Source organism: Campylobacter concisus, from assembly GCF_902460415.1.
In the GTDB taxonomy this organism is placed as follows: domain Bacteria; phylum Campylobacterota; class Campylobacteria; order Campylobacterales; family Campylobacteraceae; genus Campylobacter_A; species Campylobacter_A concisus_Y.
On sequence record NZ_CABPTY010000001.1, the window covers coordinates 592,275 to 648,920 of the forward strand.

General features: G+C 36.8%; 64 protein-coding genes (1 of these 64 cut by a window edge). 30 read left to right on the plus strand and 34 right to left on the minus strand.

Annotation, left to right across the window (positions count from 1 at the left end):
- Window positions 1-287: hypothetical protein (locus FZ940_RS02800; protein ID WP_222861992.1), on the plus strand; the 287-nt coding region annotated here is incomplete at its 5' end.
- A gap of 71 nt (window positions 288-358) precedes the next feature.
- Here FZ940_RS02800 and FZ940_RS02805 read toward each other — a convergent pair.
- Window positions 359-1,390 (minus strand): 3'-5' exonuclease, encoded by a 1,032-nt coding sequence (locus FZ940_RS02805; RefSeq protein WP_148821413.1) that lies wholly within the window; start codon window positions 1,388-1,390, stop codon window positions 359-361.
- A gap of 63 nt (window positions 1,391-1,453) precedes the next feature.
- Between FZ940_RS02805 and waaC the strand changes: the two genes are divergently transcribed.
- The 7 genes from waaC to FZ940_RS02840 are packed head-to-tail and all read left to right on the plus strand — an operon-like array spanning window position 1,454 to window position 7,388.
- A complete protein-coding gene (gene waaC, locus FZ940_RS02810) occupies window positions 1,454-2,428 on the plus strand; it encodes a lipopolysaccharide heptosyltransferase I (protein WP_148821414.1) in 975 nt (324 codons plus the stop codon).
- The gene (locus FZ940_RS02815; protein WP_148821415.1) at window positions 2,421-3,314 is read left to right on the plus strand and encodes a lipid A biosynthesis lauroyl acyltransferase; all 894 of its coding nucleotides are present in this window, start codon (window positions 2,421-2,423) and stop codon (window positions 3,312-3,314) included. Before waaC ends, FZ940_RS02815 begins: the two co-directional genes overlap by 8 nt.
- Window positions 3,308-4,012: a glycosyltransferase family 2 protein gene (locus FZ940_RS02820; protein WP_148821416.1), complete on the plus strand. Its 705-nt coding sequence runs from the start codon at window positions 3,308-3,310 to the stop codon at window positions 4,010-4,012. The genes FZ940_RS02815 and FZ940_RS02820 overlap by 7 nt, the downstream gene beginning before the upstream one ends.
- The gene (gene rfaQ, locus FZ940_RS02825) at window positions 4,009-5,070 is read left to right on the plus strand and encodes a putative lipopolysaccharide heptosyltransferase III (protein WP_148821417.1); all 1,062 of its coding nucleotides are present in this window, start codon (window positions 4,009-4,011) and stop codon (window positions 5,068-5,070) included. Before FZ940_RS02820 ends, rfaQ begins: the two co-directional genes overlap by 4 nt.
- Before the next feature lie 4 nt (window positions 5,071-5,074).
- Complete coding sequence (locus FZ940_RS02830) at window positions 5,075-6,154, plus strand: glycosyltransferase family 4 protein (RefSeq protein ID WP_148821418.1); 1,080 nt, start codon at window positions 5,075-5,077, stop codon at window positions 6,152-6,154.
- Complete coding sequence (locus tag FZ940_RS02835; protein ID WP_148821419.1) at window positions 6,151-6,948, plus strand: polysaccharide deacetylase family protein; 798 nt, start codon at window positions 6,151-6,153, stop codon at window positions 6,946-6,948. The genes FZ940_RS02830 and FZ940_RS02835 overlap by 4 nt, the downstream gene beginning before the upstream one ends.
- Window positions 6,948-7,388, plus strand: a complete 441-nt coding sequence (locus tag FZ940_RS02840; protein ID WP_148821420.1) for a nucleoside/nucleotide kinase family protein — start codon at window positions 6,948-6,950, stop codon at window positions 7,386-7,388. Before FZ940_RS02835 ends, FZ940_RS02840 begins: the two co-directional genes overlap by 1 nt.
- A gap of 108 nt (window positions 7,389-7,496) precedes the next feature.
- On the opposite strand, the gene FZ940_RS02845 is transcribed toward FZ940_RS02840, so the two are convergent.
- Genes FZ940_RS02845 through uvrA form a run of 3 tightly spaced genes read right to left on the minus strand, consistent with a single transcriptional unit; the run spans window position 7,497 to window position 12,160 of the window.
- Entirely contained in the window at window positions 7,497-8,267 is a 771-nt protein-coding gene (locus tag FZ940_RS02845) for a polysaccharide deacetylase family protein (protein ID WP_148821421.1), read from the minus strand.
- On the minus strand, window positions 8,264-9,313 hold the full coding sequence (locus tag FZ940_RS02850) for a glycosyltransferase family 4 protein (protein WP_148821422.1): 1,050 nt from the start codon (window positions 9,311-9,313) through the stop codon (window positions 8,264-8,266). Before FZ940_RS02850 ends, FZ940_RS02845 begins: the two co-directional genes overlap by 4 nt.
- A gap of 3 nt (window positions 9,314-9,316) precedes the next feature.
- Window positions 9,317-12,160, minus strand: coding sequence for an excinuclease ABC subunit UvrA (uvrA, locus tag FZ940_RS02855; protein WP_148821423.1), 2,844 nt, complete (start codon window positions 12,158-12,160; stop codon window positions 9,317-9,319).
- Between the two features lie 173 nt (window positions 12,161-12,333).
- Between uvrA and FZ940_RS02860 the strand changes: the two genes are divergently transcribed.
- From FZ940_RS02860 to FZ940_RS02925, 14 genes are all read left to right on the plus strand, one after another.
- Complete coding sequence (locus FZ940_RS02860; protein WP_021091598.1) at window positions 12,334-12,618, plus strand: NADH-quinone oxidoreductase subunit I; 285 nt, start codon at window positions 12,334-12,336, stop codon at window positions 12,616-12,618.
- A 102-nt stretch (window positions 12,619-12,720) separates the two neighbouring features.
- Entirely contained in the window at window positions 12,721-13,134 is a 414-nt protein-coding gene (gene ndk, locus FZ940_RS02865; protein WP_021091826.1) for a nucleoside-diphosphate kinase, read from the plus strand.
- Between the two features lie 16 nt (window positions 13,135-13,150).
- Window positions 13,151-13,510 (plus strand): YceD family protein, encoded by a 360-nt coding sequence (locus tag FZ940_RS02870; protein ID WP_107793546.1) that lies wholly within the window; start codon window positions 13,151-13,153, stop codon window positions 13,508-13,510.
- A 12-nt stretch (window positions 13,511-13,522) separates the two neighbouring features.
- Complete coding sequence (rpmF, locus tag FZ940_RS02875) at window positions 13,523-13,669, plus strand: 50S ribosomal protein L32 (RefSeq protein ID WP_002942540.1); 147 nt, start codon at window positions 13,523-13,525, stop codon at window positions 13,667-13,669.
- Window positions 13,670-13,672: 3 nt separating this feature from the next.
- Window positions 13,673-14,662 carry a phosphate acyltransferase PlsX gene (gene plsX / locus FZ940_RS02880; RefSeq protein ID WP_148821424.1) on the plus strand — a complete coding sequence of 330 codons (990 nt, stop codon included), beginning with the start codon at window positions 13,673-13,675 and terminating at the stop codon, window positions 14,660-14,662.
- Between the two features lie 3 nt (window positions 14,663-14,665).
- Window positions 14,666-15,673, plus strand: coding sequence for a beta-ketoacyl-ACP synthase III (locus FZ940_RS02885; protein ID WP_148821425.1), 1,008 nt, complete (start codon window positions 14,666-14,668; stop codon window positions 15,671-15,673).
- 222 nt (window positions 15,674-15,895) lie between these two features.
- Window positions 15,896-16,495 (plus strand): peroxiredoxin, encoded by a 600-nt coding sequence (locus FZ940_RS02890; protein WP_103570590.1) that lies wholly within the window; start codon window positions 15,896-15,898, stop codon window positions 16,493-16,495.
- A 123-nt stretch (window positions 16,496-16,618) separates the two neighbouring features.
- Window positions 16,619-17,701 (plus strand): PilZ domain-containing protein, encoded by a 1,083-nt coding sequence (locus FZ940_RS02895; RefSeq protein ID WP_148821426.1) that lies wholly within the window; start codon window positions 16,619-16,621, stop codon window positions 17,699-17,701.
- A gap of 8 nt (window positions 17,702-17,709) precedes the next feature.
- Window positions 17,710-19,998 (plus strand): ATP-binding protein, encoded by a 2,289-nt coding sequence (locus FZ940_RS02900; RefSeq protein WP_148821427.1) that lies wholly within the window; start codon window positions 17,710-17,712, stop codon window positions 19,996-19,998.
- A 59-nt stretch (window positions 19,999-20,057) separates the two neighbouring features.
- Window positions 20,058-20,669: a glycerol-3-phosphate 1-O-acyltransferase PlsY gene (gene plsY / locus FZ940_RS02905; protein WP_148821428.1), complete on the plus strand. Its 612-nt coding sequence runs from the start codon at window positions 20,058-20,060 to the stop codon at window positions 20,667-20,669.
- Window positions 20,666-20,992, plus strand: coding sequence for a dihydroneopterin aldolase (locus FZ940_RS02910; RefSeq protein ID WP_148821429.1), 327 nt, complete (start codon window positions 20,666-20,668; stop codon window positions 20,990-20,992). Before plsY ends, FZ940_RS02910 begins: the two co-directional genes overlap by 4 nt.
- A gap of 76 nt (window positions 20,993-21,068) precedes the next feature.
- Window positions 21,069-21,740 (plus strand): homeostatic response regulator transcription factor HsrA, encoded by a 672-nt coding sequence (hsrA, locus tag FZ940_RS02915; protein ID WP_021091657.1) that lies wholly within the window; start codon window positions 21,069-21,071, stop codon window positions 21,738-21,740.
- 38 nt (window positions 21,741-21,778) lie between these two features.
- Window positions 21,779-22,996: a sensor histidine kinase gene (locus tag FZ940_RS02920; protein ID WP_180997744.1), complete on the plus strand. Its 1,218-nt coding sequence runs from the start codon at window positions 21,779-21,781 to the stop codon at window positions 22,994-22,996.
- Between the two features lie 2 nt (window positions 22,997-22,998).
- A complete protein-coding gene (locus FZ940_RS02925; protein ID WP_148821430.1) occupies window positions 22,999-24,447 on the plus strand; it encodes a Ppx/GppA phosphatase family protein in 1,449 nt (482 codons plus the stop codon).
- Window positions 24,448-24,577: 130 nt separating this feature from the next.
- On the opposite strand, the gene FZ940_RS02930 is transcribed toward FZ940_RS02925, so the two are convergent.
- The 10 genes from FZ940_RS02930 to FZ940_RS02975 all read right to left on the minus strand — a co-directional run bounded on the left by FZ940_RS02930 (window position 24,578) and on the right by FZ940_RS02975 (window position 32,976).
- On the minus strand, window positions 24,578-25,456 hold the full coding sequence (locus FZ940_RS02930; RefSeq protein ID WP_148821431.1) for an excinuclease ABC subunit A: 879 nt from the start codon (window positions 25,454-25,456) through the stop codon (window positions 24,578-24,580).
- Window positions 25,453-25,770 (minus strand): flagellar motor switch protein FliN, encoded by a 318-nt coding sequence (gene fliN / locus FZ940_RS02935; RefSeq protein ID WP_021091807.1) that lies wholly within the window; start codon window positions 25,768-25,770, stop codon window positions 25,453-25,455. The genes FZ940_RS02930 and fliN overlap by 4 nt, the downstream gene beginning before the upstream one ends.
- Complete coding sequence (locus FZ940_RS02940; RefSeq protein WP_084041241.1) at window positions 25,767-26,186, minus strand: chemotaxis protein CheX; 420 nt, start codon at window positions 26,184-26,186, stop codon at window positions 25,767-25,769. The genes fliN and FZ940_RS02940 overlap by 4 nt, the downstream gene beginning before the upstream one ends.
- Before the next feature lie 78 nt (window positions 26,187-26,264).
- Entirely contained in the window at window positions 26,265-27,014 is a 750-nt protein-coding gene (gene trpA / locus FZ940_RS02945) for a tryptophan synthase subunit alpha (protein ID WP_148821432.1), read from the minus strand.
- Complete coding sequence (trpB, locus tag FZ940_RS02950) at window positions 27,007-28,188, minus strand: tryptophan synthase subunit beta (protein WP_148821433.1); 1,182 nt, start codon at window positions 28,186-28,188, stop codon at window positions 27,007-27,009. Before trpB ends, trpA begins: the two co-directional genes overlap by 8 nt.
- Window positions 28,181-28,792 carry a phosphoribosylanthranilate isomerase gene (locus FZ940_RS02955; protein WP_148821434.1) on the minus strand — a complete coding sequence of 204 codons (612 nt, stop codon included), beginning with the start codon at window positions 28,790-28,792 and terminating at the stop codon, window positions 28,181-28,183. The genes trpB and FZ940_RS02955 overlap by 8 nt, the downstream gene beginning before the upstream one ends.
- A gap of 5 nt (window positions 28,793-28,797) precedes the next feature.
- Window positions 28,798-30,396, minus strand: coding sequence for an anthranilate phosphoribosyltransferase (trpD, locus tag FZ940_RS02960; protein WP_148821578.1), 1,599 nt, complete (start codon window positions 30,394-30,396; stop codon window positions 28,798-28,800).
- A gap of 86 nt (window positions 30,397-30,482) precedes the next feature.
- Complete coding sequence (gene recR / locus FZ940_RS02965; RefSeq protein WP_148821435.1) at window positions 30,483-31,055, minus strand: recombination mediator RecR; 573 nt, start codon at window positions 31,053-31,055, stop codon at window positions 30,483-30,485.
- Window positions 31,052-32,308 (minus strand): ArsS family sensor histidine kinase, encoded by a 1,257-nt coding sequence (locus FZ940_RS02970; RefSeq protein WP_148821436.1) that lies wholly within the window; start codon window positions 32,306-32,308, stop codon window positions 31,052-31,054. The genes recR and FZ940_RS02970 overlap by 4 nt, the downstream gene beginning before the upstream one ends.
- The gene (locus FZ940_RS02975; protein WP_021091583.1) at window positions 32,305-32,976 is read right to left on the minus strand and encodes a response regulator transcription factor; all 672 of its coding nucleotides are present in this window, start codon (window positions 32,974-32,976) and stop codon (window positions 32,305-32,307) included. Before FZ940_RS02975 ends, FZ940_RS02970 begins: the two co-directional genes overlap by 4 nt.
- 122 nt (window positions 32,977-33,098) lie before the next feature.
- Here FZ940_RS02975 and dnaJ point away from each other — a divergent pair, with 122 nt between their 5' ends.
- A complete protein-coding gene (dnaJ, locus tag FZ940_RS02980; RefSeq protein ID WP_148821437.1) occupies window positions 33,099-34,241 on the plus strand; it encodes a molecular chaperone DnaJ in 1,143 nt (380 codons plus the stop codon).
- Between the two features lie 409 nt (window positions 34,242-34,650).
- Here the strand turns inward: dnaJ and pyk are convergent, their stop codons facing one another.
- A complete protein-coding gene (gene pyk, locus FZ940_RS02985; protein WP_148821438.1) occupies window positions 34,651-36,102 on the minus strand; it encodes a pyruvate kinase in 1,452 nt (483 codons plus the stop codon).
- A gap of 90 nt (window positions 36,103-36,192) precedes the next feature.
- On the opposite strand from pyk, the gene FZ940_RS02990 reads away from it, so the two are divergent.
- The gene (locus FZ940_RS02990) at window positions 36,193-37,248 is read left to right on the plus strand and encodes a TRAP transporter substrate-binding protein (RefSeq protein ID WP_021091622.1); all 1,056 of its coding nucleotides are present in this window, start codon (window positions 36,193-36,195) and stop codon (window positions 37,246-37,248) included.
- A 122-nt stretch (window positions 37,249-37,370) separates the two neighbouring features.
- On the opposite strand, the gene FZ940_RS02995 is transcribed toward FZ940_RS02990, so the two are convergent.
- From FZ940_RS02995 to gatC, 9 genes are read right to left on the minus strand one after another with little or no spacing between them, the layout of a single operon-like run.
- On the minus strand, window positions 37,371-38,159 hold the full coding sequence (locus FZ940_RS02995) for a shikimate dehydrogenase (protein ID WP_148821439.1): 789 nt from the start codon (window positions 38,157-38,159) through the stop codon (window positions 37,371-37,373).
- On the minus strand, window positions 38,156-39,001 hold the full coding sequence (locus FZ940_RS03000) for an SPOR domain-containing protein (protein ID WP_148821440.1): 846 nt from the start codon (window positions 38,999-39,001) through the stop codon (window positions 38,156-38,158). Before FZ940_RS03000 ends, FZ940_RS02995 begins: the two co-directional genes overlap by 4 nt.
- A 13-nt stretch (window positions 39,002-39,014) precedes the next feature.
- Window positions 39,015-39,557, minus strand: coding sequence for a DUF1882 domain-containing protein (locus FZ940_RS03005; protein ID WP_148821441.1), 543 nt, complete (start codon window positions 39,555-39,557; stop codon window positions 39,015-39,017).
- Window positions 39,557-40,801, minus strand: a complete 1,245-nt coding sequence (locus FZ940_RS03010; protein ID WP_148821442.1) for a serine hydroxymethyltransferase — start codon at window positions 40,799-40,801, stop codon at window positions 39,557-39,559. The genes FZ940_RS03005 and FZ940_RS03010 overlap by 1 nt, the downstream gene beginning before the upstream one ends.
- Window positions 40,798-42,306, minus strand: a complete 1,509-nt coding sequence (gene lysS / locus FZ940_RS03015) for a lysine--tRNA ligase (protein WP_223154669.1) — start codon at window positions 42,304-42,306, stop codon at window positions 40,798-40,800. Before lysS ends, FZ940_RS03010 begins: the two co-directional genes overlap by 4 nt.
- Before the next feature lie 4 nt (window positions 42,307-42,310).
- Window positions 42,311-42,778, minus strand: coding sequence for a Fur family transcriptional regulator (locus FZ940_RS03020; protein ID WP_021091630.1), 468 nt, complete (start codon window positions 42,776-42,778; stop codon window positions 42,311-42,313).
- Window position 42,779: 1 nt separating this feature from the next.
- Entirely contained in the window at window positions 42,780-43,391 is a 612-nt protein-coding gene (locus FZ940_RS03025; protein ID WP_103577000.1) for a CvpA family protein, read from the minus strand.
- Complete coding sequence (locus FZ940_RS03030) at window positions 43,391-44,530, minus strand: type IV pilus twitching motility protein PilT (RefSeq protein WP_103577001.1); 1,140 nt, start codon at window positions 44,528-44,530, stop codon at window positions 43,391-43,393. The genes FZ940_RS03025 and FZ940_RS03030 overlap by 1 nt, the downstream gene beginning before the upstream one ends.
- A 10-nt stretch (window positions 44,531-44,540) precedes the next feature.
- Window positions 44,541-44,828 carry an Asp-tRNA(Asn)/Glu-tRNA(Gln) amidotransferase subunit GatC gene (gatC, locus tag FZ940_RS03035; protein ID WP_072594515.1) on the minus strand — a complete coding sequence of 96 codons (288 nt, stop codon included), beginning with the start codon at window positions 44,826-44,828 and terminating at the stop codon, window positions 44,541-44,543.
- A gap of 127 nt (window positions 44,829-44,955) precedes the next feature.
- Here gatC and FZ940_RS03040 point away from each other — a divergent pair, with 127 nt between their 5' ends.
- The 6 genes from FZ940_RS03040 to FZ940_RS09570 all read left to right on the plus strand — a co-directional run bounded on the left by FZ940_RS03040 (window position 44,956) and on the right by FZ940_RS09570 (window position 48,576).
- Window positions 44,956-45,519, plus strand: a complete 564-nt coding sequence (locus tag FZ940_RS03040) for a hypothetical protein (protein ID WP_087580345.1) — start codon at window positions 44,956-44,958, stop codon at window positions 45,517-45,519.
- Window positions 45,519-46,526 (plus strand): L-seryl-tRNA selenium transferase, encoded by a 1,008-nt coding sequence (locus FZ940_RS03045; RefSeq protein ID WP_107697453.1) that lies wholly within the window; start codon window positions 45,519-45,521, stop codon window positions 46,524-46,526. The genes FZ940_RS03040 and FZ940_RS03045 overlap by 1 nt, the downstream gene beginning before the upstream one ends.
- Window positions 46,523-46,855 carry a hypothetical protein gene (locus FZ940_RS03050; RefSeq protein WP_107697452.1) on the plus strand — a complete coding sequence of 111 codons (333 nt, stop codon included), beginning with the start codon at window positions 46,523-46,525 and terminating at the stop codon, window positions 46,853-46,855. Before FZ940_RS03045 ends, FZ940_RS03050 begins: the two co-directional genes overlap by 4 nt.
- Window positions 46,842-47,471, plus strand: coding sequence for a type III pantothenate kinase (locus FZ940_RS03055; RefSeq protein WP_084041953.1), 630 nt, complete (start codon window positions 46,842-46,844; stop codon window positions 47,469-47,471). The genes FZ940_RS03050 and FZ940_RS03055 overlap by 14 nt, the downstream gene beginning before the upstream one ends.
- A complete protein-coding gene (hisG, locus tag FZ940_RS03060; protein ID WP_107697451.1) occupies window positions 47,468-48,076 on the plus strand; it encodes an ATP phosphoribosyltransferase in 609 nt (202 codons plus the stop codon). Before FZ940_RS03055 ends, hisG begins: the two co-directional genes overlap by 4 nt.
- Window positions 48,077-48,402: 326 nt before the next feature.
- Window positions 48,403-48,576 (plus strand): hypothetical protein, encoded by a 174-nt coding sequence (locus FZ940_RS09570; protein ID WP_167496287.1) that lies wholly within the window; start codon window positions 48,403-48,405, stop codon window positions 48,574-48,576.
- Between the two features lie 279 nt (window positions 48,577-48,855).
- On the opposite strand, the gene FZ940_RS03070 is transcribed toward FZ940_RS09570, so the two are convergent.
- The 10 genes from FZ940_RS03070 to accA form a co-directional block, all read right to left on the minus strand.
- Window positions 48,856-49,500 carry an ABC transporter ATP-binding protein gene (locus FZ940_RS03070; protein ID WP_148821443.1) on the minus strand — a complete coding sequence of 215 codons (645 nt, stop codon included), beginning with the start codon at window positions 49,498-49,500 and terminating at the stop codon, window positions 48,856-48,858.
- On the minus strand, window positions 49,500-50,564 hold the full coding sequence (gene tsf / locus FZ940_RS03075) for a translation elongation factor Ts (protein WP_107697449.1): 1,065 nt from the start codon (window positions 50,562-50,564) through the stop codon (window positions 49,500-49,502). Before tsf ends, FZ940_RS03070 begins: the two co-directional genes overlap by 1 nt.
- A complete protein-coding gene (gene rpsB, locus FZ940_RS03080) occupies window positions 50,564-51,352 on the minus strand; it encodes a 30S ribosomal protein S2 (RefSeq protein WP_002941277.1) in 789 nt (262 codons plus the stop codon). Before rpsB ends, tsf begins: the two co-directional genes overlap by 1 nt.
- 145 nt (window positions 51,353-51,497) lie before the next feature.
- Entirely contained in the window at window positions 51,498-51,713 is a 216-nt protein-coding gene (locus tag FZ940_RS03085) for an acetyltransferase (RefSeq protein ID WP_021091731.1), read from the minus strand.
- 77 nt (window positions 51,714-51,790) lie between these two features.
- Entirely contained in the window at window positions 51,791-52,570 is a 780-nt protein-coding gene (locus FZ940_RS03090) for a DUF4198 domain-containing protein (RefSeq protein ID WP_148821444.1), read from the minus strand.
- A gap of 156 nt (window positions 52,571-52,726) precedes the next feature.
- Window positions 52,727-53,458, minus strand: a complete 732-nt coding sequence (locus tag FZ940_RS03095) for a purine nucleoside phosphorylase YfiH/LACC1 family protein (RefSeq protein WP_148821445.1) — start codon at window positions 53,456-53,458, stop codon at window positions 52,727-52,729.
- Window positions 53,459-53,467: 9 nt separating this feature from the next.
- On the minus strand, window positions 53,468-54,082 hold the full coding sequence (locus FZ940_RS03100) for a riboflavin synthase (protein ID WP_148821446.1): 615 nt from the start codon (window positions 54,080-54,082) through the stop codon (window positions 53,468-53,470).
- A 215-nt stretch (window positions 54,083-54,297) separates the two neighbouring features.
- Window positions 54,298-55,149 (minus strand): YwqG family protein, encoded by an 852-nt coding sequence (locus FZ940_RS03105; protein WP_148821447.1) that lies wholly within the window; start codon window positions 55,147-55,149, stop codon window positions 54,298-54,300.
- Between the two features lie 10 nt (window positions 55,150-55,159).
- Entirely contained in the window at window positions 55,160-56,014 is an 855-nt protein-coding gene (locus tag FZ940_RS03110) for a CbrC family protein (RefSeq protein ID WP_148821448.1), read from the minus strand.
- Between the two features lie 192 nt (window positions 56,015-56,206).
- A protein-coding gene (accA, locus tag FZ940_RS03115; protein WP_107709717.1) for an acetyl-CoA carboxylase carboxyl transferase subunit alpha crosses the window boundary here: on the minus strand, window positions 56,207-56,646 show its end. 496 nt of this gene lie beyond the right edge of the window; 440 of the gene's 936 nt are visible here — the last part of the coding sequence; its start codon lies beyond the right edge, outside the window; it ends in the stop codon at window positions 56,207-56,209.

Here is a 56,646-nt window from a genome sequence, read left to right on the forward strand (position 1 = left end):
AATTTTTTGATAAAAATTTAACTAAAGATTATATAAATTTCAGCAAAATAAAAGATTTCACTACAAATTCTGGTATCAAACTTGGTGATAAACAAGAGCAAATTTTAAAGAAGCTAGGTAAGCCAAACGATCTGCAAGAAGAAAATGCCACCTCTATTGTCACCTACATCACTGAGCAAAATGAAAGCAAACTCTTACAAGAATTTGATATGCCACTTTATTACGAGAAATTCATCTTTTCTAATGGAGTTTTAAAAGAGTATGAATTTGGATTTGAATATCCGTGATATTCCGTGGATCAGGATATTAATTCCATAGGGCAGCAAAAGATATTTTACGGCCTAAAAGCGTAGAATTTCTACTCTTCGTCCAAATTTATTTCAGGTAGTTTCTCTTCGATAAAGCTCTTATCTTTTTTGACAGCTGACGCAACCTCGCTAGCTTTTTTTAAAAGTCCATCAAGCCCTTGTCTTGCCAAACGCTCATTTAGCTGCTCTGGCGTATCTTTCACACCATCAAGATCGCTAAAATCATCAAATTCTTCATCGTCTTCTTTTTGGATCTTTATCTCGTAATCAAGCTTGCCATTAAGTCTAGCTAGCTCGTCGCTTATCGCAGCGCAAAAGACCTCAGTATATCCTCTGTGAGCGCAGTTTTTGGCTAGAAATTCACTCATCACGTTTAGGTGATTTATATAGTCATCTTGCAAGATATTTGCCTGTAAAAGCTCGAATTTTAAAAAGAGCCAGTAGGTATTAAGCACGTCGCTTTCGCAGTATTCGTTGATCTTATCAAGCTCTCCTGCATAGTATAGCTCAAGCACTTGATCGCCGTGCACGTCGTACTTGCCAGGTAAATTTAAGCTAGCGCAAAGTGTGTCAAGCTTTAGTCCTCTCACACTTCCAAAATCGCTTATAAAATCAAGCAGATCAAGGTGAAATTTAGGCGAATACCTTGCCCTATAATTTTCCCATTTGTTTTTGTTTAGCTCTTTATTTTCGCTCTCGTAATACGCCGCTGCGTTTAAGTTATAACGCATCGCACGCACCATTAGCATCGGCAGGTCAAAGCCACGGCCGTTAAAGCTAACAAGTCTTGGGTTATAATCATTTATAAATTTTAAAAATTTAGCGATGATCTCGCGCTCATTTTTGCCCTCCATCGTGCTAACTTTTAAAAATTTGCCGTACTCATCAGCCATAACAGCAGATATCGCCACAACTCTATGAAACATCACAGGCAAAAACTCACTACCACTGGCCTCTTTTTGCAGAGCCATCGCTTGCACGCTCACATCTTCATCGCTCCCATCAATGCCATAAATTTTTCTTATCAAATTTGCATCAGGTATCGTTTCGCAGTCAAAGACACAGATGTAACTTTTCGCCATTTTAGCCCTTTTTTAAGCATTTTTTTTTAAAATCATACCAAAAATTTATATCTAAAGTGATCAATGCAAAACAAAAATCAACTAAAAATAGCCATCGTCAAACTCTCAGCTCTTGGGGATATCGTGCACGCAGCTATTGTACTTCAGTTTATCAAAAAGCACCACCCAAATGCCCATATCACGTGGCTAGTTGATGCTCGTTTTGCAAGCCTTTTAAAAGATCATCCGCTTATCAACGAGCTAGTCGTTTTACCACTTAAACAAAGTTTTAGACAAAGCTACAAGATACTAAAAACCCTTGGTAAATTTGACAAAGTGATCGATCTGCAAGGACTTTTTAAATCAGCCATCGTCGCAAAAATAATAGGCAAGCAAACTTATGGCTTTAGCAGAGAGAGTGTCAAAGAAAAGATCGCAGCCAGGCTTTATAGACATAAATTTAAAATTGATTACAACGAAAATATAATCATTAGAAATTTGGCACTTGTGGCTTTTGCTCTAAATTTTAGCTTTGAAGCAAGTGAAATTTTAGAAAAAGCGCCTTGCTTTGAAGCAAGTGAAATTTATAAAAACGAAAGTGGTAAAAAACGTGTTTTAATCGCTGCATTCGCAAGCGAAGAGAGCAAAATTTATAACAAATTTAAAGACGTGATTAGGCTCCTTGAAGGGTGTGAAATTTACCTTTGTTACGGAAGTGAGAGCGAAAAAGTAAGGGCTGAGGCGATCATCTCAGGCACCTCAGCAAAGCTACTTGAAAAACTTAGCATAAAAGAGATGATAAGCTTCATTACAAGCTGTGATTTAGTAATTGGTAACGATAGTGGCCTAACGCACCTTGCTTGGGCGATGAATAGGCCTTCTATCACGCTTTTTGGCAACCGTCCAAGCCACAGAAATGCTTACATCACGGATAAAAATTTAGTTATAGATATGGGCAAGCAAATAGACGCCAGAAGTATCGATAAAAACGACTTTTGCATAAGAGAAATTTTTCCAGAAACGATTGCAAATTTTGCAAAAAGGCTTCTCAATGGATAGGCTCTATCTGGCTGGCTTTTATACTTTAAAATTTTTTATATTTTTGCTACCTAGCTCACTTAGAGATTTGCTCGCTAAATTTTTAGCGTTTGCGTTTATGAAGCTTAAAAAAAAGAGATTTCATATCGTTATGACAAATTTAAATCTTGCATTTGGTGAGTCAAAAACTAAAGATGAAAAACTGGAAATCGCTAAAAAATGCTACTACAACTTCGCAAAATATCTTGGTATAAATTTCATCCTAAATCAAAACACGACGAAGCAAAAAGTGCTTGAAAAAGTTAGCTTTAAAAATGAGCATAATCTGCTTGAAGCGCTTAAGCTTGATCGTCCGATTATCGTGACTACCGCTCATTTTGGACAATGGGAGCTTTTTAGTCTAGCGATGGCGGCTCGCTTTGGTGCAGTTTCGGTGCTTGGCAGAAAGCTTGATAGTGGCGTCATGAATGAAATTTTAAAGGCGAATAGATCGCAGTTTGACGTGGAGCTCATTGACAAAGATGGCGGCGCAAAAGATATTTTAAAAGCGCTAAAAGCTAGGCGAATAGTTGGAATTTTAGTCGATCAAAATACCGCTCCAAATGATGGTATAAAAGTGAAATTTTTTGGCAAGGATGTGCTTCATACGCCAGCTGCGAGTGTGCTAGCTCAAAAAACAAACGCACTAATAATTAATGCATTTATCTATCAAAAAGATGAAAATATAAGTGAAATTTGCTTTTCACCAGCCATTGATATAAATAAATTTGATAAAGAAGAGGCGGTACAAAAAGTAACTCAAATGCAGTGCAGCGCGTGCGAAGAGATGGTTAGATCAAGGCCAGAAGAGTACTTTTGGCTTCACCAAAGATTTAAGAGATTTTACGAAAATGAGTATAAATGCTAAGTGTCGTCATCTTAACTTTTAACAGCCAAAAATATCTACAAAAAGTGCTAGAAAGTACAAATTTTGCAGATGAGGTCATTGTGGTTGATAGTGGCTCAAAAGATAGCACAAGACAAATTTGTCAAAATTTTAGTAATGTTAAATTCTACGAGCAAGATTGGCTGGGCTTTGGCGCTCAAAAGCAAAAGGGCGTAGATCTAGCCAAAAATGAGTGGGTCTTTGTGCTTGATAGCGATGAAGTGATCACAAATGAGCTTAGAAATGAGATCATTGGCACGTTAAAAGAGCCAAAATTTATGGCCTACAACGTAGCTAGGCTAAATTTTTTCTTTGGCAAATCGATCAAAAATATGGGGCTCTATCCAGACTATACAGTGAGGCTTTTTAACAAAAATTTTGCCAAATTTGATGGCAGAGCCGTGCATGAAAAAGTCATTTTAAATGACAGCTCGCAAAAGCTTGGAGTGCTTAAAAAACACTTCTTGCACTATGCATATGAGAATATCGAGCAGTTTATCTCTAAACAAAATCGCTACTCAAGCATGGGGGCAAAAAGAAATTTATTTAAAGCTCTAACAAGCCCAGTGTGGACATTTTTTAAGCTTTATGTGCTAAAAGGTGGCTTTAAAGAGGGCTTTACTGGCTACGTTATAGCTAGACTTTACGCTCAGTACACATTTTGGAAATACATAAAATGAAAATATTAGTAATTAAATTTAGGAACATCGGCGACGTGCTTTTGACTACGCCTCTTATTGAAAATTTGCATCATTATTACCCGGATGCAACCATCGACTTTGCCTTGAACAAAGGAACAGAAGCGATGATCAAGGGAAATCCTTATATAAATAAAATTCACATTTACGATAGACAAAGTGCAAATTCTGGCTTTTTTAACAAACTAATTACTGAGATAAAATTTATAAAAGCCATCAAAAAAGAGAAGTACGATATGGCCGTACAAACAACCACGGGGGATCGCGGCATCATCATCTCAAAATACGCAAAGATCAAAAAAATAGTAGGCTTTCTTGGCAAAAATCAATCAATAAATAAACTTCTAAACGTCAAGGCAAAATACTATGAAAATTTTTCACATACGATCGATCATAATCTAAACGCTTTAAGAGCTTTGGGGTTTGAACCGGTTAGCAAAAAGGTGAGCGTATTTTCGGACGAAAGTGTGGAGCATCTAAATTTACCAAAATGCTTTGTACATATGCATCTAACAAGCCGCTGGATGTTTAAATGCGCAAATGACGAGAGCATGGCAGAGCTCATCGACTACTGCGAAAATGAGCTTGGCGTAAAGGTTGTGCTAACAAGTGATAATAAAGAAAATGAGCTAAATAAGCTTGCAAGTGTGCTAAAAATTTGCAAAAGTGAGCCTATAAATTTAGGTGGTAAGCTAAATTTGAAACAAACTATCGCCCTATCAAAGCATTCAAGCCTTTTTATCGGTGTTGATACCGCCATCATGCACATTGCCGCTGCAAATGATGTACCAGTCATAGCCTTTTTTGGTCCAAGTAATGCTTTTGAGTGGGGGCCGTGGGACAACTCACTCATGGAAAATGGCTACACAGCGCAAAATGGTATCCAAAGTATGGGCAAGCACACCGTTTATCAAAAAGACTGGGACCTTGTACCTTGCGATAAAGAAGGTATAGCAAAGCATGGCATAGAAAAGACCTTGATGGATTTTAGCGACGAAATGCCAAAAATAAAAGCCAAAATAAAAGAAATTTTAGGATAGGCAAATGAACATTCTTCACACAGAAACACTTTTTAACTGGGGTGGGCAACAAAATAAGATCATGAACGAGATGCGTCATATACGCGAACTTGGCCATGGCACAACGCTATTTTGCAACCCAAATTCTGAAATTTCAAAACGCGCTCGAGAAGAAAATTTTAAAGTTATCGAATGCGAAATGAATAAGAAAAATTTTCATAAAACAGTACCAATATTTTGTAAAATTTTATGGCAAGAAAATATAGATGTGGTGATTTCAAATGGCTCCACAGATAGTTGGGTAGCTGCTATATCAAAAATTTTTACTAGAAAAAAAGGCGTTAAATTTATACGCGAAAGACACAACGAATTCCCAATAAAAGGCTCTTTGAGTAAATTTTTGCACACAACTCTTTTTGATAAGATCATAAGCGTCAGTCCAAATGTAACAGAAATTTTGCAAAAGATAGGGGTAAAAAATGAAAAAATATTTTTTATTCCAACTTTTGTGGATTGCGATGCTCTAAATGCGGTGCGATTAACATTTAAAGAAGAGTTTAATATCCCAAAACAAGCGATAACAGTAGGTATGTTTTCCTCGCTCAGTCGCCAAAAAGGAGTCTATGAATTTGCAAATGCACTAAAAATTCTCATGCAAAAAAACAGCGATATATACGGCATTTTTGGTGGGAATATCAGCAAAAATACAAAAGATCAAATTTTAAGTATTTTTGACAATGCTATGAAAGAAAAATTAGTTTTTACTAATTTTAGAAGCGATATAGCAAATGTAGTAAAAGGCATAGACTATTACGTATTTCCTTCTCACACAGAAGGTCTTCCTACAGCTTTACTGGAGGCAATGGCTCTATCTCGCCCCATTGTAGCTTTTGATATAGCACCTATGAATAGCATGCTTGCAGATGGCAGAGGTCAATGCGCTAAATTTTTAGATGCAAAAGATATGGCAGATAAAATAAATACATACATAAAAAATGACGAACTAGCTAGACAATGCGGAGAAAAAGCCAGCATCTTTGTCAAAGAGAATTATGATACCCAAATTTTAAAAACATATATCAAGAGATTATTGGAGGACCTATGAATAATCCAGTCTGTATACTAACAGTACATCACTTCAATAACAATGAAAATGACTTTGCCATTAAACCAGAGCTATTTAAAAAGGCGCTTTTGATGGCGTTAAATGAGGGCTATAAATTTATAAACTACAACCAGTTTAAAGATATAGCTAGCAGCCGAGTAAAAGCCTCAAAAAAGAGCATTTTGCTAACTTTTGATGATGGGTATTTTGATAATTATAAATTTGCATTTCCTATCCTAAAAGAGCTAAAAATTCCAGCTGTGTGCTTTTTGATAACAGATAAGATCAAGGATTTTAAAAGACAGGATTACAACTTTGCATTTAAAAAACATAAAGAGATCGACTATGGTAAAGATGCGGAGTATTTTTTAAATTTAGACGAGATCAGGCAGATGCAAGAGAGTGGCCTTTTTGAGTTTGATAGCCATACAGCGAGCCACTTTTCTTGCAAAAGCAATGATGAAGAAAAATTAAGAGAAGAATTTTCTAGCTCGCTGGCTAAGATAAAAGAGCTATTTCCCGAAAAACAAGAATTTGGCTTTTGCTTTCCCAAAGGGCACTTTAACGAGCTTTCACTAAAAGTTGTGAGAGAGTATTACGACTTTGCTTTTAGTGTGATAGATGGCGGATTTTGCGCAGGAGATGATAAATTTAAGATAAGACGTATCGATATATCAAACAATGCGAAGAGCGAGAGTGACTACATTTTTAGGGTTAAAAAGAAGCTTTTTATATATTCGACTCCAATACTAGGAAATTTATATTCAAATTTTAGAAATAGAGACTATAAATAATGTTTGAAGCATTAAATGGGGCTTGTAAAGAAATTTTAAAAGATAAAAAACAAGCCTTAATCGCTCTCACTGGGCTTCACGGCAGTGGCAAAAGCACACTTGCAAAACAAATTAGAAAAAATGGATTTAAAAACTTTAAACCTTATCAAATCGCTGTAATCGATAATGATGTAATGAGCCTAAATTTATTTATAGCTCGTCCAAAGATAAAAATCAAAAGCGATAATCAAGATGAGCTAAAGCCATTCTTTAAATTTATCATGCCGTTTGTAAAAGTCGTAATATACGTAAGCTCAAATCCACTCTTACGTATAAGTAAATACGATATACTTTGTATTTTAAATGCTGATGAAGAAGCTAGAAGAGCCGAAATTTATAAGAGAAACTCGAGCAAGGATCCAAGCCAGTGCTCAAAAACAATGAGCATAAATTTAAACTAGAGTTCAAATCGCCAATAAAGCGAAATATCTAATCAGAAGCGATTCTCCAGATCTCACAAAAAGCATATAGCCAAAAATAGGAAAATTTTTACCAGATAATTTAGCCCACTAAGACCTTATCGCCGCGTAGATAGAGCCTAAAATATCATTTTGATATATAAACATGGTCTTTTTTAGCCATTTTTCATCACGTTTTGTCACTATCCGTTTTATCTCTTCAAGGTTGCCATCAGCTTTATTAATGCCACGTTTTGTCGTAAAAAATACCTTATAACCATGCTTTTTGGCCGCTATTAGATACTCGTCATTGTATTTGCCACGCGGCCAGCAAAGCGCGTCGTCCTCAAAGCCAAAATTTTTCTTCATAAATTCACGGCAAAGACCAAATTCCTCGTCCAGACTAAGCTGCCCAAAATATCCATCAAAATGACCGTGCGTATGTGAGTGAAAGTAAAAACAATCGCTCATTTTCTCAATCTGCTCTAAATTTAATATCACATCTTGTGGTCTACTTGGAGCAAGCCTCTTGCACTCGTTGTGATCAACATTTAAAAAGTTAGCAGGCCTCATCTCATGTGCCTTTTGCGCCGCTTCTATCCAGCCAGTAATTATAAAGATATTTGCCCTTAGCCCAAATTCTTTCACGATAGGATAAGCATAGATGTAGTTGTCCATCCAGCCATCATCAAATGTTATGCAAACACTCTTTTTAGGCACTTCAAGCTCACCTTTTTTATACGCAATAAATTCATTTATGCTTAGTGTTTTATAGCCATTTTCAGCTAGAAATTTCATATGCGATTTAAACTCATCCACGCTACTAGCGATAAATCCGCTCTTTTCAAGCACGTGGTGATACATCAAAACTGGTATGCTCATTTTACAAGCTCCATATATAAATTTTGTGTGTTCTCTATCATTTTTTCGATACTAAAAATTTCTTTTACATACTCTCTGCCAAACTCACCCATCTGTTTTCTTAAATTTTCATCCAAAATAAGCCTTTCAAGCACCTTTTTAAGCTCCTCTTTATCGCCATTTTGAAATAAAAATCCGCTTTTGCCATTACTTACTGCCTCGCCAAGGCCGCCCACATAGCTTCCGATAGTAGCTAGCTTGCACGAAGATGCCTCGAGTAGCGCCCCACCGATAGCCTCCATGTCTGAAGGTAGCACGCAGATATCAAGCGAGCCCAAAAAGTCGCTCACGTCGGTTCTGTTGCCAAGCATAAAGATATTTTTTTTATCTTTTATATACTCGTGTAAATTTTTATTTTGAGGACCGTCGCCCACGATAAAAAGGACTGATTTTTCTAAATTTAACTCGCTAAATGCATCGATTAATAGCTTATGATTTTTAGCAGCTCTTAACACTGCAACGATGCAAATTCCAACTACGTCGTCATTTAAGCCAAATTCTTTTTTCATATTTATCTTAAATTCTGGCGTATATTTTTGCGTATCGATGCCTGTATAAATTTTGACGACTTTTTCCTTTTTTACGCCTCTTTTTATAAGATCCTCGCATACTGAGTCGCACACGCCGACCACTTTTGTGCTTAGGTTGTAAGGTAAGGGCGATGTTATAGGTAGCTGTAAATGCCTAGTACGAACCACACTAACGCCACAAATTTTACCCACAATCGCCCCAATGGTACCATCTTTTCCTGAGTGTGTTGAGATGATTTTTATATTATTTTGTTTTACAAATTTGCAAATTTTTAAAATTTCAAAGATATTGAAAGACTTTTTGAGGTTAAACTCAACAAATTCGCACTCGATCTGTTTCTCAAAGCTTTTTGAGCCAGGATTTAGCCCATAAAAAACCTTAAATTTACTCTTATCTAGCCCATTTATCACACGCTGTGTGCGGTGTTCCTGTCCACCAAATCCAAGAGAGCTTTCAAGCTCAAGTATATTTATCATTTTTTACTCTTTAAATTCTTTAATTTTCTTCATTTCCTCAAGCTCTTGTGCTAAAAATTCTCCAGTGTAGCTACCTGTTTTTTTATAGTTTTTAGCCACCTCTTTTACATTGCCACACGCTATCACTTTACCACCTTTTGCACCGCCTTCTGGTCCCATGTCTACGATGTAGTCGCAGTTTTTAATAACATCCATATTATGCTCGATCACAAAGACCGAATTTCCAAGATCAACTAGGTGATTTAGCACCTTTACTAGCCTATCAACATCGGCAAAATGAAGCCCCGTCGTTGGCTCATCAAGGATGTAAAGCGTATTTCCAGTGTCGCTTCTACTAAGCTCTTTTGCTAGCTTTACACGCTGCGCCTCGCCGCCACTAAGTGTGACTGCGTTTTGTCCAAGCGTGATGTAGCCAAGCCCCACGTCTTGCAGTGTTGTGAGCTTTGAAGCGATCTTTGGCACAGCCTTGAAAAACTCAACCGCCTCATCTATGCTCATATTTAGCACCTCGGCGATATTTTTGCCCTTGTATAAAATTTCTAAGGTTTGAGCGTTATATCTAGCGCCATTACAAACGTCACAAACCACGTTTATATCAGGCAAAAAGTGCATCTCGATCGTGATCTCGCCCTCGCCTTGGCACTTCTCGCAGCGCCCACCTTTGACGTTGAAGCTAAAGCGCCCTATTTTATAGCCTCTAAGCTTGGCCTCTTTAGTCTGCGCAAATAAATTTCTTATCTCATCCATCACGCCAGTATATGTCGCTGGATTTGAGCGTGGGGTGCGGCCGATCGGGCTTTGATCTAGATATATAACCTTATCTAGATTCTCAAGTCCGCTTAAATTTACTCCAGCTATCTTTTTTACTTTTTTGGCCCTATTTAGCTGCTCCTGCGCCTCTGGAAGCAAGGTCTGAAGCACTAGCGAGCTTTTGCCAGATCCTGAAACGCCGGTGATACCTACAAGGTTTCTAAGCGGAAATTTCGCGGTTAAATTTGAGATATTGTTGATATTTACATTTGAAATTTCAAGCCACTTCTCGGCTTTTCTATTTTTTTGATAGTTGATCTTTTTCTTACCATTTATGTATTGTGCGGTCTGGGTGTCTGAGCTTAAAAGCTCTTTTGCTGTGCCTGCAAAGACCACGCTACCGCCAAATTTACCAGCTCCAGGACCGATATCTACGATAAAATCAGCCTCCTCTATCGTCTTTTTATCATGCTCGACGACGATTACGGAGTTGCCTTTGGCTTGTAAATTTCTAAGCGTCTTTATGAGCTTTAGCGTATCTCGCTCGTGTAGGCCAATACTTGGCTCATCAAGCACATACATGACGCCACTTAGCCCGCTTCCTATCTGGCTCGCTATCCTGATGCGCTGTGCCTCGCCACCACTGATCGTCCTAGCATCACGTCCAAGTGACAAATAGCCAAGCCCCACGTCATACAAAAAGAAAAGCCTCTCGTTGATCTCTTTTAAGATAGGCTTTGCGATCGCCTTGTCATAGTCGCTGAGGTATGCGAAATTTTTCTCATTCGAGAAAAAAGCGGTGCAGTTTTCTATGCTCATATCTAAAATTTCACCAAGTCCAAGGCCAGCGACCTTGACCGCTAAACTTTGAGGCTTTAGTCTGTGACCGTTGCAAGCATCACAAATTTTCTCACTCATGTATTCGTCAAAGTCTTTGTAATCCTTCAAAAGTCCATGTGAAATTTTAACTACACCATCAAATTTTCTAAGCAGTTTGTTTCGTTTCCAAAAGAACTCAACATCCTTGACATTGCCGTATAAAACGAGCCTTTTTTCATCTTCACTAAGCTCGCAATATGGCTTTTTAATGTCGATCTTATTTTGCTCACAAAACGCAAGTAAAAATTTATAGTAATAGCTCATATTGTAGCCGTAAAGTAGCTTGATCGCACCGTTTTCTATCGACTTTTCCTCGTCGATGATCTTGCTCATATCTAGGCTATACCTTATGCCAAGTCCGTCGCAGTGCTCGCAAGCGCCCTTTGGCGAGTTAAAGCTAAAGCTTAGCGGCTCAAGTGGCGTAAATGAAATTTTACAATCAAAACAAGCCATGTGCTCGCTGTAATGTATAAAGCTCTCTTTTAAACCAAGCTCGTCAGCATTTGCGATCTCGATCTCGACCTCGCCAAAACTCTCATTTAGTGCCTTTTCTACGTCACTTGCAAGGCGTTCATGATTTTGCTCATCTATGGCGATCCTATCAACGATGACCTTTATCGTGTGTTTTTTCGTTTTTGCAAGCTCGATTTCCTCGTCAAGCCTCACCACTACGCCATCTATCTGTGCCCTTACAAAGCCTTTTTGGCGTAAATTTTCTATCAAATCCGCCCATGTGCCCTTTTTCTCACGCACTAGCGGTGCATAGATGATCACTTTTGCGCCAAGTGGGAGCTTTGAAATTTCATTTATGATATCGCTTGCACTCATTTTTGAGATAGGTTTGCCGCATTTATGGCAGTGCTGCACGCCCACTCTTGCATATAAAAGTCTTAGATAGTCATAAATTTCCGTGATCGTGCCAACCGTTGAGCGAGGGTTTTTAGAAGTCGTCTTTTGATCGATCGCGATAGCAGGCGTTAGACCCTCGATCTTATCAACATCAGGTTTGCCCACTCGGTCTAAAAACTGCCTAACATAGCTGCTAAGGCTCTCCATGTATCTGCGCTGCCCCTCAGCATAGAGCGTGTCAAAGGCTAGCGTGCTCTTGCCGCTTCCGCTAAGACCGGTAAAAACTACTAGTTTGTTTTTTGGGATTTCAAGGTTTAAATTTTTAAGATTGTGCTCTCTTGCACCAGTTATTTTTATAGTATCATTCATTAAATTTATACGACCTTTTTAAAATTTTAATCTGTAAATTTAGTCTAAAAGTGATAAAAACTTTATAAAGTAGTTTATAGAAATTAAGCGTGCTGTGAAAATTTAAGAGTATATTTATATCATTTTCAGTTTTTTTTGATATTCTACGCCAAAATTTTATTTAAGGAGAAAAAATGTCTGTAAAAATAACTGATATATGCATAAGCTGTGGTTCATGTATTGATGAGTGTCCAGTTTCAGCCATCGTTGATGATAGTGACAACCCAACTGGTGCAGATACATACTATGTTTATTCAAATAAATGCGTTGAATGTGTAGGCTATAACGATGAGCCAGCCTGTGCATCTGCCTGTCCAACTGACGGTTGTATCGTATGGGACGCTGTTGTAGCAGGACAACCTTCACGCGATCAGATCGGTGCTGATGCACGCAATGGTTCTATTCCAGTTATTCAATAAATTGATAAATTTTGGGCTCAATTTGAGCCTATTTTATTTTTAAGCTTTATTTGATATAATTGCCAACTTCAATTTAAATAACCTAGATTTAAGGAAAAATTTATGCAAAGAACACTTTCTATTATTAAGCCTGATGCTGTTAAGAAAAATGTTGTTGGAAAAATTATAGATAGATTTGAAAGTAACGGCCTAAGGATCGCAGCTGCAAAGAAAATTCAACTTAGTAAATGCGATGCAAAAGCATTTTATGCAGTTCATAAAGATAGACCTTTCTTCAACGATTTAGTCGAATTTATGATAAGCGGGCCAGTTGTGGTTATGGTTTTAGAGGGCGAAAATGCAGTTGCTAAAAACCGCGAGCTAATGGGTGCAACTAACCCAAAAGAAGCAGCTCCTGGCACTATAAGAGCTGATTTTGCTGATAGCATTGATGCAAATGCGGTTCACGGAAGTGATAGCCTAGAAAATGCTGTGAATGAAATAAATTTCTTCTTTGCTTCAAGAGAAATTTGCTAATTTTAGGTCAAGAAAATTGATTATATCCTTTTCTAAAATAGCAAATAAAGATATAAGCTTTGAGCTAGTAGGAAATGATAATTTAGTTTTTATTGGAATTTTAAAAAGAAAAGACCCTTTTTTGGTAAAATGTCAAGGCACTATAAAGGGCGAGATAAAGTATATTTGCGACCGATGTGGTGAAGTATTTATGCTACCTATCGATCAAGATGTAGAGCTAAATTTAAGTGACGGTATTTATAAAGATAGCGAAAATGAGCTTAGCGATACGATGGAATTTTTTGATGGCAATATTGATTTAAAAGAAGTCCTTGAGAGCGAGCTAGAAGCTTTTAAGAGTGATTATTTCTATTGTGAAAAATGTAAAAATTTATAAAGGAGAGTAAAAATGGCAGTACCAAAGCGAAGAGTGAGTCATTCTCGTGCAGCAAAACGTAGAACACATTATAAAGTTACACTTCCAGTGCCTGTAAAAGATAAAGACGGTTCTTGGAAAATGCCTCACCGCATAAACAAAACTACGGGTGAATATTAAAATATGATTCGCATTGCTATCGATGCTATGGGTGGTGATTTTGGTGCAGATCCTATAATATCTGGTGTTATTGATGCACTAAAAGAGACAGAATTTAAAGCTGTATTAGTCGGCGATAGCAATGTCATCAAACCACTCATTCCACAGTCTTATTTAAAAAATATCGAATTTTTAGAAGCTAGCGAAGTTGTCTCAATGGCAGATGGCGCAACTGATGCGCTTAAGAGAAAAGACAGTACTATCTACAAAGCAATTGAGCTCTTAAAAAATAAGGAAGTTGATGCTGTGGTTTCTGCCGGTCATAGTGGTGCAACTATGAGCTTAGCTACTCTAAGAATTGGTAGGCTAAAAAATATCTCTCGTCCAGCAATTGCAACACTTATGCCAAATTCAAAAGAATCTGCGACTTTGGTTTTAGATGTTGGTGCAAATGTTGATTGCAGAAGTGAGCATTTGTTTCAATTTGCCATAATGGGTGAAGCCTATGCAAAAGAAATTTTAGGTAGAAAAGAGCCAAAAGTTGGTCTTTTGTCAAATGGTGAAGAAGAGAGCAAAGGCAATGAAGTTAGCAAAGAAGCATTTAAATTAGTTTCTAGGCTTGATAGCTTTGTTGGTAATGCAGAAGGTAATCAAATTTTTGATGGCAGTATTGATGTAATGGTTTGTGATGGTTTTATGGGAAATATTCTTTTAAAAACTAGTGAAGGCGTTGCAGATGCAATAGGCAAAATCATCAAAAAACAAATTAAAAAATCACCTCTTGCTATAGCTGGCTCTGTACTCATGAGAAAAGTTTTTAAGACACTTAAAAAGCAGGTTAGCTATGACGAATATGGCGGTGCACCGCTTCTTGGTGTAAATGGTTGTGTTATCATAAGTCACGGCAAAAGCAATTCAAAAGCTATAAAAAATGCAATTTTTCAAGCAGTAAAATTTGCTAATTCAAACATAAATAAAGTTATCGAAGAAGAACTTTCGCACTTTGCAAGGTAAAATATGCCAAAAGCTTCACTGATTTCTATCGCTTCTTACATTCCAGAAAAAATTCTAACAAATTTTGACTTTGAGAAAATGGTTGAAACAAGTGATGAATGGATAGTAAAGCGAACAGGTATCGAGCAAAGGCATATTGCAACTAACGAAACAACAAGTGACCTTGGTACAAAAGCTGGTGAATTAGCCATAAAACGCTCAGGACTTGATAAATCTCGGATCGATGCAATCATCTGTGCTACAATATCTCCAGATCATCTTTGTATGCCTTCTACTGCTTGCAAAATAGCTGCAAATTTGGGTTTAAACTATGGAGTTACAGCATTTGATATAAGTGCGGCTTGTACCGGTTTTATTTATCTTTTAGAGCTTGCAAATTCTCTCATTATTAGCGGTGCCAAAAAGAATGTCTTAATCATTGGGGCCGAAAAATTAAGCTCTATTGTTGACTACACAGATAGAAGCACTTGTATACTATTTGGTGATGGAGCAGGTGCAGCTGTAATTAGTAGTAGTAATGGTAATGAGATCATTGATATTCATACAGCAAGTGACGGCAAGCAAGCTGAACTTTTAATAACTCCAGGATGCGGGAGTGTATTTCCAGCCAGTGAGGAAACACTAAAAAATAGGCTAAATTTTATCCATATGAGTGGAAATGAAGTTTTTAAAATAGCAGTTCAAACACTTAGCAAAAGCGTAATAGAAATTTTGCATGCAAACAAAATGCAAAGCGAAGATATTGATTTTTTTATACCTCATCAAGCAAATATAAGAATAATAGACGCAGTAAAAAATAGATTAAATTTTAAAGATGAGCAGTGTGTTTTGACTGTTGCCAAATATGGCAATACAAGCTCCGCTTCAATTCCAATGGCAATAAACGATGCATATGAAGAGGGTCGTATAAAAAATGGATCGATCTTACTTTTAGATGCATTTGGTGGTGGTTTTACTTGGGGATCAGCGATACTGAAATTTGGCGGAAAAAATTTTAGTGATTTACAATAATTACAGCAAGTAATCTTCTAAATTTTTAGCAACACTTTTACTAATTTCTTTCAAATACTCTCATCAATAAATTTTTACCACTTTTAACAAGAATCCATTTTTCTACTCTTGCCGATAACACTAAATTTACTAAACAAAAATTTCTAAAATATGTTTAAACTAAATTTAATTTTGAATAGATATAATTTCGCAATCAATAAATTTTATTATTAAGGAGAACAAATGTTAGTAACAAAAAAAGCACCTGATTTTACAGCTGCAGCAGTTTTAGGAAACAATCAAATTGTAAATGATTTTAATCTTTATAAAAATATTGGCGAGAAAGGCGCAGTTGTATTTTTCTATCCAATGGACTTTACTTTTGTTTGCCCAAGCGAAATTATCGCATTTGACAAAAGATATGACGAGTTCAAGTCACGTGGTATCGAAGTTATCGCAGTTTCATGCGATAACCAATTCTCACATTTTGCATGGAAAGAGACTCCAGTAAACAAAGGTGGTATTGGTAAAGTTCGCTTCCCTATCGTAGCTGATATGACAAAATCAATCGCTCGCGGATTTGACGTACTTCTAGAAGATGCTGGTGTAGCACTTCGTGGCTCATTCTTGCTAGACAAAGATGGCACTGTTCGCCACGCAGTTATAAACGATCTTCCACTTGGTAGAAATATCGATGAGATGATAAGAATGGTTGATACTATGCTATTTACAAATGAGCACGGCGAAGTTTGTCCAGCTGGCTGGAACAAAGGTGATGCTGGCATGAAACCAAGCACTGAAGGTGTTGCTGACTACCTTTCACACAACGAAAGCAAACTATAATCAATAGAAATTTCTAGGTATTCTTTACCTAGAAATTTCTCCTCCAAATAAATTTAAATACTTTTTTAATATAACTTTTTATATCATAGCCTTGGCTTTAATCAATAACATTCCGGAGACTACATGGATTTTAAAGGCAGGCAAGAGCTTGTAATAAATTGCGAAGATAGCATACTTAAATTAAGAGATAAATTTATCGACGATGGTATCAAATTTTGTAGACAGCTAACATTTATCGTGCCGCACAATCAGGTAAAAATTTGCCTTGAAAACATCTTTGATACACTGCTTATTCAAAAGCCAAATGCTACGCAGCTACAAGATGATTTGAATAATCTAATACCAAAATCAAATGCAAGAGATGAATTAATAAATTTCCTACTTTTAAATTTGACTTTAAATTTTAGTCACTCTTGCGACAATAGCACTTTCGTAGGTTATTTCGTAAATGCCGTTTCAAGAATCAAAGAAATTTTATGTGGTGCCAAAGATCAGCAAGAAACAAATGTAAAAGACATGATCGAAACCGGAACATTTTTTTATGAAGATCCGATCAATACTTTCACTCGCATGAAAAAAGCCAAGGTAAGGCCAGAGCTTTTAAATTTATATGATGGACTAAATATAAAATATGAGGCTGAAATTTTAGAAGTTAAAGAAGATAGTGTCGTTTTTCGCGTGGATATGATGCAAATTTTAGCCATGAAGCAAGACGGCAAAGGTTTTATTTTGCCAAATAGCTTTTTCTCAAAGCCATTATGTGCTGATATTGTTAATTACAATATAGTTAATAAAGGCGTCACTCTTTCAAATTTCTTACGAAATACAACGATGTACGCATATAAAAGAAAATTCCAACGTATCTTGCCAAATCGTTTTACCAAAACTATTATCAAAGGCAAGCAAGACAAGATCGAAGGTAGCCTTTATGATGTTTCCGAGGGTGGCATAAGCGTATTAAGCCCGCAAACTACAAATTTTCAAGATGGAGAAGAGCTAGAAGCAACCTTTGATATCTCAATCGCGCCAGATAAAGTAAAAAACGTGACTTTAAAGCTAAGACTTGTTACAGAGCTAGCATATAAAGGCTACATAAGATACTGCATGAAGCTTATCGATGATGATGAAACGATAAAAGATTTTACGCAAAAGCGCATAAAAGAGACACTTGATGAGCTTCGCTCACGTATAAATTTATACGAATAAGGCAGCTAGTGAAAACAATACAAGAAAATTTAAAACTTTTTTATATCGGACTAAAAGACAAAGAACCATTTTTTTATAAAAATAAGGATCTAACCACCCACGCAGCCATCATCGGTATGACAGGTAGCGGCAAAACAGGCCTTGGTATCACTCTTTTAGAAGAAGCCTGCATAGACAATATCCCTTCTATCATCATCGATCCAAAGGGCGACATCACAAATTTAGCTCTAACCTTTCCGCAGATGAGGCCGGAGGATTTTTTACCATACGTCGATGAAGCAGAAGCGGCCAACAAAGGTCAAAGTGTAGAGGAATTTGCCGCTGCTCAAGCCAAGCTATGGAGAAACGGCATAGAGTCTAGCTTTCAAGATCTTGAGCGAGTAAAAATTTTAAAAGAAAGCGCTAGCTTTAACATCTACACACCAAAAAGCTCAGCTGGCATAGGCGTGGCGCTACTTAGTGATTTTACCTGCCCAAATATCACTGACGAAGAAATTTTTAGCAACTATATAAATTCGCTTGCAGCCTCGGTATTATCTCTTATTGGTATAAATTCTGAGGACATGAACTCAAAAGAACAGCTGCTCATCTCAACCATATTTGATACTAAATTTAAAGAGCAAAAAGATATCAGCATCGAAGAGCTTATAAATTTCATCGCAAATCCGCCTTTTAAAAAGATAGGCGTTTTTGACGTCGATACCTTCTATCCAAGCAGTGAGCGCCTAAAGCTTGCCATGAAGATAAACGCTCTCATCGCAAGTCCAAGCTTTAAGGGCTGGACGCAGGGCGTTAGACTAGAAATTTCAAAGATGCTATTTGACGAAAACGGCAAAGCAAAGTGCAATATCTTTACGATCTCACATCTAAATGACGCTGAGAGGATGTTTTTTGTTACCCTTTTACTAAACGAGATCATCGCGTGGATGCGCGGCACAGAGGGCACTAGCTCACTTAGAGCGATCCTATATATGGATGAAATTTTTGGCTTTTTTCCGCCAAACGCAAACCCTCCGTCAAAAACGCCTATGCTCACGCTTTTAAAACAAGCCCGTGCATTTGGTTTAGGCTGCGTCTTAAGCACGCAAAATCCAGTCGATCTTGACTACAAAGGCCTTAGCAACATCGGCACTTGGTTTATCGGCCGCCTCCAAACAGCGCAGGACAAAGCCCGCGTGATCAACGGACTAAGCGGCATCGCAGGCTCAAGCTTAGACAAAGCCTCACCTGAAAATCTCATATCAAATTTAGCCAAAAGAAATTTCTTACTCAAAAATATAAACGAAGACGGCTTAAACGTCATCTCCACTCGCTGGGCACTTAGCTATCTAAAAGGCCCACTAAGCCGCGAGCAAATTTCAAATTTGATGAAAGATAAAAAAGAAAATTTAAGCAGCCAAAATGTAGATAAAAGCGAGATGAAATTTAGCGCAAAACCTATCATCTCAAGTGCGATCACGCAGCTTTATGCTAACTCAAAAAGCCTCACGCCAAATTTACTAGCAAGCGCAAAGATAAGAATTTATGACACCAAAAAAGGTATCGATAGCGTTTATGAAGTAAGCTATCTTTATGAACTAAATGAAAATGACAATGAGCCAAACTGGAGCGAGGCTAGTGAAGGCATGCACGTTGATGCGAGTGAAAATGAGCCAAGCGGTGCAAGCTTTGCCGCTGTGCCAAATTTCATAACAAGCGCTAAAAATTTTGACGCTTTAGAGAAAGATTTTAAAGAGTTTTTGTATAGAAATTTTAAATTTAACACCTTTGAAGCATTGGGAATATACTCAAAAGAAAACGAGTCAAAAGAGGAGTTTTTCATAAGGCTTCAAGATAAGTGCAATGAAATTTTAGAGGAGCAAACCGCAAAGCTCGCGGCTAAATTTGAAAAAGAGCAAAAAAGCTTGCAAGATAAGCTAAATAAGGCCCTTGCAAAGCTTGATAAAGAGCAAAAAGAGATGACCACAAGCGGACTTGACGCTGCTATAAATATAGGCGCAAGCATATTTGGAGCGCTATTTGGTAACAAGCTCTTGTCTCGCCAAAACGCCGGCAAGATCGCATCAAGTGCCAGAAGCGCAAACAAGGTCTTAAAAGAGCGAAGCGACGTCAAGCTTAGCGAGCAAAGCGTAAATGATATAAATTTGGCCATAAGCGAGCTTGAAAAGAAATTTGCACAAGAGTGCGATGCGCTAAAAGAGGCAAATGATGTTAAAAACATCACGATAAACAAAACGCAAATTTCACCAAAGAAAAGCGACATCTACGACGAAAAAATCGTGCTTTTGTGGAGATGATTTATAAAAAAATTAGTATTTTTTTAATATCATTTCTCTTTAAATTTAAAAGGTAAAATATGCAAAATTTAATACTTTATGCCGTTAGTTACTTGCTCGGTAGCATCCCATCAGGACTCATACTAGCAAAAATTTTTGGACATGTTGATATAAAAAAAGAGGGTAGCAAAAGCATAGGCGCGACAAATGTTTTAAGGGTTTTAAAACAAACCAACCCAAAACTCGCCAAAAAACTAGCCATTTTAACCGTAGTTTGTGACGTGTTAAAGGGCGTTTTGCCACTCATCGTAGCCTCTTCTCTTGGTGCAAGCCAAAGCGTGCTTTGGACTATGGCGGTTTTAAGCGTGGCAGGACATTGTTTTTCTATATTTTTGGGCTTTCAAGGCGGCAAAGGCGTGGCAACTGGAGCTGGTGTGATAGCATTTTTTTTACCAGTTGAGATCATTATCGCTCTAGCTGTTTGGTTTGTGGTCGGAAAATTTTTAAAAATTAGCTCTCTTGCCTCACTTTGCGCGTTGATAGCTCTGATTGCATCAAGCTTTATAATCCACCCAGAACTAGATGAAATTTATACACACGCTCCGATACTAATCATCGCATTTTTGGTGGTTTATAAACACATACCAAATATCGTTCGCCTGCTTTCAGGCAAAGAGAAAAAAGTCGTATGAAAAGTGAGATGACGACGATCATTAAAGATTATAAATTTGAAACGATCATCGGAATGCTTGATTTTGAGCGAGTCGCTAAGCAAGAAGTACAAATGAATCTAGAAATTTGCTCAACTGGCTTTATTGATTATGTTTTAATTATTGACTTTGTTAAAAATTTTTACAATGAAAGACAGTTCCAAAGCGTTGAAGAGTCGCTTGAAGAAACCAGCAAAGCATTAAAAGAGGAATTTAGCTCACTAACTAGCCTTAAAATGGAAATTTTAAAAACAGAAATTTTACCAAACGCAGTTGTTGGAGCAAAAATAAACACTATTTTTTAAAAATTTATTAAACTATCTTGAAATATTGCTTAATTTATGATACAATCGCCCATAAATTTTAGTTTAAGGAAGCAAAATGCGTATTTTAATAGTTGAAGATGAAGTGACGCTAAATAAGACGATTGCTGAGGGTTTGCAAGAGTTTGGCTATCAAACTGATAGCTCTGAAAATTTTAAAGATGCTGAGTACTATATAGGCATCAGAAACTACGATCTAGTTTTGACTGATTGGATGCTTCAAGATGGCGATGGCATAGATCTTATAAACATCATCAAACATAAATCTCCACGCACTTCAGTTGTAGTTCTTTCTGCAAAAGATGACAAAGAAAGCGAAATAAAAGCACTTAGAGCTGGCGCTGATGACTATATCAAAAAGCCATTTGATTTTGACATCTTAGTAGCTAGACTTGAAGCAAGACTACGCTTTGGTGGCACAAATATTATAAAAATCGATGAGCTCATCATCAATCCAGATGAGGAGAAGATCACATATTTAGGTCGTGATATTGAGCTTAAGGGCAAACCTTTTGAAGTCCTAACTCATCTTGCAAGACACTCAGATCAAATCGTATCTAAAGAGCAACTACTTGATGCTATCTGGGAAGAGCCAGAGCTTGTAACTCCAAACGTCATTGAAGTAGCCATCAACCAAATCCGCCAAAAAATGGATAAACCACTAAATATTTCAACAATTGAAACTGTTAGAAGACGCGGATATAGATTTTGTTTTCCAAAAAAAGCCTAAGGAATAGATTTATACTACAATTAGCATCTGGTGCTATGATGCTAATTGTAGTTATTTCGGTAATGCTTTATCACTATATAAGGGTTACCGTTTTTCAAAGTGTAGTTAATGAGCTAAACTATCAAGCCGAAGCTTATAAAAAAAATCCTCAGAATTTCAATCCTTTAAATTCAAAAACATTTACGATAGAAAATCCAAATAAAACTCTAGCAACGATAAAAACAGACGAGCCACAAGATAAAGAAACATATATCGTAACGCAAAAATCAAAGGATCAAAGTAAAACTTTTTTAATAACAAAACTTGATGAAAGCAGTTATTTAAGCCTAGAAAAAGATACTACACTTCAAGCTCATATAGTAGAAGAAATTTTTATAGATATTATAATCGTAAATGTATCAGCGATACTTTTGGTGCTTTTTTATGCGCTATTTTTATCAAGGATGCTTTTAATACCTATAAAAATTTTGAGTCACAAACTTACAAATTTAGACGAAAAATTTCTTCATGAGATCGATATAAAAAGTCTACCAGATGAGTTTTTACCACTTGGACAGAGCATAAATAGGTTAATCTCTCGAATCCAAACATTTGTCTTATACCAAAAAGAACTTTTTGTAGGCGTGGCACATGAGTTAAAAACACCGCTGGCTGTAATGAAAACAAAAAATGAAGTTACGCTTTTAAAGCCACGCGAGAGTGAAAAATATATCGAGGCTCTAAAATCAAACAATGAAGCTATAAATGGCATGAACGCAATGATAAGTTCTGTGCTTGAGATCGGCCGTCAAGAAGGAGCTCAGTTTGAAGAGCCAGTAAATACCGATATTATAGGATTTTTAAAAAAACTTACGAAAAACTATGAGATACTTGCGAAAAATGATGAAAAAAATATAAAACTGGACTTAAAGCCAGAAATTTTAAATCTAAAAATACAAACTAGCTTACTAACCCACATTGTGCAAAATTTTGTTCAAAATGCCATTAAATTTTCACCAAAAAATAGCACTATTACGATTAGCTCTAAGCTTATAAAAAATAAATTTATCATCGAAGTAATAGATGAAGGAATAGGCATAGATGAGAGCAAAGATTTATTTGCTCCATTTAAAAGATACGGCGACAAAGGTGGTGCTGGGCTTGGGTTGTTTCTAGCTAAAGGTGCAGCGCAGGCTCTTGGTGGCGAAGTAGATATTAAAAATAGAAACGATAGAAGCGGTGCAGTCGCAAGCCTAGTTTTAAATATAAAAGGATAAAAATGGCAAAGAGAACCGCAGTAATCGACCTTGGCTCAAATTCTATGCGAATGGCGATATTTGAGAGAACGTCACGCTTAGCGTTTTTTATACTAGCTGAGTATAAAACAAAAGTGCGTCTAGGCGAAGGTGGATATGGCTCAAACAATGAAATATCCGAAAGCTCAATGGAAAAAGCAATCAAAGCTTTTAGTGAATTTTCAAGCATTATCAAAAGCTACAAGTGTAGCAAAGTACTATGTGTAGGCACCTCAGCGCTTAGGGACGCTCCAAACGCAAATGTTCTGATCTCTCTTTTAAGGAAAAAACTTGGCATAAATTTAAAAGTCATAGACGGCAAAGAAGAGGCTACTTTTGGTGCGATCGCGGCCAAAAATTTACTCCATAATATCGATGAATGCGTCACTATCGATATCGGTGGTGGATCAACTGAACTTGCCAGAATAAGCAAAGGCAAAATAATAGATACGCTCTCGCTTGACATTGGTACAGTTAGATTAAAAGAGCTTTTTTTTGATAAAAAAAACTTAAATAAATTGCCAAAATTTTTAGAACAAGTTACAAAACAGATAGATGAGCGATTTAAATGCCAAAATATAATCGCTATTGGTGGCTCTCTTAGAGCGATATCATCTGCCATAATGAGCAAAAATTTATATCCGCTCTCATCACTGCATGGCTTTTGCTACAAGCTTAGCGACGAGCAAGCCTATATCGAGAGCATCGCAAATGTTAGCGTGCTTGAACTAAATAAATTTCCTATTAAAAAAGATAGATACGACACCATTAGAGAGGGTGCACATATCTTTTTAGCTCTCGCCAAAGCTCTAAATGCCAAAAATATTATAACAAGTGGGGTTGGCGTAAGAGAGGGAGTGTTCTTAAAAGATTTTTTACGCCCTAGCCTTAAATTTCCGCAAAATTTTAATCCAAGCATCAAAAGTTTGCAAGATCGTTTTATATTATCATGCAATAAATCGGTCACAAGATATGCAAAAGATATATTTATGGTATTAAAAAAGCTTCATGGTCTAAGTGATAACTATCTTGAAGTGCTTTTAGTTGCTGCAAAACTTCACAATGTCGGTCAAGAGATTGGCTTTTATGGTGATCATAAAAACTCAGCCTATATAGTTCTAAATGCCTTAAATTATGGCTTTTCACATGAACAAAAAGCGTTGATTGCAGTAGTAATTGGCACAAATGGAAAGAAAAACATCTATGAATTTGAACGGTATAAAAATTTACTTCCAAAAGCCGAGTGTATAAGATGGCTAAGTTTTATACTCTCACTTGCAAAGGCACTTGATCTAACCTGTGAAAGGCTAAATTTAAACTTCGAATTTAGTGGACACACGCTAAAAATAGAAGGCGCAAAAGAATTTGCTATGGCAAAAGAAGAGATAAAAAAGATCACAAAGCCTGAAATTTTTGCTATTTCGTTTGTATAAATTTTGAAACTAGCTTTAAAGTATAAAATTTAAACGTGAAAGCAACTTAAAAGCTCTTTATAATTAGGCAACAAGTAAGGTTAAAAAATTAAAAGACATACTTATTGGATGAGAATTTTAGCTAAAACTACTAAAATTCTCCGCTCATTTTATCTTTATAGTTATTTAAGCTATTTTTTCGCTCTTCTAAAAATGAACTTAGCTTTTTCTTGTTCTCTTCAAAAAATATAGCAAAATCTTGCTCGTTTTGTATCTTGTCTTCACCAAAGCTATCAAGCATTACATTTGAGCTACCAACTATCACTAAATAACGCCTATTTTCATAGCTTAATAGCATTAGTTTATTCGTGCGATCGAGATACTTTTCATATATTATATTGACGTTACTATTTTGATTTTTAAGTAGCCAGTTCATTGATTTTGTATCATTTTGAGACTGATTTCTAGGTGCTTTAAATCCGCCAAAATCATTACTCTTTGAAGCAATATATCTTTTAAATACATATAAAAATACAAGAAGCGCAATAAGCACACTTAAGACTATAAAATACCTTGAGTCTATATTCAGCATAGGCTCTTCATCCATCTTTGGAGTGCTAGGGGTTTCTATTTTTGCACTAGCTTGAGGCATATTTTGTATTTGAGGTTTTGTATTTTTTAGAGTTACACGAATGCGGAGCCCAAAACTATCAGTCGTCTTTGAAGCATTTACGATAATAGCATCATTTGAGCGCAAATTTAAGACAAGTGAGTTTTGCTTTGGCTCTATCTCAAGCTCTTGAATAATCTTTGAGTTTATATCTTTGCTGGCACTTTGATCGTAATTTAACGAATTTAATATCAAAGATGTTGTGTCCTTTTCGCGCTTTTGAAAGATATTTCCTTCATAAGGTGCATCAAAGCTAAGCATAATATCGACTCTATCAGCACGTTCATAGATATTGTAAGTTAATAGGTTTGAAGCTAAAATTTGAGTTACAAAAAGTAAGAAAAATAGTATAAATTTCATAAAAGTTCTTTTTTGAAGTACTGAATAACTGACTTTGAATCCAAAATTTCATTTATCCTGATGGCTAAATTTTTCTCATAAACCATTACTTCGCCTTTTCCAAAAATTCTATTATTTATATATAACTCCACACTCTCACCAGCTGGCTTTTCGAGATCTATGACCGAGCCAGCTTCAAATTTCAAAAGCTCATTTATACTAACTGTAGTAGTTCCTAGCTCAGCTATAAAATCAACGCTTATATCCATAAGCTCATCATAGCTCTTAAAAAGCCCTAGCTGCTCTAGTGTCTCTATCGCACTCTCGTCGTTCATTGTATGTCGTAGCCTATTTGAAATGTTCTATTTTTTATCTTATATACAAATTTCTCTTTTAGTTTGATGCCAAAATTTTCAACTTCGCCTAAAAATTCAGGCGTTCCAAGCTTATAAGCATTTGGCTCTTTTTCGTTTAGCAGATTTTTAGCCTTGCCGATGATTTGATTAGCTATTTCTTTGCAAAGATCGTCCAGATCGCCACCATCAACATCTTCGTGACCAAAAAAGGCATTCATGAAAATTTTCAAAGTATCTTTTTTAAAAAATAGGTAAAAATGATACTCGCTTTTGCCCTTATAGACTGGTATGCTAGCTCCGTAAAATCCTTTGCCTAGACTCTTGCCAAACTCTAAATCTAGCCCTAAAGTATCCTTACAAAGATAGCTTGTAGCTTCATCTATAACTTTTCTCATATCTCTTCCTTAAGACTTGAAATGCATTTTCAATTATACTTTGGCTTTACTAAATTAGCTATAAATTTATTAAGCATTTTAAAAGAGTTTATCTATCTCTTTTACTAGCTTTTCACCGCTAAATTCGGCACAAAGCTTAACTATTTGCGTGCCTATGATTGCTCCGTCAGCATATTTTTTTACTTCATTAACGTCGTCTTTGTTTTTGATACCAAAACCCACAGCTACTGGCAGATCGCTCTTTTTCTTAAGCTCTAGAACTAAATTTTTTATCCTATCTTCATCAGCCCTTTTTGAACCGCTAACGCCGATCGCGCCAAGAGCGTAGATAAATCCTGAGCCAAATTTTAAAATTCCATCTGCCCTACTACCAGATGTTACGCTGATAAGTGGTATCAGACTTAAATTTAGCTCTTTACATTTTAGAGCAAATTCCTCGCACTCCTCGCAAGGCAGATCCGGCACTATAAAGCCGCTCACACCTGCTTCAACTGATCTTTTTAGAAATTTATCAACGCCGTAAGCAAAGATAATGTTGTAATAAACTAGAAAAACAAGTGGCTTTGTCACTTTTGCCTTGCAACTCTCAAGCATATCAAAGACAACGTCTGTATTTACGCCATTTTGCACCGTCTCAAAGCTAGCTTGCGCGATGAGTTTGCCATCAGCTAGCGGGTCAGAGTAAGGGATGCCGATCTCAACTAGATCTAGCGTGCTCTCATCTAAATTTTCTAAAAATTCCTTCGTTTTTTCTAAGCTTGGATATCCAGCCACGATGTAACCGATGTTTGCTTTTTTGCCACTAAATGCGCTTTTGATCTTATCCATAAATTTTTCCTTTTTCATAGCCGATAACTGTGTTTATGTCCTTATCGCCCCTGCCTGAGACGTTTACGACGATGACGCTTTTTTTATCAAGTTTTGGGCAAAGCTTTTCTAGATACGCCAGTGCGTGTGCGCTTTCGATGGCTGGGATGATGCCCTCCATCTTGCTTAGAAAATACAAGGCATTTATGCACTCATCGTCGGTCACGGCCTCGTATCTCACCCTTTTGATGTCGTTTAGGTGGGCGTGCTCTGGGCCGATGCCTGGGTAGTCTAGGCCTGCTGAGATGCTGTGAACTGGCGAGATCATACCGTATTCATCTTGCAACACAGTCGTTTTCATGCCGTGGATGATGCCGGTTTTGCCTTTGCTAAGCGTAGCTGCGTGATAAGGCGTCTCTATGCCAAGACCGCCAGCTTCTATACCTACTAAATTTACGCTCTCATCGTCCAAAAACGCACTAAAAATGCCAATAGCATTACTGCCGCCGCCAACGCAAGCGATGACATAGTCCGCCTTTTTGCCATAATTTTCAAGCTGAGCTTTTGCCTCTGTGCCGATCACGCTTTGAAAATCACGCACGATCTTTGGATATGGGTGCGGGCCAACGGCTGAGCCAATGACATAAAACGCGCTCTCTATCTCATTTACCCACGCTTGAATAGCCGCTGTGGTAGCCTCTTTTAGCGTTTTTAAGCCATCTTCTACGCTCACCACTTTTGCGCCAAGAAGCTGCATACGAAAGGCATTTAGCTGCTGTCTAGCAACATCTGTAGCTCCCATATACACATCACACTCTAAGCCCAAAAGTGCCGCTGCAGTCGCTGTTGCCACGCCGTGCTGACCAGCTCCAGTCTCAGCTAAAATTTTCCTTTTACCCATCTTTTTAGCAAGCAGTGCTTGAGCCAGCGCATTATTTATCTTATGCGCACCCGTGTGGTTCAAATCCTCGCGCTTGAGGTAAATTTCATGACCGTAATGCTCGCTTAGGCGCTTTGCAAAAAAGAGCGGACTAGGTCTGCCAACGTAGTTTTTCAAAAGATCATCAAGCTCGTCTTTAAACTCTTTTGTCTTTGCGATGCTCTCATAAGCATTTTCTAGTTCATCAAGGGCAAACATCACCGTCTCAGGCACAAACTGCCCGCCAAATTTTCCAAAATACGCCTTACTATTCATCTTCTACCTCACCTATGATCTTTAAAATTTTCTCTATCTTTTGCGCATCTTTTATGCCGTTTTCGTCCTCGACTTTGGAGTTGATATCAACTAAATATGGCCTAAATTTCAGCGCCTCTTTGATGTTGTGCTCGCCTATGCCCCCAGCCATGCCAAATTTAAATTTAACCTCTTTTAAAATTTCCCACTCAAAGCTAGTGCCGTTTCCGCCGGCATTTTCGCCCTTGCAGTCAAAAAGCGCCATGTCAAAATGCTTAAAATCAACCTCTGGCAAGCTATCTTTCACGCTAAAAACCTGCCAGATCTCAAGCCCCATATCTTTTAAATTTGCATATAAATTTTCACTCACTACTCCATGCATCTGAGCTACGTCAAGACCAGCAAACTGGCAAATTTCCATTATCTCACAATCACTTTGCTCCGCAAAAACGCCAACTACTTTTTTGCCATTGCTGTGAGCAAATTTCACTATCTGCCTGGCTAAATTTAGCTCGACCTTTCTTTTGCTTTTGGCAAATATCAGCCCGATAAAATCAACATCCAAAGCACAAACCGCACTCGCCTCATCTAGCGTTTTGATACCACAAATTTTAACTAGTGCCATTACACTTATGCCTTTATAAACTTTTCATAAAATTTATATGCCCTGCCAGAATTTATCGCCTCTAGCACCATTTTTTTAGCCTCGTCTGGATTATTTGCGCCATCAGCTGCGTAGAGTGCAAACATCGCATTAAAGACCACGATATCAAATTTCGCCCCCTGCTCCTCGCCTTTTAGCGTGCGTATCAAGGTTTTGGCGTTTTCTTCAGGTGTGCCACCCTCAATATCGCTGTGAAGCGCTCTTTTAAAGCCAAACTGCTCTGGCGTGATGCTATATTCAAAAATTTCGCCATTTTTTAGCTCCACAACGCTTGTTTCACTGCAAAGCGTGATCTCATCTAGTCCGTCATCGCCGCGAACGACAAAAGCGTGCTTTCTACCAAGGATCTTAAGCGTCTGGGCGTAGAGTTTTAGCACTGGTTTGTGATAGACGCCAACTAGCTGATTTGTAAGGTTTAAATTTGGATTTAAAAGCGGTCCAAGCACGTTAAATACGGTTCTTATGCCAAGTCTTTGGCGCACTTCTCTCACCTCACCCACTAGCGGATGGAAAAATGGTGCATGGAAAAAGGCTAAATTTTTACTAGCTAAATTTTCGCGCTGTTTTGCCAGTGATTTTTCACTTTTTACACCTAAAATTTCAAGCACATCAGAGCTGCCCGACTTGCTTGAAACTGCCTTGTTGCCGTGTTTTGCGACCTTTACGCCAAGGCTTGCGAGGATAAATGCCACAGTTGTTGAGATATTTATCGTCTTAAAACCATCGCCTCCTGTGCCGCAAAGATCGATCATAGGCGTGTCATCGCGGTAAGTTTGCGAGTATTTTAGGATATTTTTTGCAAGCGCAGCGAGGCTTTTTGGGTAGAGGCTCTTTTCGCTTATAAGCACCAAAAGGGCTGAAAGCTGCACGATCTCATACTCTTTGCTGGCTATTATCTCGCAAATTTGCTCAAAGTCGCTATCATCAAGTGGTATGCTCTCTTGAAGCTTGATGAGATATGGCTTAAGTGAGCGGATTTTAGGCTCTTTGACCTCATCTTTTGCTTGATAATTTACAAAATTTTCAACAATTTTTTTGCCGTATTGCGTGAAGTAGCTCTCAGGGTGAAACTGAATGCCAAAGATTGGCTTATCTTTTACGCTAAGTGCCATAACTACGCCATCATCGCTCACTGCATCAGCGCTTAGCCCAGCTGGGAGTTCATCGACATAGAGCGAGTGGTAGCGCATAACCTCAAAGCGCTCAGGTAGCCCAGCAAAAAGCGGCTCTTTATTTTTTACATCAATAAAGGATGTTTTGCCATGAAGTGGGTCATCTAGTCTTTTTATCTTTGCACCGTAACTAAGCCCGATAGCCTGATGTCCAAGACAAATTCCAAGCACTGGCACGCCAAGATCAGCCTTTAAAATTTCCAAACAAACTCCGCTATCTTGTGGGTGCTTTGGCCCTGGACTTAAGATTATCTTACTTGGATTTAGCTTTTTTATCTCAGCAAGTGTAATCTTGTCATTTCTAACACATCTAACCTCTTCATCGGTAAGCTCTTTTACATACTGTTCAACATTAAAAACAAAACTATCATAATTATCTATGAGTAAAATCAACCTATTATCCTTTAAATTTAGCATAGATTAGGCTTTGGCTAAATTTCTATAAATTTTGGCAAAATTATAACTAAAAGAAAGTTTAATTAGGCTTTTGTACGGCTCTCGTAGGCCTTTAAAAGTGAGAGCATATCGACGTTTTCTAAATTTACACCAGTTGGTACGCCTTGAGCAATCTTGCTAAATGAAATTTCACTCATGTCAAGCTTATCCTCGACGTAAAGCATAAGTGCATCGGAATTTAGTCCTGGCGTAAAGGCAAAGACGACTTCTTTTGAACCATTTTGCTTGATCGCATTTCGTAGCCTCTCTATGGCATCCTCGTCTATCTCATCAAGTACGAAATAAAGCCCATTGTAAATTCCGTTTTGCTCAAAAACTAGAATATCTTTTGGACTCTCAACCAGCAATATAACCTCACTATCCCTACTCTCATCGCTACAAATGTCACAAATTTCATTTTCGCTAAGTCCGCCACATCTTTCGCAACGTTTGATAAACCTCACTGCATCTTCGATATTTTGTGCGAGCCTTAGCCCTGCAAAGCTATCTTGCATGCAGACAAAATAGGCAAACCTTGCAGCTGATTTTTTACCAACACCTGGTAACTTAGCAAAAGACTCAGTTAACTCGTTAAATTTTTCTAAGCCTCTTTTCATACTCGTTTTGCCTTTGATCTAAGTAAAATTTTAAAAACGTGATAACCATCTTCGTAGTCGTAAGCAAGCTCAAATTTTTGCATCTGACAAATTTGCTCAATGATATAAAGTCCAAGCCCCATGCCACTTCCTGCGCTTACTTTATCGCCACGCACAAAAGCTTGTTTGTAGTAATCAATCGGATGATTTAGCTTTTTGCCTAAATTTTTAACTGCGATAAATTCGCTATCGCAAATTAGTATCGCCTTTTTATCCTCTGCGTATTTTAGGGCATTGTCTATCAAATTTTTAATCGCCAAGCTAAAAAGCTGAAAATCCACTCTTAATATGACATCGTCCCTGATATCACAGCTCACTCGCTCTTCAAATTTATCAAGCATAAGCATATCTTGTACTTGCTCTAATATAAGCGAAAAATGGCACTCTTGGTAGTTTAGCGCGTAGCTTTTAGAAAGGAGCTGTTCAACTTTACTAAATTCATTTATCAGCATCTCAAGTCGCTCAAATACATTGATAAGTCTCATCTTTTGAGTCTCATTTGCGACCATCTCAGAGACGATCCTCCCCTTGCCAATAGGAGTCTTTAACTCATGCATAATCGCACGCAAAAATAGCTGTCTTGAACGGATGAGCTCTCTTATCTTACAAACGGCATTATCAAACTCCACTGCGACCTGACCGATCTCATCTTGCTCAATTTCATTTAGTTTAGCCGTCATCGCCATCTCCATATTTCCACTGGCAAATTTCCTAATGTCTTTACTAAGCCTTCTAAGCGGCGAAAGACTTCTAAGAACAGAAACATAAAGTGAGATGAGAAGGGCCGAAACTATCAAAAATGCGACCCAAAGTGGATCATTTACGTGTCTTGCGTCGTTGCTTTCAAGAAGTAGCTGAAAAGATGGGTTTTTAATAAGCAGATACAAATCGCCTTTATAATTAACCGACTGGACTATACCAAGAGGTGTGTGTTGCGTAAAAATAACGGTTCCATTTGTAGCAACAGATGTAGCCAAATTTTTATTTCCAACATATTCTAGGTAAAAATTTTTAAAATAGTGTTCTAGATCTCTTGGTGGATTTCCACGTTCATATAGTGCAACAAGATAGTTCATTGCACTTATTTGTCTATCCTTTAGTTTTTCCAATGCACTTTCTTGCTGAATGTTTGCAAATGTCACAAAGAGCAAACACATCAGCGAGAAAGCGATGGCAAAGATAATAGTTATCTTCGTAGTTATGGAATATTTCATCCGATAAGCTTATATCCTATGCCTCTTACTGAAAATATATGTTTTGGGGCTTTTGAGCTATCACCGATTTTTGATCTAAGGCGTCCGATAATAACATCTAAGCTCTTTGAATCTTTATCTTTTAGGCTTTTGCAGTTATAAACTAGCTGTTCGCGTGATACTGAAAAGCTGTGTTGCTTAATGAGATAAGTTAAAATTTCATACTCAGCTGGAGTAAGAGCTAATGGCTCATTGTTAAAGTAAATTTCGTGACGTTTATCATCGATCCTGAATGCGCTATCAACGACCTCTTCTTGTACTTCATTTGTCTTTTTGTATCTTCTAATAAGACTTGTGATACGAGCATACATCTCTTTTGGATCGTATGGTTTTGGCAAATAATCATCAGCACCAAGCTGAAGTCCAACAACCTTGTCACTAATATCACTTCTAGCTGAGCTTATGATAATAGGAATATCATATTTTTGGCGAATTTCTTTACAAACCTCAAGCCCATCAATGCCCGGCAAAGTAAGATCAAGTATTAACAAATCATAGTTTTTTATCCCAGCACTAAGTCCTAAATATGGATCTTCAAAATTCGTAACTTTTATATTAAAACTATCAAGATATTCAGATAAAATTTGCGCAAATTCTGGATCGTCTTCTATCATTAAAACATTAACCATGAATTATCCTTTTTATTAAAAATAGTAGAGATTATACGGCAAAAATGTAAATTCTTTTTTAAATTTAAACTTTTTTGGGTAAAATCCCATATTTAAAATAAGCTTAATTAACAAGGAAAAATGTGGAATTTGACTATTACGAAATCCTTGAAATTTCAAGAAATGCAAGCGGAGATGAGATCAAAAAAGCCTTTAGAAGGCTTGCTTTAAAATATCACCCAGATAGAAATTCTGGCGACAAAGAGGCTGAACTAAAATTTAAACAGATAAATGAGGCTTATCAAGTTTTAAGCGACGAGCAAAAACGCTCTATCTACGACAGATATGGCAAAGAAGGCCTTGAGGGTCGATTTGGTAGCGGTGGCGGATTTAGTGCTGATTTTGACCTTTCAGATATTTTTGACTCATTTTTTGGTGGCGGTTTTGCAAGTAGTTCTAGGCAGAGAAAAAGATACTCAGAAAAATACTCAGCCGATCTTGAAATTCCTATAAATTTGGAGTTTAACGAAGCTATTTTTGGTTGTGAAAAAGAGATAAAATTTGATCAAAAAGTGCCTTGCCCAACATGCAATGCAACCGGCAGTCAAGATGGCAAGAGCAAGACTTGCCAGCACTGTGGCGGAAGTGGCAGGATAACACGCGGAAATGGCTTTATGAATATCGTCCAAGAGTGCCCATATTGCCACGGAAGCGGTGAAGTAATAAGCGAACCATGCCACGATTGTAACGCAAAAGCTTATAAAATCCAGCAACAAACTGTAAAGATTACTATCCCTGAGGGCGTTGATAGCGGCATGAGAATGAGAGTAGCTGGCAAAGGCAATATCGGTACAAACGGCGTTCAAGGCGATCTTTATGTAAGCATAAACGTCAAAGAAGACAAGCATTTTATTCGCCACAACGACGATGTTTATTTAGAAATTCCTGTCTTTTTCACGCAAGCTATACTTGGTGAAAGTATAAAAATTCCAACGCTTCGAGGAGAAACTGAGCTAAAACTACCTGTTGGAGCGAAGGATAAGCAGCAATTTATCTTTGAAAATGAAGGTATCAAAAGCGTAAATTCGCGCAAAAAAGGTAGGCTCGTAGCACAAATTTCTATTCAAACGCCTGAAAAACTAAGCGATGAGCAAAAAGAGCTTTTAAATAAACTTCAAGCTAGCTTTGGCATAGAATCAGGTAAATCAAATACCGATGAAAGCGTCTTTGATAAGATAAAAAGCTGGTTTAAAGGCGATGAGCCAAAGAAGAAAAAGAAAAAATAAATTTAAATTTGTGATGTTAAATTTTGACGTCACAAATTCTTTCAAAATAAATTTTATATATCCTAATTTTTACAAGTAAATTTCACACAAATTTTAAAATTTCATGAACGGAGAATTTTGGCTCCAAATTTAGTAGCCTGATAATGCGAGTGAGATAAGATTTTAAAATTTACAGAAATAAAACAGCATATATTTTTTGTTCTTTTATTAAGAGAGAAGGGAGCTTAAATTACGGTCTGCTTGCAGTTGCGAGCTAGCAAAGCAAAAGAACTCCATTCTCCCTTAATAATCCCTCTATCCTGACAAGTTCAAGGTGCATGCGTTTTGCTATCGAGCAAGTGTCAGGCAAATCTTAGCAGTCAATTCTTACGAGCAAGCAAAATTTTAAAATTAACAAGAGAGTATAAATTTACTCAGTTGCAAGCTCCAAATAATAGTCGAGCTGATCGCGTCTGATGATACGTATAAGGTTCGTGCTACCCTCAACGCCCGTAGGGTGACCTGCGGTTACTAGATAAGTCTTGTCGTGTTCAACATATCCCTCTTCATACGCCTTTTTCATGACATTTGCCAAAAGTGAGCTAAGCTTTGTTTTTTCTAGTACAAGCGCTGGTGTAACACCCCAAGCAAGGGTAAGCATATGTGCTGTTTGCTCATCGTGAGCTACTGCGATGATGTCGATATTTGTGCGGTTTCTAGCTAATTTTATAGCCGATTTTCCTGAGCCAGTGATCGAGATTAATGCATCTGCCTTTATGCGAACAGCAAGAGATGCGGCGCTACTTGCCACCATATCAGTCTCGTCAAAAAAGTCAAACTCATCAAATTTATTATATGGATAGATGCTTTGAGTTTGGATAATCGTTTTACTCATCGCCTCTACGACTGCGACTGGGTTTTTACCTATCGCACTCTCCTCACTTAGCATAACAGCATCAGTACCGTCTAATACAGCGTTTGCTACGTCACTGATCTCCGCTCTTGTGGCAGTCTCATGCTCTGCCATGCTTAGCATCATCTGGGTTGCTGTGATGACCGGCTTGCTTGCTGCATTTGCCTTTTTGATGATGAGCTTTTGAATGGTTGGAACCTTATAAAATGGCACTTCTATGCCAAGATCGCCACGAGCTACCATGATACCATCACTCTTTGCGATGATATCGTCTATATTTTCAACCGCGTCAAATTTCTCGATCTTAGATAAAATGGCAGCACGTGAGCCAAATTCTTTTAAGATATTTTTTGCCTTTATTACGTCATTTGCATCTTGCACGAAGCTAATAGCAACAAAATTTACACCATGCTTTGCGCCAAATTTCATATCTTCTTTATCTTTTTGTGTGATGATCTCTATGCCAAGGGCTGTATTTGGGAAATTTACGCCTTTATTTGAGTTTAAAATTCCATCATTTTCAATGATAGTTTTTACTATTTCTTTACCTTCGCTGACAACCTTTGCTCTTATAGAGCCGTCATAGAGATAGACATACTCGCCAACTTTCAGCATAGGTAAAATTTGAGGCTGATTTAGGCTTACTTTATAAATTCCTTTTTCCACTTTTTCACCGACGATCTCATCGGCATGGATACTAAGTTCATCACCAGCCTTTAGATAAAATGGCTCACTAAGCTTGCCAACTCTGATCTTTGGGCCGCAGATATCTTGTAAAATTCCTATTCTTTTATTTAGCTTTTTTTCGATATTTCTTATCTTGTCAATGTTTGATTTATGGTATTCGTGTGTCCCATGGCTAAAATTTAAACGAAAGACATTAACACCCGCTTTTACCATCGCTTCCATTGTCTCTTCATTATCACTTGCTGGCCCCAAAGTAGCTACGATTTTTGTCTTTTTTATCATTTTATGCCCCATAAATTTGATTTTTGCGATTATAACACATTTTAATAATGTAATTTTTTGTATAATAGGCAAAATTTCAAAGGAGAAGATATGAATAAATTTTTATTAGCGTCTCTTGGTTTAGCAGCTGTTGCTTGCGTTGCTATGGGAGATGATAAAGTTTATAAGCTAAAGCTTGCTAGCTCATGGGAGAGCACTATGCCAGTGCTTGGTGATGTGCCAAAAGAGCTAAAGGATAAAGTTGAAAAGATGAGTAATGGCAGACTTGAGCTAAGGATTGATTATCCATCAAAGCATAAATCACCTTTTGCAATGCTTGATTTTGCTAAAAGCGGTCAATACGACATTACCTACACAAGTAGCTATTATTATAAAGGCAAAGATGCTAAAACTATATTTTTTACAGCAACTCCATTTATGATGAATACTGACGAGCAAACAGCTTGGTATGAATTTGGCGGTGGTAAGGAGCTTGAGGCAAAAGTTTACGATCCATACAATATCAAAATTTTTAGAGCTGGAAATACCGGCATGCAAATGGGTGGCTGGTTTAAAAAAGAGATAAAATCACTAGATGATATCAAAGGTTTAAAGATAAGAATTCCGGGCTTTGGTGGTGAAATTTACGCTAAACTTGGCGCTAACATCAATACTATCCCAACTGGTGAGCTTTATATGGCTCTTGAGATGGGAACGATCGACTCAGTCGAATGGGTTAGCCCAGCTTATGATATGGCACTTGGCTTTCACAAAGTGGCAAAATACTACTACACAGGCTGGCAAGAGCCAAACGGTGAGACTCAGTTTTTCTTTAATAAAAAATCATACGAAAAACTTCCAGATGACCTAAAAGCGATCTTTGAAGCAGCTGCAGCAGAAGTAGCAAGAGATGCAAATACAAAAGTATTTTATTCAAATGTCGAGTACTGGGATAAAATGAAGAGCGAGTATCCAGACATCCAAGTAAAATCTTTCCCACCAGAAGTAATAGCAGCTCTTAAAAAAGCCACAAATGAGCTTCTTGATGAAGAGAGTGCTAAAGATCCGTTATTTAAAGAGATCGTTGAGTCTCAAAGAGCTTTCCTTAAAAAAGCAAGAGAATGGACTAAAATTTCAGACTACGCTTATATCAAAACAAACGAATAGTAAAATTTAGCAGGGATTTTCCCTGCTTTTTATATTTACTCTAATTACTTTCAATAAAAATTTTAATCAAAATGTTTTTATTACAAGCCATAAATTTTTACAAAAATAAATATTGGTGGCTATTATAGATAGAAAATTTCTCTCATTGAGTGCTCGATCTTTGACTCATCGAGTGTATTGTTAAAAAATAAATTTAGTGCTAAGACCGCTTGATATAAAAGCATATCGGCGCCATCTTTTACGCTAAGATTATCTTGCATGGCCATTTCTAAAAATGGTGTCTGCTTGCCATAAATCACATCGAATGCAAATTTAGCATCCTTAAAAATGCTTTTTAAAATTTCTTTAGGTGCTGGTAAAAAATCATCCTTTAAGCCAGCAGAGGTCGAGTTAATGACTAGATCAAATTTTTGCTCTTCGTAGTTATCCCAACTAAAGCATTTGTACTCATCTTTAAATTTCTCAAGCCTATCTTTGCTTCTATTTAGTATGCAAACATCAACACCTTGTTCTTTTAATGCATAAGTTATGGCATTTGCAGTACCGCCAGCTCCAAGAACAATAGCTTTTTTTACATCTTTAAAATTTTTTATTGCTTTTAAAAATCCAGGTGCATCTGTGTTATACGCATAAATTTTGTCATTTTCAAGCACAAGCGTATTCGCAGAGCCTATTTTACGGGCTATATCTGAAGCTTCATCGGCTAAATTTAAAGCCCACTCTTTATGTGGAAGTGTTACGTTTGCACCGTTTAATTTTAAGGATTTAAATTTATTGATTAATTCACTGCCATCTTTTAGCAAGACTCTTGTGTAAAGTGCTTTTAAGCCCAGGTCTGCAATGGCTTTATTGTGCAGCCTCGGAGATACCGAGTGAGCTATTGGATCTCCAAAGACTGCAAATGTTTTCATTTTGCTCTAAAGATAAAAGCGTCTTTATTGATATCTTTTCTAATATCGCCTACTGCTTTTTGAAGCATTTTTTCATCAAATGGGCCAACTAAAATTTTAGTCAGTTCACCAACTTTTATAGTTTTGTAGCTATATCCCTTAGCAGCGATCTTCTTCATATATTCAGCATTTGGATTAAATTTACTAGTCACAAATACTTGAACATAAGAGCCTTTTGTGGCAGGTTCAGTTTTAGCTACTTCAGCTTTTTTGTCTGCTTTATCTATTTTGGTTTCAGCCTTTTTTTCAATCTTTTTATCTACTTTATTTTCAGTCTTAGCTGGTTTTGCCTCACTCTTTTTATCAGTAGCTACTACTTTTTCGACTTTTTTAACTGGAGCATCTACCTTTGTCTCAGCTTTTTTTGCTGGTATTTCAGCAGGCTTTTCGATAGGCTTAACTATCTCTTTTGGCTCTTCAGTTTTAGAAATAGGCTTATTATTTTCTTTATCTTTTAGCTTTTTGATCATATCTTCAAATTCGTCTTGTTGCTTATTTTCAGGCACGATCGGTACTTGCTCAAAGAGCTGTGTATCGCCTTTTTTATTGTCTGAATTTGTATCAGCTATCGGAGATTGTCTATCTACTGGCTGCTCAGCTGGTACTGGAGGAAGCACTAGTCTTGAATCAGCTTCATTTTGCGCTTGTGAAGGATCGCTTGAATTTACTAGCTTCATAGCCACTACAATGATCAAAAAAAGTATAATAAGAGCTGCTATAAATATCAGAAGTTTTTTTAGCTTCAATCCTCTTGCGTCATCATCTCTTTCTAAAAGAATATCTTTTAACTCATCGTTTTCCACTTTTTATCCTTAATTACATATATTTTGACCAACTTGCCCCACGCTCCTTTTGATAGAGCTTATAAGGTAAAGTTAGTATATTAAATTCTTTTGGCATATCGATATTTGGAAACATTCTCCACTCTTTAGGTAGCTTCTGTGAAAGCTTTGCGTTGAGCACGTTTGCCAGCTGACAAGCCTCATTTAACGTAGTGTGACCTTTATGCACATAAAGGTGCAGATGCCCTGGCGTCTTGCTCTCGTAGGCTGTAAAATTTATAAAGCCCTCTTCTCTTAGAAGAAGCTGTGCTTTATGCCAAAATCTATCAGGGGTTCTGCCGTTATAGTCAAAAACTATATTTTCAACTTTATCGTATGCATTTATTAAAGAGTGCGCGATAACGGACTTGCCCTCTTCATGCTCTTTCATGACACTATAAGTTAGTGGCTCATTTATCTTTTCAAATTTATCAAAGAAAATTTTACCCCTGTATTCTATTTTATTAACGATCGTATCACGCTTGATATAGTAGTGAGTTGTAATAATCTTTATAAGTGCCGTATCAATACTTTGCATCAAAATGTCGCTTTATCATAGATTATAAATTTATGAGCAAGTTCAACTAGCTCAGCTTTTGTCTTCTCTTGTAAAGATGTGTTGTTTATGTCGCTTAGAACGTCAGCTATTTTGTTTGCTATTAGCTCAAACTCAGCCTCTTTCATACCACGAGCCGTAAGCGCAGGACTACCAACACGTATACCACTTGTGATAAATGGACTTCTTGTCTCGCCTGGAACTGTATTTTTATTTACCGTTATTCCAGCATTTCCAAGAGCGATATCTGCGTCTTTACCGCTAAAATCTCTATTTAAAAAGCTCATTAAAATTAGATGGTTATCAGTACCGCCACTCACTAGGTCAAAGCCTCTTTTTATTAGTACTTCGCCTAATTTTTTAGCATTTGCTTTTACTTGTTTAGCGTAAATTTTCCACTCAGGGCTAAGGTTGTGCTTAAAGCCAACTGCCTTTGCTGCGATAACATGAACAAGTGGTCCACCCTGGATGCCTGGAAAAATAGAGGCATTTATCTTCTTAGCATACTCTTCGTTGTTTGTCATAATGATACCGCCTCTTGGGCCTCTTAGGGTTTTATGCGTAGTTGAGCTTACGACATCGCAGTATGGAAAAGGACTTTGATGCTCACCAGCAACAACAAGACCAGCAATGTGAGCAACATCTGCAAAGAGTATCGCCCCAACAGCGTCGGCTATCTCACGAAATTTTTTAAACTCGATCTCTCTTGTGTATGCGCTTGCGCCACAAACGATCATCTTTGGTTTTACTATCTTTGCGATATCCATGACCCTATCGTAGTTTATACGGCCATCAAGCTCTACACCATAGAAAAAGCTCTCATACATCTTGCCAGAGCTACTTACCTTTGCGCCGTGTGTTAAGTGTCCACCATGGCTTAGATCCATTCCTAAAATTTTATCGCCTGGATTAAGTAAAGCGCCGTAAACACCTTGATTTGCCTGAGAGCCAGAGTTTGGTTGAACGTTTGCAAATTTACATCCAAAAAGCTCTTTACATCTATCGATCGCTATTTGCTCGATCTCATCGACAAATTCGCAGCCACCATAATATCTCTTGCCAGGATAACCTTCAGCGTATTTGTTTGTTAGGATTGAGCCCATTACTTCCATAACTTCTGGATATGTAAAATTTTCACTAGCGATCATCTCAAGGTGATCACATTGGCGTTTTAACTCTAAATTTACTAGATCGTAAATGTCCTTATCATAGCTTTGCAAACTCATTTTTCATTCTCCTTTATCTCATTTTTAAGTGGCCTCATCGCTGGGAAGAGCACAACATCACGTATTGATTTTTTATCCGTTAAAAGCATCACGAGCCTATCGATGCCTATACCCTCACCTGCAACTGGTGGCATGCCGTATCCTAGGGCTTTTACATAGTCCTCGTCCATCTCATGTGCCTCGTCATCGCCTGCGTTTTTAGCATCGATTTGCGCTTTAAAGCGGTTGTATTGATCAATTGGATCATTTAGCTCGTTAAAGCCATTTGCTAGCTCGCGACCAGCGATAAATAACTCAAATCTCTCAGCCACATCAGGATTTGCATCACTTCTTCTTGAAAGTGGGCTGATCGAAATCGGATAATCAATAACAAATGTTGGGTGTATAAGCTTGCTCTCTACATAGTTATCAAATAGCTCAGCCTGCAAGTGACCAAGATCAAGCTTCTCATTTGCTTCAAGGCCATCAGCTCTTAGTTTTGCTAAAATTTTATCTTTATCGTTTATGATATTCTCATCTAGTCCGCCGATCTCAACGAGAGCTTTTTTGTAGCTTATTCGCTTAAATGGCTTACTAAAATCAATTTCCATGCCATCAAAATTTACAACTTTTTCCATATCTAGCTTGTCTAAAATGACATTAAAAAGATCCTCTGTGATACCCATTAAATCGTGGTAGTTGTGGTATGCCCAGTAAAACTCTATACTTGTAAACTCAGGATTGTGAGTAAGATCCATACCTTCGTTTCTAAAATTTCTATTCATCTCATAAACAGCCTCAAAGCCACCTACTATAAGGCGTTTGAGGTATAGCTCAGGTGCGATCCTTAGATATCTCTCTACTCCAAGGGCATTGTGAAAAGTGATAAATGGCTTGGCGTTTGCACCGCCTGCTATTGGGTGTAGCATCGGAGTTTCAACTTCTAAAAAGCCTTTTTCTTCAAAAAATCTTCTAATCGTACTTATAATCACTGAGCGTCTTTTAAAATCAGCTCTAACTTCAGGATTCATTATCATATCAAGATATCTTTGGCGATATCTTGTCTCAACATCAACTAGACCATGATACTTCTCAGGAAGTGGACTTATCGACTTTGAAGCAAGGCTAAGCTCGCTTACATGCATGGAAAATTCGCCAGTTCTTGTTATAAATGCATAACCTCTGACATAGACGATATCGCCTATCTCTACGTATTTTTTAACGATTTTAAACCACTCTGGATCAAGCGTTTTATTGCTAAAGTAAATTTGTAAATTTCCATCTTCATCTTCGATATTTGCAAAAACCGCTTTTCCAGCATCACGAATTAGTTTTATTCTACCTGCAAGACCTACTAGCTGACCCTCGGCCTTTTTTTCTTCTGTATCATTAATGTAGTTAAATTTTAGTCTAAATTTAGAGATATTCATATCTCTTCTAAGAAAATGCGGATATGGATTAATACCTAAATTTCTTAGCTCGTCTATGCTTTGTAGTCGTTGAATCTCATGTTGGTTGTCAAATATCACCTTACTTTCCCTTTATATTATTTTTTGAGCATTTTTCACAAATTCCATAAAGCTGCATCATATGGCCAGTTAGTTTAAAGCCATGATCTTTTGCGATACTGATTTGTCTTTTTTCTATCATTGGATCTTCAAATTCTATGATAAGGCCGCACTTTCTGCATATCATATGGTCGTGATGTGGCTTTGTGGCAAGCTCAAATTTTTTGCCTTGTGAACCAAAGCTGATTGATGTCACCATTTCTGATTCTTCAAGTAGATTTAGTGTTCTATAAACAGTTGCGATACCAATATTTAGCTCAGGGTGTGTCTCTTTTATAAAAAGATAAAGTCTTTCTGGAGTAAAGTGTTCGCCATTGTTATATAGCGTTTTTAGTAAAATTTCACGCTGTTTCGTGTATTTTAAACCATTGTCGCGAAGCACTCTTTTGAATTTCTCAAGCAACGCATCATATTCTAAATTTTCTATCATTTTATTCCCCTTTTGTGATATTAGAGTCGGTATTTACACTAGCATTTGCATCCATTGAGATAAATGCATCAGTTTTATTTGTATCCATTGGTCTTGCCACTATCTCATCTAACTCACTTTTGATATTTTTTACATCAAGATTTGTTATCCATTTGCCAGTTTCTATCAAAACCGGATAAACTTTACTGTTCGCAAAATAAGGAGCAATTATATTATTTAGCGAAGTGCCAGATACTACAGCAACTACTGCAGAAAATGTTAAGAAAATTTTTCCACTTCCCATAACAAATCCACCAAGTCTATCCAAAAAACCAAGTCCGCTTACTGAAACTATTTTTGATAAAAATTTACCAACTAGTAAGCAAACTAGCCAAAAAACTAGCCAAAGAGAGATAAATGCAACAAACTGTAAAAATGAAGGATTTTCAAATTTATATATATTTTTAGTTATAAACTCACCAGATAGATCTGAAAACCTGCTAGCTATAATTAAGCCGCCGATAAGTCCAATAAGTCCGAAAGCTTCTTTTATAAGTCCATTTAATATGCCTTTTATGCCAAGCATCAAGACAAGAGCAATAATAATAATATCAAACCACGTTACTAAATCCATTATATAGTTCCTATTAAATTTTGAAGTTCTTGCTGGCTAGTTGAATAAGCTAGCGCATTTTCTTTTGTAATCTTACCCTCTTTTAGTACTTTCATCAAAGCCTGGGTTTGCGTACTCATACCAGTTTGTTGTTGATTTAGCTGCATCTGAGAGTAAATTTGATGTATTTTGTTTTCACGTATCAAGTTTGAGATAGCCATATTGTTTATTAAAATTTCATGCACCGCGCATCTTCCACCGCCTATCTTTGGGATCAGGCTTTGTGAAACGACAGCAGTTAGCGAAACACTAAGCATATTTCTTACTTGTAATTGCTCGCTCCCATCGAAACTATCAACGATCCTATTTATAGTTTGAATGGCTGAATTTGTGTGAAGCGTACCAAAGACTAAGTGTCCGGTCTCAGCCGCCGTAATAGCCGTTGAAATCGTTTCCCTATCTCTCATCTCGCCTACAAGTATGATATCTGGATCTTCACGAACCGCAGATTTTAGAGCCCTTGAGTAAGAAGTTGCGTCAGTGCCGATATTTCTATGAGAAAATAGAGCTTTTTTATTGTTATGCACAAACTCGACTGGATCCTCAATTGTAATAATATGCTTTCTATAATTTAAATTTATCTCATTAAGCATGGCTGCGAGAGTTGTTGATTTACCACTTCCTGTCGGTCCAGTAACCAAAATAAGACCTTTTTCACGCTTAATAATGTGTTTAAAAATTTGTGGGGCATTTAACTCATCAAGAGATGGGATATTGATTGGGATTATACGAAAAGCAGCAGCTAAATCACCATTCATGGTATAGTAATAGTTGCCACGAAAGCGACCAATATCTGGAAGCTCGATCGCAAAGTCAAGCTCTTTATTATTCTCAAGTTCACTTTTTTGTTCATCAGTAATCAAAGCAAAACATAAATTCTCTATATCCTTGCCTCTTAGCACGCCAAAATCAATAGGCTTTAAAGCACCATCTACTCTTATTTGCGGCTCAGATCTTGAAACAAGGTGAAGATCGCTTGCCTTATCACTCACAACAGTTTTTAAAAGTGTTTTTATATCGCCAGCAAGATTATTAAGGCTATTATCTTCTGGTATTTTTACACTTAAATTCTTTGCCTGAAGCTGTTCGATTAGATCCATATTTTTACCATTATTCTATTATTTTTGGTACAGCAAAAAAATGCCCTTCACGCGAAGGAGCGTATTTCAAGATCGTATCAATCACATCGCTTGGTCTTGGCTCATCTTCTCTTAAAGGTGTGCCACCTTTTATAGAGCTAACTACAGCTTCATCGCTGCTTAGATCAAGTTCGTTTAAAATATCAACAAAAGATACAATCTCACTTAGTTGTTTTTTTACTTCTTCTCTTTTTTCATCACTGATTTGTAAGGCAGAAAGTTTTTCTAATTTATTTAAAAGAGTATCATCTATTTGCATTATATAAGTAACCTTATTAATTAATTTTGAGCCATTATATCACATTCAAGCTTTAATTTTGGGATAGTTTTAATTTAATTATGTTAAAATCTGCGAATTAAAATTTTTTAAAAATAAAGGAAAAGCGTTGGCTATAAAAGAAGATCTAACACAGATAAAACAAGAGATTGGTGCTCAAGAACAGTTTTTAGAAAGCATGATCAAAGGTGAGCGTTTCTTTAGAAAGTATAAAAAATTTATGATAATTGCCATTATCGTTGCCGTCATTGCAATTATTGGATTTTATTCGAACAAAATAATAAATGATAATAGAATTGAAGATGCAAATTTGGCTTACTCAAAGCTCATTTTAAATCCAAACGATGCAAATGCCTTAAGCATTTTAAAAGAAAAAGAACCAAATTTATATGCACTTTTTTCACTTCAGCAAAAGCTTGATAAAAATGAGACAAATGGCATTAGTGAACTTGCAAATTTAAAAGTAAATCCTATAGTAAAAGATATCATTCTTTCACAAAATGGTAATGCAAACACTCAGATTTTAAGCGAATATAGCACACTTTTAAAAGGTTTTGAGCTTTTAAAACAAAACAAAATCAAAGAAGCAAATGATGAGTTTAATAAAATTTCACTCGACTCTCAACTTCAAACTTTAGTTAAAAATTTAAAACACTATCAGGGAATAAAATAATGAAAAAAATTACTCTTTTCTTGGCTTTTGCCTTGGCTTTAGTTTTAAGCGGATGTGGCACAAAAAGACAATATTTCGAGCCAGCTCAAACCTCTGGCAAAATTTCTTTGTCAAAAGATATGCCATCTTATATCAAATCAGCAAATGCAAATGGCGCCACTCTTGACAACGGCAATATCATCACCAAAAACGGTCTAAATACAAACATCAAGTTGCCTGAAAATTTTAATTTCTTAAATGAAAACAACGGCTTTATCATATCAGCTAGTATAAATGGCGATCTAAATGTGACAGATCCTAGTGGACACAGCGTTTATAGCAATAAATTTCCAACAGCAATCGTTGCTGCTTCTCTTGATCAAAACCTATTAGCAGCTATCAGCACGGCAAACCACATCTATCTAATAGACATAAATACCGCAACAACAATAATGGAATATAGCTCGTCTAATATAGCAGCGGTTGATTCAAGGGTCGTAGCACCATTTTTTATGAGCTCGCTTATCGTTTATCCGGCATTAGATGGCAAAATTTATATAGTACAAAAAGAGACTGGTAGAATTTTACGTGACGTGGTCGTAAGCTCTGAAAATTTCTTTAATAACATCATATTCTTAGGCGTTGAGGGCGATAATCTAATTGCAGCAACAGCAAAAAAACTAATCGTCATTAACCCAAGTCAAACGGTTTATTATGACGGTGAGATCAAAGATGTACTAGTTAATAACGATGAAATTTATATCTTTAAAAAAGATGGTACGATCGTAAGAACAAATCTTATGCTAAAAGAGCAAAATAAAGTAAATTTCAAATTTGCCATCTTCTCAGCAGCTACTATTATCAATAATAAGCTCTACATAATCGAAAAAACAGGCTACGTTATAAAAACAAATTTAGACCTCAGTGGAGCTGAAATTTATGAATTTAGCGATGAGATAAAAGATAAAAGCTTTATGGGCAATGATACCTTTTATTATGATAATGAACTTGTTAATTTAGGGCAATGAACCAAAAAATTTGGGAGCTTTTTGAAGCCAAAAAAATCCTTTTAAAAGATATCAAAGCACTTAATACAAGTGAATTTAGTACAAAAAAGACGCTTGATATCTTTTGGGGAGTGGACAATAAGAGCTTTTATAGTCTTATCTTTTTAAGAAAAGCAAAAAGTAGATTGCTACGTAAAGAGGCTTTGGAGCTTGAAGAAATTTCTAAAAAAATAGAGATGAAATTCCAAACAAATCTAAGAAAAAAAACTATATTTTATAGCTCAGAAATTTGTTCTAAAGCCTTAAAAGAACTACAAGACAATAATTGGCGATGTTATGATTTTGTGTAATATAGGCAATACTAACGCTACATTTTTAGAAGATGGCAAAATCTCACGTATGAAAATTTCTGAGTTTAAAAGCTATAAGCCAGAAAAAAAAGTATATTTTATATCCGTAAATGATGAAATTTTAAATATTTTAAAAGATAATAAGATGTTTGTGGATCTAGAACCATTTTTTACTATTGATACGATATATCAGGGTCTAGGTGTAGATAGAATCGCAGCATGTTACTCTATAAATAATGGCGTAATCGTTGATGCTGGAAGCGCCATAACAGTTGACATTATGGCAAATTCTATCCATCTTGGAGGATATATCTTGCCAGGCATTTCAAGTATGCTAAACGCCTACAAAAGTATCTCGCCACGACTTGATATTACTATAAATTCACAAATTGACATAGATGCACTACCACAAAAAACAGCTGATGCCGTGAGTTATGGCATTATTAAACCAATAATAACTCTACTAGATAAGCTAGCCGGTGATAAAAAAGTCTATTTTACTGGTGGAGATGGCGATTTTTTGTCAAAATTTTTTAAAAATGCTATTTGCGACAAGATGCTAGTTTTTCGTGCCATGCAAAAGCTAATAACTGAAAAGAAAGATATGATAATATGATAACAGTAGCACTACCAAAGGGAAGAATAGCCGAGGCAACACTAGAAATTTTTAGAAAAATTTTTGGTTCAAGTTTTTTATTTGAAGATAGAAAATTAATCCTTGAAGAAGGAAATTTTAGATTTTTAATGGTTCGCAACCAAGATATCCCAACTTATGTCACTGAAGGTGCGGCTGATATTGGTGTAGTGGGGCTCGACGTACTTGAAGAGCACAAGCCAAATGTTGTAAGGCTACTGGATTTAAAAATCGGACAGTGCAAAGTTTGTATTGGCATAAAAAACGACTCTGAACTAGATCTAAACCAGCCAGAGCTAAAAATAGCCACAAAAATGCCAAATATAACAAGAAATTATTTTACGAAACAAGCCGTAGCTGTAAAGATCATTAAGCTTTATGGCTCGATCGAACTTGCACCATTAGTTGGCTTAAGCGATGCGATAGTTGATGTAGTCGAAACTGGCTCAACCATGAAACAAAATGGGCTAAAGATCGCTGGTGATATCATACAAAGCTCAGCTTATCTAATAGCAAATAAAAATAGTTTTATTATTAAAAAAGATGAGATTTTAGAACTTTACAAAAAAATCAAAGAAGAAATTTAAAGTCCTTCTCTCTTATCATAAAGTGCAAAATTTCTCTAATTATAAAGTCCGACTATTCGCTTATAAATTCTTTTAGAATAACGCATTGGTAGTCACTGACACACTTTTTATATTAATTTATCTTAATAGATTAGTACTGACATACAAATAACGATCTAAACGTAACAAAAATAGTAGTCTCCAACGAGCTAAGAGCCAAACATAAGCTAAAGTCTCATCACGAGTATCTAAGCTTTGATTGTATTGATTTCCATCAAAATTAAGGTGATGATCCTAGTAAATTTAAAGAGATAGGTGATAATGGCTGCACTAGCTGTCATACAAATGTGATAGATAGCAATAAAATATCAGCACAAGCTCAAAAGATGTATGCCCACTATAAAAAACTTCTTGGCAGTGATAAAGAGCTAAAATGTGTAAGCTACCACTATAATGCAGGATATAGCGCTGGCTTTAGAAATTACCTTGAATACTGGAAGCCAATATATAAAAATTTATGAAAATAAGATGCTTGAGCAAAAGATTGATACTAAGAAAAAATTTTAAAAGATGATTATAACCCTACAAAAGAAGAAGAGGAATTTTTAAAACAAAAGGCTGATAAGAATAATACAAAACATGTTGGTGGGTAGTCTAAACTTTCTATTAATCAGGCAAGCAATTTAGTCTTACCTAATTTTACCTATTATATAAAGCTTTTTAATAAAAATTTATATTATAAATTGACTAAATTTACAAACATACTAAAAGACAAAATAGTAAATTTTAATCTTCAAAATTTAAAAAATCTGTATAAGTTCTTTGTTTTCAAGCTTATATGAGTTGTCGCATTTAGCTGCTAGATCGTTGTCGTGAGTTACTAGAACAAGGGCAGCGTTATTTTCATTTATATAGTCAAATAAAACTTGCATCACTTCATTTGCTGTTTGCTTATCAAGGTTGCCCGTTGGCTCGTCTGCAAAGATGATCTTTGGCTTTTTGGTAAGCACTCTAGCAATACTAACACGTTGCTGCTGACCACCGCTTAGCTCACCAACTTTTTGATTTATCACATTTAAAATTTTAAGCGACTCAAGCTCTTTTTCTTCTATTTTTTCGCCAGATAAGATGCTTGCAAGCTCGATATTTTCATAAGCACTAAATCCTTTAAAAAGATAGTGTGACTGGAAAATAATACCAAAATGAAGCCTTCTAATGGCCAAAAGCTCGTTTTGAGAAAGCTCATAGATCGATCTATCTTGATAGATGACCTCGCCAAAATTTGGTTTTAAAAGTGTTGAAAGTATGTGTAAGAGCGTTGATTTGCCACAACCGCTAACGCCGGTTATCGCGATGCTTTGTTTTTGATTGAGAGTTAAATTTATATTATTAAAGAGCGTATAATCATACGCAAAGCCTAGATTAGACGCTCTTAAAATTTCCATTAGCCTATTTGAGCAGCAACTTCTGCAGCAAAGTCATCTACTTTTTTCTCTAAGCCTTCACCAAGCTCAAAACGAACGTATTTTACGATCTCGATCTTACCGCCAAGCTCTTTGCTCTTCTCTTCGATAACTTGTTCGATAGTCTTTTTATCGTCCATTACATAAAACTGACCTAAAAGTGTAAGGCGTTGGTCAAGTACTGTGTTGTCAGCGTAAAATCTCTCGATCTTACCAGGGATGATCTTATCCCAAATTTTCTCAGGTTTGCCCTCAGCTTTTAGCTCTTCTTCGATCGCTTTTGTAGCTTTTGCAAGCTCAGCATCACCTATCTGGCAGTGGCTAGCATACTCAGGGATGTGATGAAGTGGCTTGCCTAGGCGTTTTAACTCTTCATTTTCTTTTTCAAGCTCAGCACGAAGTGCGATAAATTCTTTCTCAACAAAATCTTTATCAAGGTCTTTGTAGCTTATAACGCTTGGCTTCATAGCAGCTGCGTGCATACATAAATTTCTTATAAAATCAGCTGCTTTGTTTGCAACTTCAGCGCTTTCGCAAGCTGCACCGATAAGTACGCCAACACGGCCATTTGAGTGAACATAGCCATTTACCACGCCCTTATCGTCAGCACTAATAGTCTCAAAGCGGCGCACTACAAGATTTTCACCGATAGTTGCGATCTGAGTTTTGAAATAATCTTCAAATTTAACACCATTTAAAGTGCTCGCATTTAGCTCTTCAACTGTTTTTATGCCGCTTGATTGGATGTGAGCTGTTGCGTCTTTTGCAAGTGCTTGAAACTGTGGGTTTCTAGCAACGAAGTCAGTTTCAGAGTTGATCTCACTGATAGTTGCTTTTTTGCATTTTGAGCAAACTTCAACACTTACCAAGCCTTCGCTTGCAAGGCGGTCAGCCTTTTTAGCAGCTTGGCCTAGGCCTTTTTCACGAAGGATGTCAACAGCTTTTTCCATGTCACCATTTGCTTCGCCAAGTGCCTTTTTGCAGTCCATCATGCCAGCTCCAGTTGATTCACGGAGCTCTTTTACCATTTGTGCAGTTATTTCCATTATTCTTCGTCCTCGCCAAAGTCTTCTTCGCTCATAGCCTCAGCTACAACTGCGTCTTTCTCATCTTGGCTTACTTCTTCGCCAGCAGCTTGTTCGCCACCATCTTGCTCAAGAAGTGATTTACCTTCGTTGATCGCTTCAGCCATCTCTTGGCAGAAAAGCTGAACAGAGCGGATCGCGTCATCGTTTCCTGGGATCGGATAGTCAACAACATCAGGATCGCAGTTTGTATCGATCGGTGCTACAACTGGGATCTTTAAGCGGTTTGCCTCTTGAACAGCGATCTTTTCTTTAACTGTATCAACGACAAATATCATATCAGGTAGGCTTTTCATATTACGGATACCACCAAGAGTTGCGATAAGCTTCTCTTTTTTGCGGCGAAGCATCAAAGCCTCTTTTTTAGTTAGTAAATTTATCGAACCATCTTCTTCCATAGTCTCGATAACTTCTAGTTTGCGGATAGACTGGCGGATAGTACCGAAGTTTGTCATCATACCACCTAACCAGCGGTGATTTACATAAGGCATTCCACATTTTTCAGCGTACTCTTTGATAGCATCGATAGCTTGTTTTTTAGTACCAACAAATAGCACTGACTTACCTTCAGCAGCTGCGTCACGAACAATGTTGTAAGTGTAGCGGAAGTAGCGGATAGTCTTTTGTAGATCTATAATATAGATACCTTTTCTCTCGCCAAAGATAAATTTTTTCATCTTTGGGTTCCAGCGGCGTGTTTGGTGACCAAAATGTACGCCACACTCTAATAAATCTCTCATAGTTACCATGAGTTTCTCCTTGTTTTAGGCATTTTGCCTTGAATTTAGTTTTATCCTCCACGACCATTAATGCTTTCGCACAACCAAATTTAGGATTGTCGTGTGTGAAATAAAGGGGGATTATACTTAAAGTAATATGAATTTAAACTAAAGTTTATTTACTTAATTGTGAGTCTTCTTCGATTTTTATTAACTTAGCAAAAATTTCTGCCATTGCTTGCCTTTGTTCGGATGAAATTTCAAGCTTCTTAACATTTAAAAGAATACTTACAAACTCCTCGTTTTGTAGCGTTTCTACGCCAAATTTTCTTGCGTTTGTAGTGATTTTTAGCACAAGAGGATTTTTTGATTTAAAGTTTTCGTAAGGCATTCTTTCTCTACTTTCAAAATTACAAAGCGATTATAAAAAATTTATAATAAATTCGGACTCAAATTTATATCAAACTTTTATTCTTTTATCTCAAAACTAAGTGTCGTTTTTAACGTCTCTTTGTAACACTTCGTAGCATCTGGATAAGGTCTTTCATAAATCACCTCAAATACCCAAAAACCTGGCCTTAGAGCTAACACTTCAGTGATGCCTTGCTCATCTGTCATACCGTAAAATGCGTGCTTATGGTCTAAAAATCCAGCAAAAGTACCAGTTAGTTTGGCTCGCTCTAGCGGCTTTCCATCAGCAAAAACCTGCAATTTAAAAGGCTTATCTACTCTAAATTCCGCTGGGTTTTGTAGCGGTACGATCTCGATTTTAACTCCAACAGGTTTAGTTACGAAGCCATCTATTTCACCTAAATTTAAGACTCTCTTAGATGTTATCGTCATCAGCCGGCAAATCTGTATATCGCTTAGATCCTTTAGATCAAGCTTAGTTTTGTCTATTAGCCACTTGCCATCACTACGTTTTTTAAGCGAATACATAGGATTTTGCTGTGCTAGTAAGATATATGTGCCTTTGTCTAATCTTTCGCCCTCGTAGCGGTAGTTCTCGCCACTTTGTGTAAGCTTCTTTTTGCTACCATCTTTACTTATTACAGTAATTGGCGCAAAAAGATGGACGCGTTCGGCCATAATAGGCTCTAGCTTTGGAAAATCGTCGCTATAACCCATATTTGCGATAAATTTTCCTAGTTTTTCATCATTAGCTCCATCTACCCAAAACATGTGTGCTTGCACCATATAAAAGGCTCCTGTTAACATAATGGCAGTCAAAATTCTACCTATTTTCATGATTTTCCTTGTTGTTATTTTTGAGATTCGATGTCAAATTGTAGCTAAAAATTATTATATTTAGCCATTTTTTAGATCAAATTAAATATCAAAAACGTTCAATACAATTTAGCAGGCAAATTTTAACAGGCAAGTAATGAAGCTAAAAATTTGCTTTTATTTTTTAGTATTTATTGATGCAACTCTATTCATCACAAATCCGCAAAAACGCCCGGTCCTACTCTGTTTGCGGTATGAGAATAATTCATCTCTCTCAAAAGTACAGCGAAGATCTAGCGATATTTGCTCTACTCCAAGCTTAGCAAATTCGTCTAATAAAGCTGCGTTTATATCAAATTTTCCATCTTTTTTATATCGGTTAAATTCACCAAGATCTAGCTTGCCTACTTCGTAGTTTTGCACTTTGATATTTGCGCCTATAAATACGCGTAAATTATTAGCACAGCAACCAAACTCACTCATCATCAGCCCCACTGCATTTGTGCAAATTTTACTAGTAACACCTGCGCGTCCCGCATGCACAGCTGCGACTACGCCAAGATGTTCATCTATTATCAAAACAGGCGCACAGTCAGCGACTAAGACGCAAAGCGCTACGTCTTTTAATGATGTTATCACACCATCACACGGAGGTAGATCATCGTTAAAATCTTGCAAAATTTCCACTTTATTTGAGTGGATTTGGCTCATAAATTTTAAATTAACAGGCATAATGCCAAGCGCCGTTGCTAAAATTTCACGATTTTGTGCGACCTTTAGCGGATCATCGCCAACATGATCTGCTAAATTTAAGCTCTCAAAAGCACCCTCACTCACACCGCCAAATCTATTTGTAAAGCCAGCTAATACGCCATTTTTATCAAAGACGATCTCTAAATTTTCACGCATTTTATCCACCTAATAAAGGCTAGAAATTCGCTCGACATCGTCCCAGCTAAGGGTGCTATCTTGCTTACAAAAAAGCTGCCTAGCTACGTATCGAGCCAAAAGATCGCTTTCGATATTTACGCGCCTACCGACCTTGAAAGTACCAAAAAGGCTATCTTTAAATGTGATTGGTATAATTGTTAGCCTTATACCCTTTGGCAAAATTTCATTTATGGTTAGACTCACGCCCTCGACGCCCACTGAGCCTTTATTTGACATCAAGCTCATAGCCTCGCGCGGCAGGTCGATATAGAAATCAACCCCATTCTCATTCTTTTTGATATTTGAAATTTTACCGATAAAATCGATATGTCCTTGCATCAAATGACCATCTACTCGGTCTCCTAGCTTCATCGCTGGCTCGATATGCACTCTTTCTTTTAAATTTTCAACCGCGATATTTGCCCTACTCTCTGCGCTTAGCTCCACACTAAAGCCATCTTCATGTAGTTTTATTACGCTCAGGCAAGCACCATTTACAGCAATGCTATCGCCTAAATTTGGACGAAAATTTGCCTTTAGCCTTAAAATATTTTGCGAATAACTAACAACCTGTGCGATCTCACGGATCAATCCATTAAACATATTTTACCTTTAAAAATTTTTAAGGATTTTACTAAATTTTGCCTAAATTTGGGCATTACCATCTTTGATTATTTTATATATTTAAGTAGATAGTGGCAGAAATGGCGGTGAATCTTTGGTAATCACACCAAGAATGCTGATAAAAATTTATTGGGTAACTCTAGTATAAATTCTCTACAAATTTTAGTTTTTTATTTTTTATAAATTTAGCAGTCTTAGCTCGTTTGCAAAATTAGCCACGTCTTGCTAAAATCTCGTGCTACCAGATCATCCCTCTTTATCCATAGATAAATTCTGCCCTCTCCGTCCCAGTCCATATCGCCCTCATCATCACTATCTATCTGTAAAAGTAGTTGCCACTGGGCAACATTTTTCTCAAATTCCGCTATTCTTGGGTGGTGATAGGCGCTACCATCACCACAGCTAAGTCCATTTGTAACTAGCTCACACTCTAGCTCCATGCCATCTTGGACATTATCGGAGTGCCCAAGGAGCTTATTTTCTTTAGCCTGCCAGCTTGGCTCAATAACCTCATGATAAGCCTCCCACTCAGCTTCACTAATTTTACTAAATGGCACAATCGAGCTTTGTAAATTTGGCAAATTTATCTCATTTTCAAAGCTAAGCAAACGCGCGTTAAATGTAGAATTTTCTCCCTCTAAGCTCTCCGCTCTCCTGCGAGAAAGTGACTCATCATTTACATCAGAAAAGATCACTGCAAAGCCATTTTTATCGGCAGGATCATAGCCCCAAACACGCAAATTTCTATCATAAAAAAGATAGAGCATTCCGCTTTTTGGCAGTAGTGAGTCAATGTCAAATTTGCTAGCTTCAGCAAAATTTATCTGTGCCACAAAACTTAAAGCGCCATTTTCATTTGAAGGCCACGATAAACCATCTGGCAGATCTGGCAAGCCACCGAATTTAGACGCTCCAATGGCGATATCATCGTCATTTTTAGCTTGCGCATCTATCCTTATGGCATTTCTTGCTAGTGGCGATAAAAGTTTAAAAAGTTCATCCAGTCCACGTTCTTTACAACCTTTAGAAATTTTTGAAATATCCATATTTTACTCTTTAACAAGCATCAACGTATATATGATACTTCTTACAATGCAAACAACGAAACAAATATCCAGCAATATCGCCAGCTTTGACAAGATATTCGCGTAGCATTTTATCGTCGTATTCGGCTCTTTTTGCGTAGTCCTCAAAAACCTCGTCTGCTATACCCATTTCTTCAAGCTCTCTTGTACCAACGTCACCTAAAAATTTGCAATAATCATCACAACAAGCTATCCAATGCTCGCCCTGCCAGCTCTCGTAGCCAGGTGTTCTTCTAAAAAGTTCGTCATCCTTTTTAGCATCACTTGTATTTAGTTTGTCAGCATCTTGCACAAATGTAGCGTCAAATTTCTTAGCAGCCTTACCGCTAGAAATACAAGTAGGACAAAGATACGAAATATCTTGCTCGCAATAAATGCTACCGTTATAATAAACTTCAGTATCTTTGCCGCAGCACTCACACACTATATTCATATCATCTTTAAATGCGCCGGTTCTTAAAGGATTGGGATGATAGATAAATTTTGGTAGTGTGGAGGCTTTATCTTTTTGAGCCAAAATTTGACCTCTACTTTTTGGGCGAGGCAGCGCCCATTTATCATTTTCGTCAATGAATTGCACTAGATAGCCAAGTGTCTTTAGCTGCTTTTTATCACTTTTGTCATGTATTTTTAAAAGTAAGTCGTAAGCACTCTTTCTCATAGATAAAAGCTGATAAACATCGACTAAAACATACTTTGCACAAATGTCATCACAATTTTCTAACTCTTCTTTAAACTGATAGAGTGCCTCAATGCTAGAAGCATTGCCATTATTTTTATAATATTCTTTTGAAAGAGTGATATATTTTTCTTGAAATTTATTCATTAATACTCTTTATGTAGATTTGACATTAACAATTTTAGTGTTTAAATCTTAAAGATATAAAAGCTAGTATAAAAATTATGGCTGTTAAAGCGATTAAATTTATATCGATTTTTAAATTATTTTAGTATTTTGGTAGATGATGCCACAAACAAATTTGATAAGTATTCTTATAAAATTGTTGTGACTATAAATTTATTCTTCAAATGCTCCGATAGAGAGAATTTTTTCTATTCTTTTTGCTACAAGATCATTTATATCAAGCTTTTCAAGCTCAGCTAGCTCTGAGATAAAATAATTTGCAAGTGCTTTTGCAGCACCATCTTTATCTCTATGGGCTCCATTTATCGGCTCATCTATAACGGCATCAATCAGTGATAAACTTTTTAAATCATCAGCTGTTATTTTCATAGATTTTGTGGCTTGTTCCTGTTTAGCTGGATCATTCCAAAGTATTGCTGCACAGCCTTCTGGTGATATAACTGAAAATACAGAATTTTTCATCATAGCAAGTCTATCAGCCACGCCTATAGCTAAAGCGCCACCACTTCCACCTTCGCCTATGACAACAGCAATTATTGGAGTTTTTAAATTTGCAAACTCAAATAAATTTCTAGCTATGGCTTCACTTTGTC

Bases quoted from the DNA above. Each gene is read 5' to 3' on its own strand.
- waaC (WP_148821414.1), top strand. From the start codon at position 1,454: ATGCAAAACAAAAATCAACTAAAAATAGCCATCGTCAAACTCTCAGCT.
- pyk (WP_148821438.1), bottom strand. From the start codon at position 36,102: ATGATAAAAAAGACAAAAATCGTAGCTACTTTGGGGCCAGCAAGTGAT.
- trpA (WP_148821432.1), bottom strand. From the start codon at position 27,014: ATGGATAAGATCAAAAGCGCATTTAGTGGCAAAAAAGCAAACATCGGT.
- FZ940_RS02925 (WP_148821430.1), top strand. From the start codon at position 22,999: ATGGCAAAGAGAACCGCAGTAATCGACCTTGGCTCAAATTCTATGCGA.
- recR (WP_148821435.1), bottom strand. From the start codon at position 31,055: ATGAAAAGAGGCTTAGAAAAATTTAACGAGTTAACTGAGTCTTTTGCT.
- fliN (WP_021091807.1), bottom strand. From the start codon at position 25,770: ATGAACGACGAGAGTGCGATAGAGACACTAGAGCAGCTAGGGCTTTTT.
- FZ940_RS03020 (WP_021091630.1), bottom strand. From the start codon at position 42,778: ATGATAGAAAATTTAGAATATGATGCGTTGCTTGAGAAATTCAAAAGA.
- plsX (WP_148821424.1), top strand. From the start codon at position 13,673: ATGATTCGCATTGCTATCGATGCTATGGGTGGTGATTTTGGTGCAGAT.
- FZ940_RS02820 (WP_148821416.1), top strand. From the start codon at position 3,308: ATGCTAAGTGTCGTCATCTTAACTTTTAACAGCCAAAAATATCTACAA.
- FZ940_RS03105 (WP_148821447.1), bottom strand. From the start codon at position 55,149: ATGGATATTTCAAAAATTTCTAAAGGTTGTAAAGAACGTGGACTGGAT.
- FZ940_RS02845 (WP_148821421.1), bottom strand. From the start codon at position 8,267: ATGAGCATACCAGTTTTGATGTATCACCACGTGCTTGAAAAGAGCGGA.
- FZ940_RS02920 (WP_180997744.1), top strand. From the start codon at position 21,779: ATGCTAATTGTAGTTATTTCGGTAATGCTTTATCACTATATAAGGGTT.
- FZ940_RS03055 (WP_084041953.1), top strand. From the start codon at position 46,842: ATGATTTTGTGTAATATAGGCAATACTAACGCTACATTTTTAGAAGAT.
- FZ940_RS02835 (WP_148821419.1), top strand. From the start codon at position 6,151: ATGAATAATCCAGTCTGTATACTAACAGTACATCACTTCAATAACAAT.
- FZ940_RS02930 (WP_148821431.1), bottom strand. From the start codon at position 25,456: ATGAAATTTATACTATTTTTCTTACTTTTTGTAACTCAAATTTTAGCT.
- FZ940_RS03025 (WP_103577000.1), bottom strand. From the start codon at position 43,391: ATGGATTTAGTAACGTGGTTTGATATTATTATTATTGCTCTTGTCTTG.
- ndk (WP_021091826.1), top strand. From the start codon at position 12,721: ATGCAAAGAACACTTTCTATTATTAAGCCTGATGCTGTTAAGAAAAAT.
- FZ940_RS02895 (WP_148821426.1), top strand. From the start codon at position 16,619: ATGGATTTTAAAGGCAGGCAAGAGCTTGTAATAAATTGCGAAGATAGC.
- FZ940_RS03100 (WP_148821446.1), bottom strand. From the start codon at position 54,082: ATGTTTAATGGATTGATCCGTGAGATCGCACAGGTTGTTAGTTATTCG.
- FZ940_RS02850 (WP_148821422.1), bottom strand. From the start codon at position 9,313: ATGATAAATATACTTGAGCTTGAAAGCTCTCTTGGATTTGGTGGACAG.
- FZ940_RS02955 (WP_148821434.1), bottom strand. From the start codon at position 28,792: ATGGCACTAGTTAAAATTTGTGGTATCAAAACGCTAGATGAGGCGAGT.
- FZ940_RS03090 (WP_148821444.1), bottom strand. From the start codon at position 52,570: ATGAAAATAGGTAGAATTTTGACTGCCATTATGTTAACAGGAGCCTTT.
- rpmF (WP_002942540.1), top strand. From the start codon at position 13,523: ATGGCAGTACCAAAGCGAAGAGTGAGTCATTCTCGTGCAGCAAAACGT.
- FZ940_RS02830 (WP_148821418.1), top strand. From the start codon at position 5,075: ATGAACATTCTTCACACAGAAACACTTTTTAACTGGGGTGGGCAACAA.
- FZ940_RS02840 (WP_148821420.1), top strand. From the start codon at position 6,948: ATGTTTGAAGCATTAAATGGGGCTTGTAAAGAAATTTTAAAAGATAAA.
- FZ940_RS02815 (WP_148821415.1), top strand. From the start codon at position 2,421: ATGGATAGGCTCTATCTGGCTGGCTTTTATACTTTAAAATTTTTTATA.
- FZ940_RS02940 (WP_084041241.1), bottom strand. From the start codon at position 26,186: ATGAGAAAAGTTATAGATGAAGCTACAAGCTATCTTTGTAAGGATACT.
- FZ940_RS02910 (WP_148821429.1), top strand. From the start codon at position 20,666: ATGAAAAGTGAGATGACGACGATCATTAAAGATTATAAATTTGAAACG.
- rpsB (WP_002941277.1), bottom strand. From the start codon at position 51,352: ATGGTAACTATGAGAGATTTATTAGAGTGTGGCGTACATTTTGGTCAC.
- FZ940_RS03050 (WP_107697452.1), top strand. From the start codon at position 46,523: ATGAACCAAAAAATTTGGGAGCTTTTTGAAGCCAAAAAAATCCTTTTA.
- FZ940_RS02805 (WP_148821413.1), bottom strand. From the start codon at position 1,390: ATGGCGAAAAGTTACATCTGTGTCTTTGACTGCGAAACGATACCTGAT.
- FZ940_RS02970 (WP_148821436.1), bottom strand. From the start codon at position 32,308: ATGAAATATTCCATAACTACGAAGATAACTATTATCTTTGCCATCGCT.
- FZ940_RS03045 (WP_107697453.1), top strand. From the start codon at position 45,519: ATGAAAAAAATTACTCTTTTCTTGGCTTTTGCCTTGGCTTTAGTTTTA.
- FZ940_RS03030 (WP_103577001.1), bottom strand. From the start codon at position 44,530: ATGGATCTAATCGAACAGCTTCAGGCAAAGAATTTAAGTGTAAAAATA.
- FZ940_RS03110 (WP_148821448.1), bottom strand. From the start codon at position 56,014: ATGAATAAATTTCAAGAAAAATATATCACTCTTTCAAAAGAATATTAT.
- uvrA (WP_148821423.1), bottom strand. From the start codon at position 12,160: ATGAATGATACTATAAAAATAACTGGTGCAAGAGAGCACAATCTTAAA.
- FZ940_RS03005 (WP_148821441.1), bottom strand. From the start codon at position 39,557: ATGCAAAGTATTGATACGGCACTTATAAAGATTATTACAACTCACTAC.
- FZ940_RS02860 (WP_021091598.1), top strand. From the start codon at position 12,334: ATGTCTGTAAAAATAACTGATATATGCATAAGCTGTGGTTCATGTATT.
- gatC (WP_072594515.1), bottom strand. From the start codon at position 44,828: ATGCAAATAGATGATACTCTTTTAAATAAATTAGAAAAACTTTCTGCC.
- FZ940_RS03010 (WP_148821442.1), bottom strand. From the start codon at position 40,801: ATGAGTTTGCAAAGCTATGATAAGGACATTTACGATCTAGTAAATTTA.
- FZ940_RS02890 (WP_103570590.1), top strand. From the start codon at position 15,896: ATGTTAGTAACAAAAAAAGCACCTGATTTTACAGCTGCAGCAGTTTTA.
- plsY (WP_148821428.1), top strand. From the start codon at position 20,058: ATGCAAAATTTAATACTTTATGCCGTTAGTTACTTGCTCGGTAGCATC.
- hsrA (WP_021091657.1), top strand. From the start codon at position 21,069: ATGCGTATTTTAATAGTTGAAGATGAAGTGACGCTAAATAAGACGATT.
- tsf (WP_107697449.1), bottom strand. From the start codon at position 50,564: ATGGAAATAACTGCACAAATGGTAAAAGAGCTCCGTGAATCAACTGGA.
- FZ940_RS03085 (WP_021091731.1), bottom strand. From the start codon at position 51,713: ATGCCTTACGAAAACTTTAAATCAAAAAATCCTCTTGTGCTAAAAATC.
- FZ940_RS03070 (WP_148821443.1), bottom strand. From the start codon at position 49,500: ATGGAAATTTTAAGAGCGTCTAATCTAGGCTTTGCGTATGATTATACG.
- hisG (WP_107697451.1), top strand. From the start codon at position 47,468: ATGATAACAGTAGCACTACCAAAGGGAAGAATAGCCGAGGCAACACTA.
- trpB (WP_148821433.1), bottom strand. From the start codon at position 28,188: ATGAATAGTAAGGCGTATTTTGGAAAATTTGGCGGGCAGTTTGTGCCT.
- FZ940_RS02975 (WP_021091583.1), bottom strand. From the start codon at position 32,976: ATGGTTAATGTTTTAATGATAGAAGACGATCCAGAATTTGCGCAAATT.
- FZ940_RS03095 (WP_148821445.1), bottom strand. From the start codon at position 53,458: ATGCGTGAAAATTTAGAGATCGTCTTTGATAAAAATGGCGTATTAGCT.
- FZ940_RS02995 (WP_148821439.1), bottom strand. From the start codon at position 38,159: ATGAAAACATTTGCAGTCTTTGGAGATCCAATAGCTCACTCGGTATCT.
- FZ940_RS02990 (WP_021091622.1), top strand. From the start codon at position 36,193: ATGAATAAATTTTTATTAGCGTCTCTTGGTTTAGCAGCTGTTGCTTGC.
- rfaQ (WP_148821417.1), top strand. From the start codon at position 4,009: ATGAAAATATTAGTAATTAAATTTAGGAACATCGGCGACGTGCTTTTG.
- FZ940_RS02885 (WP_148821425.1), top strand. From the start codon at position 14,666: ATGCCAAAAGCTTCACTGATTTCTATCGCTTCTTACATTCCAGAAAAA.